Raw genomic sequence first — 45207 nt, forward strand, 5'->3', positions numbered from 1 at the left:
CGATGGTGCACAGCGGGAAGTACTCCATCGCCGGCATCCGCGACTCGCTCATGGCCGCTTCGCCCTTCGCCTGAGGAGAGAGATGCGCGCTGTCGTCTTCGAACGCCACGGCGACCCGGCCCACACCGTGTTCCTGACGGAGCTGCCCCTGCCGGACACTCCCCCGGGCACGGTGCGCGTACGCCTCCTGAGCCGCCCCATCAACCCCTCGGACGTGATGTTCGTCGAGGGCTCGTACGGACGGGAAGCCCGCTTCGTCCCGGTCGGGGGCCACCGTCCCGTCAGTCCCGCCGGGTTCGAGGGGGCCGGACGCGTCGACCGCGTGGGCCCGGGCGTCTCCCTGGAGCCGGGAAGCCCGGTCGCCGTCGCGGTCACCGGGACCTGGCAGGAGTACGTCACCGCCCCCCTCGACGCGGTGGTTCCCCTCCCCCACGACCTGCCCCTCGACACCGCCTGCCAGTTCACCGTCAACCCGTTCACCGCGCACCTCCTCCTGGCCGACCTGCGGCTGGAGGCGGGAGACGCCCTGCTCCTGACAGCGGGCACGTCGACCGTGGGGCGGATGCTGATGTGCCTGGCCCGCCGCCGGGGCGTCCGCTGCATATGCCTGGCCCGCGACGGCGGGCAGGAGGCCCGGCTCAAGGACCTCGGGGTCGACCTCACCGTGTCCGCCGAGGACCGCGCCGCCGTGGAGAAGGTACGGGACCTGGCAGGGGCCTCCGGCGTGGCCGCCGCCCTGGACGCCGTCGGGGGGCAGCAGGGGGCTCTGGCCCTGAAGTGCGTACGCGACGGTGGCCGCCACGTCGTCTACGGCTCCCTGTCCGGCCGGCCGCTTCCGGTTCCCCCCGACCTCCCCCTCTTCCACGGCATCAGCGTCGAGGGGTTCTGGCTGCCCCGGCACCTGGAGAAGCTCGACGCCCCGGCTCTGCGCGAGCTGACCTCCACCGTCGCCCGCCAACTCGCCGACCACACCCTGGCCGCCCCGGTGGAGGCCCACTACGACCTGGCCGACGTCCACCGCGCCCTCGCCCACCACGCACGGCCCGGCCGCACCGGGAAGATCGTCCTCACCGGTTGACACCGGTTGGCGTCCCCAGGGCCGGACGGAAGGGCCTGTCGAACGGGTGGGTCGCGCGGTGGTGCGGGGCCGGAGGGGTCCGGCCGTACGGATTCCCGCCGTGGGCGGCAGGGGCCCGCCGCCCGCGGCGCGCCCTCACGAGGACGTGGGGGAAGGGATCGGCTGGTAGGCGGGGTCCGTCCACAGGTCGCCGGGGCCAGGGTTGTCCGGGAGGGTCCGTCCGCCGAGGGCGCGCAGGACTCCCCGGGCGGCGCCGGGGCCGGAGGCCATGGCGTGGTCGCCCGTGGCTCCGTGAGGCGGAGGTGGTCGTGGTGGGTGCCGCAGGCGCGTACGTGAACGCGGCTCCGGCGGGTTGCCGCGGCCGGTGATCGTCTCGGGACGGCGACGGGTCGGCCCGCGCGGTGGGCGGTCTCGGAGCACCGGTGTGCCGGCCTGCGGGGGCGGCACCGCGGGCCGGGGCGTTCACGGCCGGCGGCGTTGTGCCGCCCGCCAGATCAGGGCGGCGAGGCCGGCCGCCTGGAGGGCTCGGCGCAGACGTGCGTCGGCCCGGTCGTCGCGCGGCGAGAGGCGCTGCTTGGCGGCGTGGGCCACCTGGAGGGTCAGGTCCTGGTGGGAGAGGTCGCGGATGATGCCGCGGATCTCGCCGGGCATGGACAGGCTGCTGATGAGCTCCTCCATCAGGGTGCGGGCGGCCTGCTGGTCCGACGAGGCTTCCCGCAGGTACGCGGCGACGATCCCGCGGACCTCCCTGCGGAAGACGTCGGTCACGGACAGCTCCGGGGCCAGGCAGCGCACGGAGCCCTCGGCGTTGGCGAAGGACTTGCCCAGGATGGAGATCGTGGAACTGGTCTGGATGCCCCGGCGGGTGGAGCTGGCGAGGACGGAGGTGAGGGCCGCGCCGAAGTTGAGCTCCTCCAGCGAGGCCGAGGCGATCTTGGGTACGAGCGCGGCCATGTCCTGGGTGAAGGCCGAGACGTCGGCCCAGGGGGTGACCTTGCCCATCTCCACCCACGCCTTGGCGAGTGCGTGGCCGTCGTTCTGGGAGAGGCTGAGCAGTCCGAGCATCAGGGACATGCTCTGCCGGCGGTCGATGTGCCCGATCATGCCCCAGTCGATGATGGTGGCCGGGCGGCCGGCGGCGACGAGGATGTTGCCCGGGTGGGGGTCGGCGTGGAAGGTCATGTCGGTGAAGTAGCCGTGGAACATGAAGGCGAGCAGTTGGTGCCCGATGGCCCGGCGCTCGTCCCGCGTGAAGCGCGCCGGGTTCGCGTCGCGGATGCTGGTGCCCGCGGCGAGGCTCTGGATGAGGACCTTGGGGGTGGCGTCGAGCGGTCGGGGAACGGTGACGAGACTGAAGCGGCGGGCGGCGACGCGGGCCCGGTCCATGTTGCGGGCCTCCAGGGTGAAGTCGAGTTCGGGTCGCATGGCGTCGAACACGACCCCGAGCATGGCCTCGACGTCGATGGTGGCGTTGAACGTCGGTGCCCGCCTGGCGAAGAAGCGCGCCAGGCGGCGCAGCGTCCTCATGTCCTGTTCCATCAGGGGGCGGATCCCGGGCCTTTGGATCTTGACCGCCACCCGGCGCCCGTCGGTCAGCGTCGCGGCGTGGACCTGGGCCAGGGAGGCGGTGCCGAGGGGGCGTTCGGTGTCGAAGCGGCGGAATCGGCGGTGCCAGGTGCGGCCGAGGCTCTCTTCGAGTACGGGTTCGAGCAGGTGGAAGGGGAGCGCGGCGGCGCGGTCGTGGAGGTGTTCCAGTTCCTTGGCGATGGGGGCGGCGATGATGTCGGGGCGGGTCGACAGGACCTGGCCCACCTTCATGTAGAGCGGTCCGAGCGCCTCGAACGCCTCCCGTACGGCCACCGCGTGGGCCGCTTCCCCGGTGGTTCCCCCCGCCACCGCACCGGCTGTCCCGGGAGTCTCCTTCCGGACCGACGCGTGGACGATGTGGTAGGCGATCCGGGCGAGCAGGCGGGAGCGCGCGAGGTTCACCGATCGGACCGCCCGGTCATCGCCCGGTCTCCCCGCCGCCGGCCGGGCGGGAACCTGCCGGGTCGGCCAGTTCCTTGACGGCCTGGCAGATGTGGCGGGCGACGAGGTGCGAGTCGGGGATCACGGTGGGGTCGATGTTGACGGCGATGTGGCAGGTGTCCCGGTACGACATGAGGGTGACGGTGACGGCCGAGCCGAGGGTGGGGGCGATGGCGTAGATCTCGCTGACGCGGTGGCCGCCGATCGACGCCGCGGACGTCGGGCCCGGCATGTTGCTGACCACGAACTCGTGGGTGGCGCACAGGCGCAGGAACACCGCTTCGAAGAGGGACCGCGGCACCAGGGGGCACAGCCGGGCGATGGCGCCCATCCAGTCGGCGGAGTCGTGGTGGTAGCTGTCGCGTACGGCACGCCGGACGGCGCGGATGCGGGCGGGGACGTCGGGGAGTTCGGCGCGGACCGCGAACCGGACGATGAACCAGTGGTTGCCCTGGCCGCGCGGGTCGTGCGCCGTCGCCCGGGGCGGGCGGCCGTAGGGCGAGAAGACGCGCATGCGGCGGCGCCGTACGCCGTGGTGCGCGTTGTAGCGGCGGCAGCCCTCCGTGACGGCGGCGACGAGCGCGTCGTGGACGGTGCCCCCGGACGCGGCGGCGAGCCGCTTGACGGCCGGCAGGGGGACCGTGGTGGTGAAGAAGTGCCGGCGGAACTGGGCGCCCGCCTCCGGTACGGGGTGCGGGAGGTCGAGCATGTCGAGGGTGGCCCGGCCCAGGAAGCGCGCGGCCTTGAGGAGGCGGCGGCCTCGGGGGGAAGGCGGTACGGCCCGTTCCTCCCGCGGCAGGGGGGCCTCCGGCCGGGGCATGGGGCTGACCACCTGCCACGGGTCTCCGGCCGCCGGGGTTCCCCGGGTGCGGGGAGCGCTCGCCGCGGCGGCCTGCCGCAGGAAGATCTCGCGCAGCCGGATGCCGTCGGCGATGCTGTGGGAGATCTTCAGTACGTAGGCGGTCCTGCCCTCCTCCAGGCCGGAGAGGAGGTAGCCGTTCCACGGCGACCGGCCCTGGGGGAACGGGATCTCGGCCAGGACCTCGGCCGTGTCGAAGACGTCCCGCCGGGTGCCCCTGCCGCCCACCTCCACGCGCTGGAGGTGGTGAGCGAGGGAGAAGTCCTCGTCCGGGACCCAGCGCGGCCGCCCACCGGGGCCGCGGCCGGGGACCACCCGGCCGCGCAGACGGGGCATCGCGGCGCAGAGCCCTTCGTGCCAGGCGGTGAACGCCTCCCAGGGCACGGCGTCCTCGAAGAACAGGACGACGACGATGATGGGCCGGGCCCGCCGTCCGGACTCCAGGCGCCAGACCATGTGGTCCTTGGCGCTCATCTCGTCCGCTTCGGGCGTGCCCGGGGGAAATCGGGTGGTGTCGGTGGCCACGGGCGCTCCTCAGTCGGTCCGTTCGGATTCCTGGCGGGCCATGGGACCCCAGGGGAATCTCCTGCCGCGGCGGCGGTGTCCGTGGCAGTCGCCGTCGCGGTCGTCCGCGCACCGGCAGGGGACGCGGCGGCGGCGCTCGCCCCGCCCGTCGCAGCGGCACTCGTCGTCGCGGCAGCCGTCGGGGAGCTCCCACCAGCGGTCCGCGCACCGGCACGGGTCGCAGCGCCGCTCGTCGCACGGGTCGCGGCGCCGGTCGTCACACGGGTCGGGGAGCCGGTCGTCGCACGGGTCGCGACGCCGGTCGTCACACGGGTCGGGGCGCTCGCCACAACGGCACCTGCGGCGCCGGCGGCGCTCCCGCCGCTCGCAGCACCGGGGCTCCCGCCGCCCGCACCGGCAGTCGTCGCGGCGGTCGCACCAGGGATCGTCCCAGTCGAACTCCTCGGCCTCCTCCCACCGGATGTCGTCGCGTCGGCGGCACCGTTCTCCGGGCCGCTCCTCGCAGCCCCGGCAGGTGATTCCGTAGCGCGTCTCGTAGCCGCTGAGCACCTCGCCGACGATCTCCTGGACGCCGTCCAGCATGTCGGCCACGGCGCGGCCGAGCCCTGCGGTTCTGTACACGGGTTCCTCCTTGTCCTCGTTGCGCGTTGCTCGCTCGTGGTGGGTTGCGCGTTGCTCGTTCGTGGTGGCGGGGGCCGGCCACCGTCCGGGTTTCCGGGGTGGCGGCTCGTGGTTCAGGCCAATTCCAAGCCCTCGATCCGCACCAGCACGCGGGTCCCCCGCGCGGTGGTCTCGGCGGCGTGGGCGTGGTGGCGGTCGGGGGAGGCGGCGAGGGTGATGTCCGCGCCGCCGGTGGCGAGGGCGTGGTCGTTGGCGGGGCCGTCCGAAAGGCGGATGCTGCGGATGGCACGGGGGGTGGCCAGGCGTCCGGGCGCGACGAAGCACGCCGTCTGCAGTGCCGCGTCCATCACGAGCCAGCAGGTCGCCATCCGCGCGAAGTGCCGGGGATCCTGTCCCGCGAGGTCGAGGTGGCACCGGGCGTGTACCCCGTCCTGGTCGAGGTGGGAGAGACGGACGTGGTCGAAGGGCCGCGCCAGGCGGGCGGCGGCGCCGCGGCGCGGCGGGCGGCCACCGTGCGGCACGGAACCGGGCGACCCGGGGCCGGGCAGCGCGGGGTGGGGCGGCACGGAACTGGGTGACGCGGGACCGGGCGACCCGGCGGGCGACCCGGCACTGGGCGACGCGGGACCGGGTGAGGTGGGCGGCAGCGCTCGGCGCGCGCCGAGGACGACGTCGGCGGAGAAGTGCAGGCCCGGCCGGGGTCGTGGCGGAGCCGTCGGCAGGGCGACGCTCCGGATCTCGGTGCGCACCAGGCCCTGGCCGCCTGGGCGGGGCAGGTAGGTGGCGTGCAGCTCGTACCGGGTGTGGCGGGGGGTGACGGCAATGGGTGCGTGGAAGCGGACCCGGGTGACCTCGCTCGCCGTCGTCCCCGGGAGGAGGCGTCCGGCGGACGCGACGGCGAGTTCGACGGCGAGCGCCCCGGGCACCAGCGCGGTGCCGTTGCGTTGGTGCCCCAGCAGGTAGGAGTACGGGCGCAGGTCGATCGGCCACACCGCGGAGGTGGCGGGTTCGCCGAGGGAGAGCCGCGTCGGCGAGTCGAGGAAGGCGAACGCGGGCCGCCGCAGGGCCAGTCCGGGGCAGTGTCCGTCGATGGTGCGCCGCTCGGGCGGTCCGAGGAAGATCGGTACGGCGTTCCCGAGCCCGGGCGGCGCGGTGAGCTCCGCCGTGAACAGCCGTCGGCCTTCGGCGTCGTCGAGGAGGCTCAGGCGCCCGGTGCGACGGGTCAGGTCGGTGAAGCCGGAGCGCGGTCCCAGTCCGGAGTCGCCCCACATCGTCCAGGCGAGCGCCCGTTCGTCGTGTCCCCGCAGCACTTCGTAGCGGGCCGCCGCGTTGAGGGTGTCGTTGGCCGGGCCGTAGTCGCACTCGCCGGGCAGGCCGAGCACCCCGGCGATGGAGCTGAAGGTGCACCACGTCGCCGGACCGGGGCTGCCGAAGGCGGCTTTGAGGTGGTGGTAGCCGTCGACCTTGACGGCCCGCACCTCCCGGAACGCGGTGAGGGACTTGGTCCGCAGCGCCCGCGCCCTGCCGATGCCGGCGGCGTGGATCAGCAGGTCCACGCGGCCGCTGGTGCGGTGGATCCGTTCCGCCGCCGCCCGCACCGCCGCCGGGTCGGTCACGTCGCACGTCAGGTAGTGCACCCGGGTGCCGCCGCAGCGGCGGCGCAGTGCGGCCAGGGTGTCCAGGGCCCGCCGGGTGTGGCGCAACCGGTCCCACTCCGCGCCGGCCTCGGTGACCGGCAGCCCCGGCGAGTCGGTGAGCCGCCGGCGCAGGTACTCCACGCGGCCGGTGTCGCCGAGCTCCCGTGCCCGGTCGGCGAGGGCGGCCACCGGGGTGCTGCCCAGCAGCCACACCACGGGACGTGCCCGGGCCGTCAGGCCGCGCAGCGCGGTGGCGGTGATGCCGCGGGCCCCGCCCACGGCCACGATGACGGTGTCGTCCGCGACGGGGTCCCGGTGCGGCGGTACGGGAAGCGGCGCCGGAACCAGGCGTTCGGCACCGCGTGCTCCCCCGCGGTAGTACCCCACCGGCAGTCCGCCGGTCGCGCCGGACTCGTGGGCGAGTTCGTCCAGCGCGGTCTCCAGGCGCGGGCTGTCGGTGACGACGGCGTACGCGCGGGTGCCGGGCAGTTCCCAGGACGCGCACTTCACGAAGCCGGTGAGGAGGGCCGCGTGCGGGTGCGGCACGCCGCCGCGCAGCGGGTCGAGGACCAGGGCGGCCAGCGAGGAGCCGTCCGGGCGGGCGGCGGAGAGGTGCTTGCCGGCCAGGAAGAGCAGTTCCTGCAGGGTCAGCAGGGGCTGCCCGGGCGGCTGCGGCCAAGGTGCGGTGCGCAGGTCGGTGAGCGCGCGGACGTGCCGGAGCGGACGACGTCCCGCGGCGCCGGGCCGCCGGTCCCACAGGGCGCCGACGGCCCCCTCCTCCGCGCGGGGCAGGTGGGTGACCCCCGGTCCGGCGGGGACGGTGCACACCACGAGCGGCGGGGACGGCAGGGGCAGGGCGGCCACGTACGCCGCGAGGCGGGGATCGTCGGTGAGGACCGCGGTGTCGGGTGCGAGGGGCGGGATCCCGGGCCGGGTGCGGCACACGGGTGCGGGGGTGAGGACCGTGAGGTGTCGTTCCATGGTCACCTGCTCCTCGGGGGCGTCGCGGCCGTCCGCCGCTCCACGGTGACCGCCGGGGCGTACCGGCCCGATGTCACCAGGTGCGGGCCCGGTGCCGCGCCGAGGGCGGCCCGCAGCACGGCGATGGTGCCGTCGGCCGCCAGGTAGGTGGGGCGGGGCGGGGGAACGTCGGCGTACGGCGTCGGCGGCAGCAGGCTGGTGCGCAGCGTTGCGATCCGCGGCCAGCCCCGGCTCTCGGCGGTGCTGTGCCGTGCGAGCACCAGCAGGAACAGTCCCTGCGCGACGTCGGAGGCGTCGACGCCGAGCGCGTGCGAGACCGTCTCCGGCGGTGCGGTGCTGCAACCGAGCACCAGGGCGAGGTCCAGGTCCGCGGTGCGCAGGTGGTCGGCGGCCACGTGGACGGCGGCGAGGCCGGAGTCCGGGCCGCTGTCGAGCATCATGGTCGGGCCGTGCAGGTCGTACCGGTTGGCGATCCAGCCGAGGGCGACACTGGGCATGCGGCCGGCCAGGGTGTAGGGGCCGATCGGGGCGGTGCGTTCGGCGTGTGCGGCGAAGAACCTCGTCGCCGCTTCGGCGTCTTCGGCGTCTTCACCGCTTTCACCGCCTTCGCCGCCGGTCAGCCGCCGGGTCAGCCGGGTGCGGAAGCACCGCACCGTGGAGTCGGCGGCCAGCCGGGTGGGGCCGTGATGCGCGCCGAACACGCCGGTACGCGCGCGTAGTTCCCGCCAGTCGAAGCCGGGGCGGTGCAGGCAGGAGTGGACCAGCGACAGGGCCATCAGGTGCAGCCGGTCGACCTGGGCGGCGACGCGCGGGGCCACCCGGGTCTGCTGGAACGGCGGTAGGGGGTGGGGCTCGGGGAAGTGTCGCCGTGCGGTCGGCGCGCGTCCGGCGACCAGGTTGTCGTGCACCTCCTGCCGGGTGGGCGCACCGGGCAGGAGGGCGTCCCAGTCGATCAGCGCCACCTCGTCCTCCGACCGGAGCGCGCCGGAGACCAGTCCGTCCGCGGGGCTGTCGGGGTGCTGGACGAGCAGGTGGCCGTTGATGCCGCCGAGGCCGCAGGCGAAGGCGCCGGCGACACGGCGGGCGGCACCGGTCCGGCCCTCCCCGGAAGGGGGACGAGCAGGCGGCAGCGGGTGCTCGGAGGGCCGGACCCGGACGGCGGCCGGCGTGGTGTGCTGCGGGGTGGTGAAGCACGGCTGGGCGGGTACGGCGGCACGGCGCAGCCCGTTGAGGATCTGGATCACCGAGACCACCCCGCAGGCCATCCCGGTGTGCCCGACGACGGGTTTGTCGGAGGTGACGTCCACGCCCCCCGGGTGAACGGCGGCCAGGGAACGCGCCTCGGTGGCGTCGCCGGTCACCGTGGCGGTGCCGTGCGCCACCACCCACCCGACCTGTCCCGGATCCAGGCCGTTGACGGCCAGGGCCCGCCGCATCGCGGTGATCTGGCCCTCGGACCGGGGAGCGAAGATCGCCTTGCCGCTGCCGTCGGACGCGCCGCCGAACCCGGCCAGTACGCCGTGGATCTCGTCGCCGTCGCGCCGGGCCCGCTCCAGGAGCTTGAGGACCACCACCGCGGCGCCGTCGGAGAAGGCGGTCCCGTCGGCGTGCGCGTCGAACGCCCGGACGTGTCCGCTCGGTGTCAGGGCGCCCATCTTGGCGAAGTAGACCTGCCGCAGCGGCCCGTGGGAGCTGACCCCGCCGCAGACCGCGACGTCGGTCTCCCCGGCCAGCAGGTGCCGGACCCCCAGGTCGACGGCGTACAGCCCGGCGGGGCAGATGTTGTCGACGACGAGCACCGGGGTGCCGTCCGGGACGACGCCCCGCATCGCGCGGCGGGCCAGGGCGTGCGGCTGGTAGTGGTGGTGGGGAAGCGCCGCGCTGGGGTCGGCCGCCTCCAGCCGGTCCCGCACCCGGACACGGGCCGTCTCGTGGTCGCCCGGCAGGTAGCGGGCGATTCCGGTGGCCGCCAGGTCGGCGGCGAGCGCGGCGTCCCATTCGTGGCTGGCCTCGGTGGTCGCGGCCAGGAAGAGGGCGAACCGGCTGCCGGGGGGCGCGTGCGGCGCGTCCAGCGCCTGGAGGAGGCTGTGCCGCAACCAGGCGGCTTGCAGGTCGCCCTGTCCGGGGGCGGTCCACTGCTCCTCCAGCCGGGGGTGCGGGGTGAAGGCCGTCAGTTCCCCGAAGACCCGCCCGTAGGTGCGGTCCTCGGCGTCGGGGTCCCGCGCCCAGAAGTCGTCCGGTGCGAAGCGGGTGCGCGGTTCGCGGAAGACGGGCCGGCCGCGCCGGACCAGCCTCCACAGCTCCTCCGGGTCGGCGGCCCCGGGGACCGCCAGTCCGGCTCCGACGACGGCCACCAGCGGGCGGCCGGGCGGCGACGCCCTCATGACGTCGACCGGAGGAGGTGGTCGGCGACCGACGCGGGGGTCAGGGGCGAGGGCGCGTCCGTCTCGGGCGGCAGCGTCAACTGCCAGCGTTCCGCCGCCCGTGCCAGCACCAGTTGGTGCTGGAGCGAGTCGACGCCCAGCTCCGCCTCCAGGTCGATGTCGTCGGTGACCACCTCCGGCGGGTACTCCAGTACCTGCGCGTACATCGTCTTCAGCTCGCCGATCAGTTCGTCGCGGTCAAGGGGCATGACGGTCCTCCCGTGGTCGTGCCGGCCCGGATCTCCGCGCCCGCGTCGCACAGGCGCTCGTGGGTGACCCTGGTCCGGAAGGGGGCGAAGGTTCGTGCGTCCGGGACACTGGCCTCGACCAGGTCCGACAAGGTGCGTTTCAGCCCGCACTCGACGAAGACACGGATGCCGTCGTCGTACAGGTCCCGCACCGCCCGGGCGAAGTCGACCGGGAGCACCATCTGCAACGCCAGCGTCTCGGCCAGGTCGTCACAGGGCAGGTAGGCGCGGCCCAGTACCGGTCCGTAGACCGGGCGTCCGGGTGGCCGCGTCGGCACCGGGCGGGAGGCCGCCGCGCAGCGCCGGGACACCTCGGTGAGCAGCGGGTGGTGGTGCGGGCAGGGGTCGGTGCGCAGGCGCACGGCCCGCACCCCGTCGGCCAGCGCCGCCTCCCTGACGCGGTCGATGGACCCGGCGGGCCCCGACAGCACCACCTGCTCGGGCGCGTTGACGGCGGCGATGACGACGTCCGGTTCGCGGGCGGCCAACCGGCGCGCCCGGCCACGGCTCAGCGGCAGGGCCAGCATCCGCCCGGCCGGTACGGCGTGCGCGCGGACCGCCACGATCCGTTCGCACAGCAGTCGCGCCGCGGCCGGCACCGTCAGCCCTTCCGCCGCAACCAGCGCCGCGTACTCGCCGAGGCTGTGCCCGCAGACCACGTGCTCCCGGATCCCCAGCAGGCGCCGCAGGATCCGGTGGCAGACGACCTGAGCGGCGAAGACCTCCAGGGCCCGGGTGTCGCGGCAGTCCCGCGCACCGGCGTCGGCGGCGGCCCGGGGGGCGGCCAGCAGGGCCGTGCGCACCGACGGCAGACCGTACCGCGCCGTCACCTCGTCGACCTCGGCAATGACCGGTTCGGCCACCGCTTCCGCCTCGCCGCACCCGGAGAAAGCAGCCGGGTAGAAGGCGCCGAAACCGGGGAAAAGAAATGCGGTTCCCATCTTCACCCCTGGAAAAGCAGAACCGGTTTGACGCATTTTCCGCCGGCCATGTCTTCGGCCGCCTCGTTGATCTCCTCGAACGGGTACGTCGTGATCATGCGGTCGAAGGGAAGCAGTCCCTTCCTGTGGAGACCGGCGAGCAGCGGGATGTCGACCTGGGGGACGGAGTCCCCTTCCACGATTCCCTGTACTTTCCGGCCGAACATCAACCCGGACATCTCCAGGGCGACTTCGACTCCGGGACGTGCGGCGCCGATGACGCCGCACGTGCCGCGCGTGTGGAGAACGTCGACGGCCGCCCTCAACAGGCCGGGATCGCCCGTGGCCTCGATGCTGTAGTCGAATCCCGAACCGCCGGAGACCGATCTCAGGGTTTCCGTCACGTTCGTTCGGCCCGCATCGACCACGCACGTCGCGCCGAGCTCCTCGGCCAGTCGCAAGCGGGACCGGTTCCGGCCGACCACGGCGATCGTGGAACATCCGGCGAGGGCCGCCGCCATCACCGCGCTGCACCCCACGGACCCCGACCCGAAGACGGCGATCCGGCTCCCCGCCTCGCAGCGCAGCGCCTTCAGCACCGCGCACGCCCCCGTCTGGACGCCGCACCCCAACGGTCCCAGCAGCGGCAGCGGCAGGTCGGCGGGGACTTTGACGACGCTCCGCCGCGGAGCGAGCGTGTGGGTGGCGAACGACGACTGCCCGAAGAAGAAGCCGTGGACCCGGCTCGCGCCCCACCTCAGCGACGTCGACCCGTCAGGCCGGCCGCACCCGAAGTTGCGCCCCAGGAACTCCGCGCAGTACGCGGGTACTCCCGTGCGGCAGCGCGTACACGATCCGCACGAGGCGAAGCTGAGGACGACGTGGTCGCCCGGGGACACCTCGGCCACCCCGTCCCCGACCGCCTCGACCACGCCAGCGCCCTCGTGACCGAGAACCACCGGAAAGGGAACGGGATACCAGGCGTCGCGGACGATCAGGTCGCTGTGGCACACCCCGGTCCCGACCATGCGTACCAGCACTTCGTCCGGGCCCGGGGAATCGATATCGAGTTCCCGGAAGATAAACACATCATTCGGCGCAGTGGTGACCGCTGCTCGGACCAACACGGGGTCCTCCTCGCACAGGGAAGCAACCGAGTCCGGGCGCAGCTTTTCCCAAAAAATGACCAGCGCCGCTCGGAAGCCGGGCGATAGGTGGATGCATTTCCACAGTGATACCGGAGTCATTGACATGTCAAGAAGGGCGTAACAGAATCCAGTTAGACGCCCGTCACCCTGGCGAGCAGGTGCCATCGGCACAACAGGGGCTTCCGCTTCACCGGCGTCCGCACCGCGGGCCGCACACAACTCCCCTCCTGCCGCTTTTCCGTGAACCGGCATCTTCCATCCGTAGGAGAAATCCATGAATCGTCATTCATGTGATGTGGTGATTGTCGGGGGCGGAACCGCCGGCGCCGTTCTCGCCGCCCGTCTGACCGAGGACGGACGCCGTCACGTCGTCCTGCTCGAAGCCGGCCCGGTCTTTCCCCCCGGCTCCTCCCCCCTCCCCGTCGTGTCCAGCGCCTTCATCGGCCGGGCCACCGGGTACGACTGGGGGTACGCCGCGTGCCCCGGCCGCTCTCCCCTGCCCCGCGGCAGGATGGTCGGCGGCTCCTCCGCCATGAACGGCACCGTGGCCATGCGCGCCCTGCCCGCGGACTTCGCCCGCTGGACGCGCCGGGGGATCCACGGCTGGACCTGGTCGGACGTCCTGCCCGACTACATACGCCTCGAACACGCCGACGCCCCGTGCACGGCACACAGGGGCCACAACGGCCCCGTTCCCGTACACCAGTTGCACCGGAGCGAACTCAGCCGCGTCCAGGCCGGCTTCCTGTCCGCCGCGCGCCGGCTCGGCTACCGGGCGGCCGACTTCAACGGCACCACGCCCCACGGAGCCGCTCCCTACCCCGTCAACGCCGTGCACGGCGCACGCGTCAACACCGCGATGGCGTACCTGAGCGCGGCCGTGCGCGCACGGCCGCACCTGCGCGTCGAGAGCCACGCGCTCGTCGACCGCGTCCTCCTGCGGGGCCGTCGGGTGACGGGCGTCGCGCTGGCCGACGGCCGCACGCTGCACGCCCCCGACGTCATCCTCAGCGCCGGTACGTACGGCAGCGCCGCGCTGCTGCTGCGCTCCGGCATCGGCCCGCAGCGGCACCTGCGGCAGTTGGGCATCCCCGTCGTCCAGGCGCTGCCCGTCGGCACCGCCTACCGCGACCACCCCCTCCTCCACCTGCCGTGCCTCACCTGGCCGTGGTGGGCCGGCCGACCGCGGTCGGTGGCGGCCGCTGCCGTCTGGACCGCGAGCGCGTCGGCCCCGCCCGGAGAGCTCGACCTCCACGTCGGCGTCATGCAGCCGATCACGCCCGTACCGGCCCCCTCGTTCACCCTGATCGCGGGGGTGACCCGTCCCCGGTCCCGCGGCACCATCACCCTCGCCTCACGCGATCCCCGCGCGGCCCCGCGCATCCGCCCGAGGTGGCTGACCGACGAGCGGGACCGGGAACGCATGGCCCAGGCGGTGTGCCTGGCCGGCCGCCTGACCCATACGGACCCGCTCGCCGGGATGATCGCCCGCCGCCTCTTCCCCGGCCCCGGCACGACGGCCCCCGGCCGCCTGCACCCGGCCCTCAGGGCATCGGTGCGGACGTTCCACCACCCCACCTCAAGCGCTCCGATGGGGCCCGCGGACGATCCACGGGCGGTCGTCGACGCCACCGGCCGCGTCCACGGCGTCCACGGCCTGCGCGTCGTCGACGCGTCCATCTTCCCCGACGCGCCGTCGGTGCCCGTCAACCTGACCGTGATCATGGCCGCCGAACACCTCGCCAGAGCCCTGCGCTGAGCGGACCGCCGTCCGGCCCGGGCCCTCCGGTACCGGCCCGACGAGACGGAGACCCGGCGGGAACGACGACCCGCCCGCCACCCACCGACCGCGCGGCGCCCCAGCGGGGGACCCCTACCGACGGGACCAACAGTGAAGTACGGCACTCCCCGACCGGCGGTCAGGGCCCACCGCGTGGCGGTCCACGGCGTGCGCACCCGTTTCCTCCAAACCGGACACGGCCGTCCGGTCCTCCTCGTGCACGGCGAAGGAGGCGTCGCGGAGAACTGGTGCGACGTGATGACGGGACTCGCCCGCCACTACCGGGCCATAGCCGTCGACCTGCCCGGCAACGGCGAGAGCGACCCCACGGCATGCCCGTCCCCGGACGCCACCGCCGCGTTCCTGTGGCGGTTCCTCGACACCATCGGCATCGGGAGCGCGGCCCTCATCGGGCACTCCTTCGGTGGTGCCGTGGCCGTCCACATGGCCCTGCGGCACCCGGCACGCGTTCCCCGCCTGGTCCTGGTCGGCTCCATCGGCATGGGGCGCGCCATCCACCCCGGGCAGGTCCTCCAGGCATCGACCCCCCTCGGGGAACTCTCGCTGCTCGCCCCCGCGATCCCCCTCGGCCCGGAACTGCTCGTCACGTGGCTGTCCCTGGTCGGCACCGACCGGCCGTGGCGCCTGCCGCCGACGTGGTGGGGGCCCCAGACCAGAGCCGCCTCCTCACCGGAAGCCCTCGCCGCGGCCCTGCGCGTCCAGCGTTGCCTCCTCGGGCCCTTCGGCCAGCGGCGACTGCTCCTCGACGACCTGCGGAACCTGACCGTGCCCACGCTCGTGGTGTGGGGGGTCCGCGACCGGGTGCTGCCGTACCGGCAAGCGCTGCGCGCCTTCCGACACCTCCCCGACGCCCACCTGGCGCTGTTCCCGCACTCCGGCCACCTGCTGCCCGTGGAGTCGCCGGACGGTCTGCTCGACGTCGTGGTCCCCTTCCTGCACACGGCACCACGACGCGGGCGACGGCCCTGACCCCGTGCCCCGTGGGCGTTCTCCAAGGGGCCGTTGGCCGGGGGCGTTGTGCGGGACCGCTGATCGGGGGGCGTTGTTCGGGGCCGCTGAACGGGACCGCTGACCAGGACCGCTGATCGGGGGGCGTTGTTCGGAGGCCGTTGTGCGGGCTGGACCTCCACCACGCTGCGGTACCCCTCCTCCGACGCCTCGGCCACCCGGTCCTGACCGTCGACGCGACCAGTCTCACCCCCGAGGGGGTCGCCCGGGTGATCGCCGGCGCCGTACCGGCCCCCCGCACTACCGTCGAGGGCACCGTCACACAGCCCCAGTGAGAGAGACCATGAACGACGACACCAGGCCCGGGCCCGTCCGTCCCGTCGTGGACGTGCACGTCCTCGTCCGGCGGGGCGAGAAGCTGCTGCTGTCCCAGCGCGGCGGACCGTACGGGTACGGCCAGTGGCACGCCCCCTCCGGCAAGCTCGACCCGGGAGAGACCCCGGTCCAGGCCGCCGCGCGCGAGTTGGAGGAGGAGACCGGGCTCCGCGTCGACCCCGCCTCCCTGACCCTCCTGCACACCGTGGTCCACCACCAGGGCGACGGCACCCCGGACCGCCTGGGGTTCTTCTACGAAGCCACCGCCTACACGGGCGAGCCGGTCAACCGGGAGCCGGAGAAGTGCCTGGAGCTGGCGTGGTTCGCCGAACACGCCCTGCCCGACGCCCTGATCCCCTACCCCGCGGCCGGCCTGCACGGCAGCCTGCACGACCCCGGCGGCCTGACCTTCCACAACTGGCCGGAGAACTGACCCGCCACCCTGGGAGCCGGAGAACCGACCCGCCCCGACCGGAGCGGAGAACCGACCCGCCATCCCCGGAAGACGACGCGGCTCCCCCGCTCCCCACGGGCAGCCGCCCCCTCCTGCGGACCGCCCGTCCGCCATGGTGCCGCCGCAACCGACTCCCCCGTGTCGCGGACCCAGCACCCCTCCGGGCGGGAACCCCGTAACACGGCCGCCCAGCCCCTGTGGTGACTGCGGCGGTGGCATCTCTGCCGTGGTCCCCGCGCACGCAGGGGTGGTCCCGAGTCACGTGACGGCTGGTTCGGCGCGGCTGTCATGCTCTGACCATGACTTTTACAACCTCTCCGTTCTCCGACCCTCCCCCGGCCCCGTCGCCGGCGGCTCCCGACTTCCCCCGTGTCTTCGCGCGCACCCGGCGGTTCTCCCTGGGTGTGCCGGGCCGGTTCACGGTCTCGCCGGACGGCGCACGGGTGTTGTTCGTCCGTACGGGGTCGGGCACGGACCCGGTGGGCCGGCTGTGGCTGTTCCAGGACGGTGCGGAGCGGCTCCTCGCCGATCCGGTCGCGTTGGGCGGCGCGGGCGACGACGAGTTGCCGGAGGAGGAGAGGGTCCGGCGCGAGCGGGCCCGCGTCACGTCCTCGGGGATCACTGGGTACGCGGTGGACCGGGCGGTCCGCCTGGCGGTGTTCACGCTCGGCGGTGCCCTGTGGGCGGTGCGGACGGACGGCGGGGCGCCGTGGCGTGTGCCGACCGCCGGCCCGGCCGTGGACCCGCGGCCTTCCCCGGACGGCTCCCTCGTCGCGTACGTGACCGGCGGCGCCCTGCGCGTGGTCGGGACGGACGGCGTGGGCGACCGGCCGCTGGCCGTGCCCGAGGCGCCGGACGTGGTGTACGGCCTGGCCGAGCACGTGGCGGCCGAGTCGATGGGACGGCGGCGCGGGTACTGGTGGTCGCCGGACGGCGACGCCCTCCTGGTCGCCCGCGTCGACCAGGCGCCCGTGGCCCGCTGGTACCTGGCCGACCCGGCGGACCCGACCCGGCCGCCGCGCGTCCTGCGCTACCCGTCGGCGGGTACCGCGAACGCCGAGGTGACCGTCCATGTCGTGGCCCTCGACGGCCGGCGCGCACCGGTGCGCACGCCGGCCGAGGCGGACGCCGGGCAGCACCCGGGGGGCGCCTGGACCGACCGGCGCTTCGAGTACGTGACGGCGGCCGGGTGGGACGCGCACGGCCCGTACGTCCAGCTCCAGACCCGGGACCAGCGCACGGCCCGGGTGTTCGCCGTCGACCCGGCGACGGGCGCCGTGCGGCCGCTGCACCTGACGTGTGACGAGGCGTGGGTGGCCCTCACCCCCGGCACGCCGCTGCGCACCGCTTCCGGCGCGCCGGTCGTGGCGCACGTCCGTGACGGCGTGCGCGGGATACGCGTCGGCGGGACGGCCTCGCCGCCCGGCCTCCAGGTCCGGGAGGTGTTGGGCGCGGTCGGAGAGCGCGTCTACTTCACCGGGAGCGAGGAGCCGACCGAGACCCACGTGTGGGTGTACGACCCCGAGGACGGCGCCCCCGGCGGTACGGGCGGCCGTGCGCACGCCTGGTTCCGCCGGGTGAGCGGAGAACCGGGCGTGCACACGGCCGCGGTCGGCGGGGACACGGTGGTGCTGGAGAGCCTGAGCTGCCGGGGCCGCTCCGTGACGGTGCTGCGCGGCGGGAGACCGGCGGGCCGGATCGCGGTCCTGGCCGAAGCCCCTCCGGTCCGGCCCCGCGCCGCGCGGCTGTCGCTGGGCGAACGGGAGGTGCGCGCGCATCTGCACCTGCCGTCCTGGCACGACCCGGCGTCCCGAACGCGACTGCCGGTGCTGCTCAGCCCGTACGGCGGACCGGGAATCCAGTTGGCGGTGCGGGCGTACGGCTGGTGGAGCGCCGTCGCCCAGTGGTTCGCCGAGCAGGGGTTCGCCGTGCTGCTCGCCGATGGGCGCGGCACGCCGGGGCGGGGCCGGGACTGGGAGGTGGCGGTGCGCGGCGACCGGCTGGGGCCCGCCCTGGAGGACCAGGTGGACGCGCTGCACGCGGCGGCGGAGCGGTACCCGGCCCTGGACCTGGGGCGGGTGGCGATACGGGGCTGGTCGTACGGCGGATACCTGGCGATCGGGGCCGTCCTGCACCGCCCGGACGTGTTCCACGCCGCGGTCGCGGGCGCCGCGCCCACGGACCGGCGGTTGTACGACACGCACTGGGAGGAGCGGTTCCTGGGGCACCCCGACGTGGAGCCGGAGAACTACGCGCGGTCGTCGCTGGTGCCGCAGGCCCACCGGCTGGCCCGGCCGCTGATGCTGGTCCACGGGTTGGCGGACGACAACGTGGTGGCGGCGCACACCCTGCGGCTGTCCGCGGCGCTGCTCGCCGCGGGGAAGCCCCACACGGTGCTGCCGCTGCCGGGGGCGACACACATGGTCACGCAGGAGGAGGTGGTGGCCAATCACCTGCGGCTGGAGGCGGAGTTCCTGAAGAGGTCCCTCGGGGGGTGAGCGGCGCGCCGCTCCGGTTCGTATCCGCGGGCGGATGTCGGGAAGGGCACCGCGAACAGGTACCGCGGACGGACGCCGGGGCGGGCACCGCGTACGGGCACCGCGTACGGACATCGTGAGCGGGGCCTCGAAGAGACGGTGTGGGCGAGCGCCCCGAACGGGTGCCGGGCGGGCTCTGCGGACGGATGCCGAGACGGGCACCGCGTACCGGCACCACGTACCGGCACCGCGAACGGGCGGCGGGGACAGTCGCCGGGGCCGGCACCACGTACACCCGCACCACGTACCCGCACCGCGAACAAACGGCGGGAACGGACGCCGGGACGGGCACCACGTACCGGCATCATGAGCGGGCACCGCGAACGGGCGGCGGGGCAGGCGCCCAGGCGGGCGGCGCGGGCCGTCAGCCCCCGACGGCGGCGCCGGCCTCCCGCAGGGCCTCCACCGCCGCCCTGATGGACGGGCGCCGGTCCGCGTCCGCGCGCCACACCGCGTAGATGTGCCGCCGCATCTGCTGGCGTACGGGGACGAGGGCGACGCCTTCGGGCACGGGCCCGCGACCGAGGCGGGGCGCGACGCACACGCCGAGACCGGCTTGGATCAGCGCCAGTTGCGTGTGGTGCTCGCCGGCCAGGTGGGCGATGCGCGGCTCGATGCCCTTGGAGCGCAGGGTGAACACGAGCCAGTCGTGGCAGAACTCGCCCTCGGGCCAGGAGACCCAGTCGTCGTCGGCAAAGTCCTCCAGGTCGACCTCCGCGCGCCCGGCGAGGGGGTGGCCGGCCGGCATGGCCACGTCGGCCGCGTCGTCCAGGAGCGCGGTGTGGGCGAGCCCGCCGGGCACGGGGAGGCGCTTGTTGCTCCAGTCCAGTACCACGGCGAGGTCCACGTCCCCCCGCAGAACGTGGCGGATGCCGTGCTCGGGCTCCAGTTCGCTGCTGCGTACGCGCAGTTCGGGGTGGCCGGCGCGCAGCGTGGTGATGGCGCGGGGGAACAGGCCGCGCGCGGCGGTCGGGAAACCGGCCAGCCGCACCTCTCCCACCACCCGCCCGCGCTGGGCCTCGATGTCCGCCTGGGCGAGCGCCACGTGGGACAGGATGCGCGCCGCGTGGTCGGCGAGCAGCCGTCCGGCGTCGGTGAGCCGTACGCCCCGCCCGTTCTTCGCCACCAGTTGCTGGCCGACCTCGCGCTCCAGCTTGGCCAGTTGCTGGGAGACGGCCGAGGTCGTGACGTGCAGTCCGTCGGCGGCGCCGCTGACCGAGCCGTGCCGGGCGAGGGCGTCGAGGATCCGCAGGCGCTCCAGGTTCAACATGTAAGCGATACTAATCGAATATGAAAAGAAAATCTCACTTGTACTAAGAGGTTGTGCGGTACAGGCTGGTCACCATGAGCACAGCGACCCCGTCCCCCACCCATGCACCCCCCTCCGCTTCCTCCGCCCCCTCCGGCACGCCCCCCGCCGCCACCCCGGCCCTCGCCGCCGCCCGCGCGCCGCGCGTCGACTGGAGGGTGCGCTTCGCGGTCCTCGCCGTCGTGTGGGGCTTCAGCTTCTTGTTGATCAAGGTGGGCACGTCGGCGTACGCCCCGTTCCAGGTGACGTTCGGACGGCTGCTGTTCGGCACGCTGGTGCTCGCCGCCGCCATGGCGGTCCGGCGGACGGGGCTGCCGCGCGGCATCCGCACATGGGCGCACCTGACGGTGGCGGCGTTCTTCCTCAACGCCCTGCCGTTCTCGCTGTTCGCCTTCGCGGAGCTGACGATCCCCTCGACCCTGGCGGGCATCTGCAACGCCACCTCGCCGCTGTGGGGCATGGCCCTGTCGCTGGTCGCCCTCTCCGAGGACCGCCCGACGCGGCGGCGGGTCGCCGGACTCGGTCTCGGTTTCCTCGGCGTCCTCACGGTGCTCGGTGCCTGGCAGGGCTTCTCCGGCGTGGACGCCGCGGGGACCTCCATGGCGCTGCTCGCCTCGCTGAGCTACCCGATCGGCTGGATCTACGTGCGCCGCACGCTGGCCGGCCGCAGCGAGTCGCACCTCTCCCTGACGGGCGCGCAACTGATGCTCGCGACGGCGCAACTGGCCGTGGTGACACCGTTGTTCACCAGTTGGCCGAAGGCGTTCCCGCTGGTCCCGCTGGTGGCGGTGGTCGCGCTCGGCGCGCTGGGCACGGGCTTCGCGATGCTCGTCCAGTACGGGATCGTCTCCGAGGTCGGCCCGACGACGGGTCAGATGGTCACGTACTTCATCCCCGTCATCGCCACGGCCGCCGGGGTGACGCTGCTGGACGAGCGGCTCACCTGGAACACCCCGGTCGGCGCGCTCGTCGTGCTGGCGGGCGCGGCCCTCACGCAGAGCCGCGCCGGGACCGCGCCCCGCGTCCCCCGTCCGGAGGGGCGCGGGAGGCGGCGGGCTCAGCGGTAGGAGCGCACCGGCACCGGGCCCGTCGCCGCCGCCACGGCCGCGGCGAGGGGCTCGATGTCGGCGCCCGTCAGTTCGGACACGGTCAGCCGGACGCCGGGGGGCGACGCCAGCCGGAACCGCGCGCCCGGCGCGACCGCCCACCCGGCCTGCAGCATCCGCGCCACCACGCCGGTCTCGTCGGCCACCGGCACCCAGACGTTCATCCCGCTGCGCCCGTGCGCCTCGACGCCGCGCTCGCCCAGCGCCCCGATCAGGGCGTCGCGCCGCTGCCCGTACGAGCGTGCCACGGCCTCACGGTCGACGGCGCCGGTCTCCCAGAGGTGGACGACGGCGCGCTGGAGGAGCCGGCTCACCCAACCGGGGCCGAGCCGCTGCCGGCCGAGGACCCGGTCGACGGTGACCTCGTCGCCGGTGAACGCGGCGACCCGGACGTCCGGCCCGTACGCCTTGGCGACCGACCGGACGAACGCCCACCGGTCGGTGACCCCGCCCAGCGGGTGGAGCGGCACGTCGACGAAGCCGTGCCCGTGGTCGTCCTCGACGAGCAGCACGTCCCGGTGCCGGCCCAGCACCTCCCGCAGCCGCACGGCCCGTTCGGCGCCCACCGCGGCACCGGTCGGGTTCTGCGCCCGGTCGGTCACGACGAGCGCCCGCGCCCCGTCGTCGCGCAACGCCCGCTCGACGTCGCCCGGCAGCGGCCCGTCGTCGTCGACCCCGACGGGGACGACCCGCAGCCCCAGCGCCGGTACGAGGTCGAACACGCTGCCCCACCCGGGGTCCTCGACCGCCACCGCGTCGCCGGGCCGCAGGTGCGCGGCGAGGACGCGTTCGATGACGTCCAGCGCGCCGCTGGCCACGCCCACGGGCCCGGCCGGCACCCCGTCGGCGTCCAGCGCGGCGCGCGCGAGCCGGGCGAAGTCCTCGTCCACCGGCGGCTCCCCGTACATCACGCGCCGCGCGTCGTCGTGGCGCGCGGCGGCGGCCAGCGCCGGGCCGAGCGACGGCAGGAGGGCCGCGTCGGGGTTGCCCTTGCCCACGTTCCGCACGCCTTCGGGGGCCTCGATCCGGACGGCGTCCCGCACGGTGGTGGCCGGGCGGGGCCGCACCCGGCTCCCCCGGCGGCCGGCGGTCTCGATGACGCCCCGCTCGCGCAGGGTCCGGTACGCGGCCGCGACGGTGTTCGGATTGACCCCCAGCTCCACCGCCAACTCGCGCATCGGCGGCAGCAGTTGCCCAGGCTGAAGATCACCTGCGCCGACCGCGCGCTCCACACTGGTCGCGATCTCAGATGCGCGACGCCCACTGATCCGATAATCTCCTAGCACAAAGAAGATTATGCACTAGTACAATGGAGGCCGCAATGTCGGAGACCGTCACGTCCGCCGACCGGGCGCCGGAAGCCCGCGGCGCGTACGAACCGACCGACCTCACCGTCCCCACCCGCGGCCGCCCGAAGGCGTCGTACGACCGGGCGCTGGTCCACGCGCTGCTCGACGAGGCGTACGTCTGCCACCTGGGCTTCGTCCGCGACGGCCGCCCCGTCGTGCTGCCGACGCTGTACGGGCGGGTCGGCGAGCGCCTGTACGTCCACGGCTCGACGGGTTCGCGGCCCCTGCGCATGGCGGACGGCGGCGCCGGAGCCGACCCCGGCCTGGCCGTGTGCCTGACCGTGACCCACATCGACGGCCTGGTCCTGGCCCGCTCGGCGTTCCACCACTCGGTCAACTACCGCTCGGTCGTGGTGCACGGCACCGCCCACCAGGTCACGGACCCGGACGAGAAGCGGGCGGCGCTGGACGCCCTGGTCGACCACGTCGTCCCCGGCCGCTCGGCGGACTCCCGGCCCGCCAACGCCAAGGAGCTGGCCGCGACCGCCGTCCTCAGTCTCGACCTGGCGGAGGTGTCCGCGAAGGTCCGCACCGGCGGAGCCAACGACGACCCCGAGGACCTGTCGCTCCCCCACTGGGCCGGGGTGGTCCCGCTGACCACGCGGTACGGCACGGCGATCCCCAACGAGGACCTGGACCCGTCCGTCGCCCTGCCCGGCTACCTCGCCGCACTCTGAGGAGGCCACCCACCGCGCTCGACCACCCGCGGGACGCGGCGCAGGCGGTGGAGGGCCCGGTGAGGAAGGGGGCACCACCCGACCGACGGCACCACCTGACGAGCGGCACCACCCGACCGGCGGCTCGGCCCGGACGGGGGCTCGCCCGGACTGCGGCTCGGCCCGGACTGCGGCTCGGTCCGACCGGCGGCTCGGTCCGACAGAGGGCTCGGCCCGGACTGCGGCTCACCTAGACGGGGGGGTGGTCCGGCCCGGCAGACGGCTCGGCCCGGACGGGGGGGGTGGTCCGGCCCGGCAGAGGGGCCGGCGAGGCAGGCGGCCGGTAAGGCGCCGCTCAGATGGCTCCCGAGCGGGCCGCGGAGGCCGCGGGCCGGAAGCGACCGGCCTACGGGCACGTCCACGCAAGCGCGGCCAGAGCCCGGGACCCGGCGGACAGGACGCGGCGGCACGCGGTGGCGCCCGCCCGCCAGACCCGCCGCCGCGGGCACGCGGGCCGCGCGGGTTCCCTACGTGGCGGTCCGGGTGGCGGCGTCCCGGTCGGCGGGCGCGGGCCCGCCGTCCGCCGCGGGATCGGAGCCCGCGACGGGGCCCGAGGCGGCCTTGGGCGTGGACGACTGGGCGATGAGGGCGCCCACGAGGACGAGCGCGCCACCCACGATCTGCGGCGCCGACAGGTGTTCGCCGAGCAGCACCCACGCGAGGACGGTCGCGATGACCGCCTCCAGGCAGGCCACGACCCCGGCGACCTGCGGGGAGAGGCGGCGTACGGAGACGACCCCGGTGACGTACGCGAACACGGTCGCGACGAGCACGATCCAGCCGAGCAGCAGCCAGGCGGGCGCGGCCGTGCCACCCAGGTCGGCGGAGCCGGCGAGGACGCCCCAGTCCATGCCCCAGGGGCGGGCCACGGCGGTGAGGACGGCGGCGCCGACGAGCAGTCCGTACGCGATGACGCCGAGCGGGTCGACGGGCCGGGCCTCGTCGCCGCCCTGGTCGGACAGGACGAAGTAGCCGACCTGGCAGCAGGCGGCGCCGAGCGCGAGGGCGAGTCCGAGCACGTCGAAGCCGAGGCCGGACCACACCTCGACGACGCAGGCGAGGCCGGTGACGGCGAGGACGACGCCGAGGGCGGCGGCCCGGGTCACCGGGCGGCGCTGCACGTATCGGACCCAGCCGAGGACGAGCGCCGGGGCGAGGTACTCGATGAGCAGGGCGACGCCGACGGGGATGCGGGAGAGGGCGGCGAAGTAGAACGCCTGGACGCCCGCGACGGCGAGGAGGCCGAAGCCCGCGAGGAGGGCCGGTTCGCGGCGCAGCAGGTCGCGGTGGCGCCAGGCGACGGGCAGCATGACGAGCGCGGCGCCCGTCACCCGTAGCCACACCACGTGCAGCGGGTCGAGCCCCGCCTCGATGAGCGGCTTGGCCGCGACACCTGATCCGCCGAATGCGAACGCCGAGGCCAGGGCCAGTCCCAGGCCGGCGCTTCTCACCTGAGACGCGTGCATCGCCACATGATGACAGGCCACCGTCAGGAGCGTAAAGGCGGTCACACCTGTTGAGACGGGTGCTCGATCCGGTGCTGGGACGGGTGCTCGATCCGGGCGGCCAGCCGGGCCCTGTCGACACCGGCGCGGGCCAGTACCTGCACGGCGCGGCAGTCGGGGACGGCGGCGAGTCCGGCGAGCAGGTCGAGCGGGCGCGCCCGCGGCTCATCCCGTGCCCCTGCCCGGGCCAGGGCCGCCTCCAGCGCGGCGGACGCGGCGGGCGACCAGCCGGGCGGGTCGCCCGCCGCGACCGCCCGAAGCGGGGCGGGCACCAGGAACGGAGCGGGTACCGGAGGCGGGGCGGACCGTACCGGATCGGGCACGGGGGGCACGGCGCCGAAGTCCTCGACGGTGCCGCGCCAGCGCAGGCCGTAGCCGATGCTGCGCTGGACGAGGTAGGCGAGGACGCGGGCGGCCCGCGGCCCGCCGAGGGCGGCGCGGACGGCCGGGTCGGCCTCGACGAGCGCGTGGAGGAGGTGGGCGGTGTCGATCTGCCGGTCGCCGTCCCGCGCCGCCCTGCGCCGCGCGCCGGCGACGACGGCGGCCAGCTCGGCGGTGAGGCGGTCCTCCGTCCCGGCGCGCCGACCGGGGAGCGGGGAGGGAGAACGCGAGGTGGAGCTCTGCACCCGTCCACCTCATCAGGCGGAGGCGCCCCGGGGCATCCCCGTGAGGGAGCATGTCGCGTCCCGCCCAGGGTGGGGACGGGTCCCGCCCCCTCGTTCTCAGGGAGGAGATCGGGAAAGCCGCTCTCCGAGGGGCGCGCCGCCTTGATCGGCGCCCGGCGGGCGGGCCCGGCCCGCGGGGCGCACGCGCCGGGGGACGCGCGGCCCGGCGCCCCCGGCGGGGCGGGCTCAGTCCTCGTCGGCCAGGATGAGGTAGAGCTTCTTGCGGGCGTCGTTGATGACGCCGAGGGCCTTCTGCCGCTGTTCGGCCGAGCCCGTCTTCCACACCTGACCGAATGCCTCCAGCAGCCCGAAGCCGGCCTGCCGGATCTCGTTCATGGCCTCCCAGTCGATGCCCTTGCCGGCCTCCTCCCAGGGGGCCTCGGGGGCGGACTCCGCCTCCTCCCGCCCGCTGTCGGTGAGCGCGAAGAGCTTCTTGCCGCCCTCGCTGCGGCTCTCGATCAGCCCCTCGTCCTCCAGCAGTTGGAGGGTCGGGTAGACGGAGCCGGGGCTCGGCTTCCAGGCGCCCCCGCTGCGCTCGGCGATCTCCCGGATCATCTCGTAGCCGTGCATGGGGCGGTCCTTGAGGAGCGCCAGGATCGAGGCGCGGACGTCACCGCGTCGTGCCCTGCCGCGGCCGCCGCCGCGTCCCCGCCCGCCGAACGGTCCGCCGAAACCGGGGCCGCCACCGAAACCGGGGCCGCCGAAGCCCGGCCCGAAGGGGCCGAACGCGGCACGCCGCTCCTCGAACTCCCCGTGACCGTGGCCGTGCCGCCCGGGACCGCAGTGCCCGTGTCCCCGTCCGTGCTCATGCTCGTGATCATGTGAACGCATGACCGCACTCCTTCTATCGTTGATCTGTCGCGATGCTTCAACGATATATCGAAAGAAGTCGTTCGGCAACGGCAGTGAGCGGGTTTTCCGGTCCAGCCTCCGCACATTGGCCTTGGCCCGCGGCTTCAGCGGCCCTCTACGGTCGTCTTCATGCGGATACGTATCGTCGACGCCTTCACCGACCGCCCCTTCTCCGGCAACCCGGCGGGCGTCCTGCTCCTCGACGCCTTCCCCGACGACCCCTGGCTCCAGAAGGTCGCCGCGGAGGTCAACCTCTCCGAGACCGCCTTCGCGCACCCCCTCCCGCCCGGCGGCGGGGCCGACTGGGCGCTGCGCTGGTTCACCCCCATCACCGAGGTCGACATGTGCGGGCACGCCACACTGGCCACCGCCCACGTGCTGCGCGCCACCGGCCGGGCCACCGGCACCGTGCGCTTCGCCGCGCGCTGCGGCGTCCTCACCACGACCGCCGCCGGGGACGGCACGATCACGATGGACTTCCCCACCTCTCCGCTCACCCCGGTCGACCCGCCGGAGGGTCTCGCCGACGCGCTCGGCGCGGAGGTCGTCTCGGTCCACGACACGGCCGCCCACATCGGGGACCTCCTGGTCGAGCTGCGGGACGAGAAGGCCGTACGCGCCCTGACACCGGACCTCCCGGCGCTGGCCGGGCTGTCCGAGCGGGGCGTCATCGCCACCGCGGCGGCCGAGGACCCGGGGCGCGGCCACGACTTCGTCTCACGCTGCTTCTTCCCGCGCGTGGGCATCGACGAGGACCCGGTCACGGGCAGCGCGCACACGGCGCTGGCCCCGTTCTGGTCGGCCCGCCTCGGCCGCGCCGAGCTGACCGGGCTGCAGGGCGGCGCCCGTACCGGGATCGTGCGCACCGCGCTGCGCGGCGAGCGGACCCTGCTGACCGGTCAGGCGGTCACCGTCATCGAGGGCGACCTGCGCGTTTGAGGGCCGCCGGGGCCGCGCGGCGCCCGCCCCTTGCGCCCCGCCCGCGCGACGGGGCCCACAGCGCGGCCCACACGGTGCGGGCCCCGCCCGGGGTCACGCCGTGGGCAGCCACCCCACCCTGCCGGCGAGCAGCGCGTACCCGACGAAGGCCACGATGTCGAGCAGCGCGTGCGCCACGACCAGCGGCCCGACCCGCCCCCACCGCCGGTACAGCAGGACGAAGACGACGCCCATGACCAGGTTGCCGATGAACCCGCCGACGCCCTGGTACAGGTGGTACGAGCCGCGCAGCACCGAACTGGCCGCGAGCGCCGCCATCGGCGACCAGCCCAGTTGCCCGAGCCTGCGCAGCAGGTAGCCGACGACGATGACCTCCTCCACGACGGAGTTCTGGATCGCCGACAGGATCAGCACCGGGTACTTCCACCACTCCCCCGGCAGCGCCTCGGGCACCACCGTGAGGTTCATCCCGACCGCCCGCGCCACCAGGTAGAACGCCAGCCCGGCGCTGCCGATCGCCGCCGCGACGAGCGCCCCGCGCCCGAGGTCGGGCCAGGGCCTGCGACGGTCGAAGCCGATCGCGCGCAGCCCGGCGCCCTCGCGCAGCAGCAGGTGCGCGACGAGGACGACCGGCACGAGCGCGGTGGTGAGGGAGAACAGCTGCCAGGCCAGGTCGAGCCACGGCCGGCCCGGCGCGTACGAGCCGTTGAGCGTGGCCGCCTGGTCCTTCAGACCGCCCGGCCTCGTGAGCGAGCCGACGAAGCTGATCAGGGAGGAGACCGCGCTCGCGCCGAGCGACAGGGCCAGCACGATCAGCGTCTCGGACCGCAGGGTCCTGCGCGGCTCGCCCGCCGACGGCGTCACGACCGCACCGGCCGTCCGTCCCGCACCTGTCCGCACGCGCGCCTCCCTCCGTGGATCTCGCGCCGTCCAGCTTGCCCGACGGCCGCGCGGCGCGCGCGAACGGGTCCCCGTGGAGGCCCCGCGCGCCCTCAGCGGGTGCGCTGCGGGTACGGCCCCGGCAGGGGCACGGGCCAGGTGTGGACCGGCTGGCCGATCAGCGCCAGCTCGCGGTAGCGGCGCGCGGTGGCGGCCAGCGCCGCCTCCCGGTCGAGGCCGGCCTCCTGGGCCCGGTGAAACGTTTCCACCTGCCACGAGGCACCGTTGAAGCGCCGGCGGCAACGCTCCTCGATGATGCCGAGGCAGCGGTCGCGGTCGGCGGGCTCGATGCCCCACGCGTCCAGCCCGGCCGCGGCGAGCGGCAGCAGTTCGTCCCGTACGAGCTTCACCGCGGGTACGGCGGTCACGCCGCCGCGCCCGGGACGGGGCCAGCGCAGTTCGGCATCGATGCCGTACCGGCAGGCGGCGTCGAAGTTGTCGGACGCGTCCGCGAAGGACATCCGCTTCCACACCGGCCGGGGGTCCTCGGCGAGGGCGCGCACGAGGCCGTAGTAGAAGGCGGCGTTGGCGACGACGTCGTCGACGGTGGGCCCGGCGGGCAGGACGCGGTTCTCGACGCGCAGGTGCGGGACGCCGTCCACCACGCCGTACACGGGCCGGTTCCAGCGGTACACGGTGCCGTTGTGCAGGACGAGTTCCCGCAGGGACGGCACGCCGCCGCCGTCGAGGACGCGCAGCGGTTCCTCGTCGTCGCAGAGCGGCAGCAGCGCGGGGAAGTAGCGGAGGTTCTCCTCGAACAGCTCGTACGCGGAGTCCACCCACCGCTCGCCGAACCAGGTGCGCGGGCGCACCCCTTGGGCCTGGAGCTCGGGCGGGCGGGTGTCCGTGGCCTGCTGGAACAGCGGCGGCCGGGTCTCGCGCCACAGCTCGCGGCCGAAGAGGAACGGCGAGTTGGCGCCGGTCGCGATCTGCACGGCGGCGACCGCCTGGGCGGCGTTCCACACGTCGGCGAAGCGCCCCGGGGTGACCTGGAGGTGGAGCTGTACGGAGGTGCAGGCGGCCTCCGGGGTGATGGAGGCGGCCGTGCAGCCGAGCCGCTCCACGCCGTCGATCTCCAGCGCGAAGTCCTCGCCGCGGGCGGCGACGATCTGGTCGTTGAGCAGCATGTAGCGGTCGACGTCCGAGATGTTGACGAGGTCCACGTCGTGGCGGGTGAGCGTGGGCAGGATGCCGACCATCACGACGCCGGCGCCCAGCTCCTCCGCCTTGCGGTGGGCGTATCCGAGGCCCGTGCGCAGTTCCTCGGCGAGCTGGGAGAAAACGTGCCCGGCGAGCCGGTGGGGAGCGACGTTCACTTCCAGATTGAACATTCCGAGTTCGGTCTGGAAATCCCGACTGGCGATGCGCTCCAGCACCTGCGCGTTCATCATCCGGGGGAGCCCGTCGGAACCCACGAGATTCAGCTCGATCTCCAGCCCCATCAGATTCCTGGGGCGGTCGAACCGCTTCTCCGCCAACAGCCTCTCCAGCGCCTCCAGGCAGTCCCGGAGTTTCCTGCGGTACCTCTGCCGATCGGCCAGGTCGAACCCGGCTGCCACGACCTTCTCCCCCATCGAAGCGTCCCTCCTCGAGTGGCGGCACGCGGCCTCGCCGCTCGGTCAGGGACGATGATGCCCCGCCCGGCCGATCCGTAACGCCCCTGCGGCGAGGGCTTTGCCACTAGGCTGGCACGAACGGCCTCCCGGCACATTCCGGAGGCATGGCGCGGCTAGCAGATCTCACCGGACGACGTGATGGAAAAAGCCGACGAGATTCAGCCGTCCACGCGGTGGACGACATTGCAGGCAGCGGCTTCGGATCCCTGGATATTTCAGCGGAAATTGCCACGTATACAAGGCGCGTTGCGACCTTGACGGGGTTATCGGGAGCGGTTAGCGGAAACATGGCGTGAACATTTGTCGTATAAACTCCGCCCACGAGGCTGAGACTCCGGCGCCCGGCATGGCGCCCCGGCGCCCCATGGCCCCGTCGCTGACAGCGCCGTCCGCACCCACGCACGCTCCACCCCTCCTGTCTCTTGAGTGAGAGGCGACCCACCATGCCGCTCCACGTCTCCCAGGTACCCACGCCTGCCCTGCACAGCGTCCTCGCGGCCCTCGGCTCCCCCGCCCTGCGCGAGGCCAGCACTCCCGCACTGCGCTCCGCACAGGGACCGCTCAGTGCGGAACTGCCGCTCCCCGTTCACGTCCTCGGCGTCACCGCGGCGGCGGGCGGGCCGGCGGGCGCACCCGCCACCCGGCTCGCGGGGTGGCGGTTCCTGATCCGCGGCGGGGAGGTGACCCTGGCGGCCGCGGACACCCTGCGCACGGCGGGCGGCTGGACCTTCTCGCACTTCTTCGAAGGCCCCTACCTCACCTCCACGGAACGGGCGCTGCGTCAGGCCGAGTTGTCCGGGGCTCCCTGGCAGCCGCGCCTGCTGTCGGTGCCCGAGCTGTACATGCTGACGCTGTGGCTGCACGGCGACCCGGACGCCGACCCCGCCGACGGCGCGCCCGACCCGGCGGACGTGTTGATCCCGCTGGCCCCCGCGCCGCCCGGGATCGCCGCGCACCGCCCGCACCGCGTCGCGGACCTGCTGCCGCGGCTCGCCGTACGTCTCGCGCCGCCGCCGCTGCTCGGCTCGTCGGCCTGACGCGACGTCACACACCGCACGGCCCGGTGCTCCGCGCCCCAGGGGGCGCGGAGCACCGTCGCGCACGCCCCCTGACCCGACCGGACTAGTCCGCTGCGGCCCTCAGAACCACCCGAAGGGACAGGGGGGTTGCGCCGAACCATCCGCACGGGTGATACGTCCTTCACCAGTAGGAAGCGCTGCCGTGAAATCCCTGCGGAAACGGAGCCGTGGGGCAACACTGGAAACGGACCGACCGGAAGACGGGGGGCGGCCATGAACACCGCATCGAGCCGCAGAGCAGACTCCACACCGCAGCGAAAGAACCCAGCCATGTGCCAGCACCAGCCACCCTGCCCGACCGCAGACTCCGCCGACCGGGAGGCCGCCCGCATCGTGGCGCACCACCCGGAGCAGGGCTGGAGCCTGCTGTGCAACGGCGTCCTGCTCTTCGAGGACACGGGTGAGCTGCTGCCCAACGGGCAGATCATCGCACCGCACCGGCCCCTGACCGCGGCGCGGATCGCGAGAGCCGCCTAGCCAGGACGACCGCGTCCGTACGGCTGTACGTCCGTACGGAGCACGGTACGACGGCGAGGGGCCGGTGCGGAGGTGATCGCCTCCGCACCGGCCCCGACGCCTACCGCGTCCGCCGCCCGCCTCAGGCGTCGTACTCGTCGAGCGGCGGGCAGGAGCAGACCAGGTTGCGGTCGCCGAAGGCGCCGTCGATCCGGCGCACCGGCGGCCAGTACTTGTCCGCGGCCGAGACGCCGGCCGGGAAGACGGCCTCCTCGCGGCTGTAGGCGTGGTCCCACTCGCCGCCGAGCGCGGCCGCCGTGTGCGGGGCGTTGCGCAGCGGGTTGTCGTCGGCCGGCCAGACACCCGACGCGACCTTCTCGATCTCGCCGCGGATCGCGATCATCGTGTCGCAGAACCGGTCGAGCTCCGCCAGGTCCTCGCTCTCGGTCGGCTCGATCATCAGCGTGCCGGCGACCGGGAAGGACATGGTCGGCGCGTGGAATCCGTAGTCGATCAGGCGCTTGGCGATGTCGTCGACGCTGACGCCGGTCTCCTTCGACAGCGGCCGCAGGTCGATGATGCACTCGTGCGCGACCAGGCCGCCCGGGCCGGTGTACAGGACCGGGAAGTACGGCTCCAGGCGCTTGGCGATGTAGTTCGCCGCGAGGACGGCGACCTGCGTGGCGCGCTTGAGGCCCTCGCCGCCCATGAGCCGTACGTACGCCCAGGAGATCGGCAGGATGCCGGCCGAGCCCCACGGCGCCGCCGAGATCGGGCCGACGCCGGTCTCCGGGCCGGCGGCCGGCTGGAGCGGGTGGTTGGGCAGGTACGGGGCGAGGTGGGAGCGGACCGCGACCGGGCCGACGCCGGGGCCGCCGCCGCCGTGCGGGATGCAGAACGTCTTGTGCAGGTTCAGGTGCGACACGTCGCCGCCGAACTCGCCGGGCTTCGCCAGGCCGACGAGCGCGTTGAGGTTGGCACCGTCGACGTACACCTGGCCGCCGGCCTCGTGGACCTGGGCGCAGATGTCGGCGACGTGCTCCTCGAAGACGCCGTGCGTCGACGGGTACGTGATCATCAGCACGGCGAGCTCGTCGCGGTACTGCTCGATCTTGGCGCGCAGGTCCGCGACGTCGATCTCGCCGTCGTCGGCGGTCTTGACGACGACGACCTTCATGCCGGCCATGACGGCGGACGCGGCGTTGGTGCCGTGCGCGGAGGACGGGATGAGGCAGACCGTGCGCTGCGCGTCGCCGTTGGCGCGGTGGTAGGCGCGGACGGCGAGGAGGCCCGCGAGCTCGCCCTGCGAACCGGCGTTGGGCTGGATCGACACCTTGTCGTAGCCGGTGACCTCGGCGAGGCGGTCCTCCAGCTCGTGGATGAGGCTGAGGTAGCCCTCGGCCTGCTCCGCCGGGGCGAAGGGGTGCATCTGGCCGAACTCGGGCCAGGTGACCGGCTCCATCTCGGTGGTCGCGTTCAGCTTCATCGTGCAGGAGCCGAGCGGGATCATGCCGCGGTCCAGCGCGTAGTCGCGGTCGGCGAGCCTGCGCAGGTAGCGCAGCATCGCGGTCTCGGAGCGGTGCGCGTGGAAGACCGGGTGGGTGAGGTACGCGTCGGTGCGCAGCAGCGCCTCGGGCAGCGCGTCGGCGGTCTCGGCGTCCAGGGCCTCGATGTCGCCGCTCACGCCGAAGGCGGCCCACACGGTGGAGATCCGGTCGCGGCTGGTGGTCTCGTCGCAGGCGACCGAGACGTGGTCGGCGTCGACGAGGCGGATGTTGACGCCGCCCTCGCGGGCCGCGGCGACGACCTCGGCGGCCTTGCCGGGCACGCGCGCGGTGACGGTGTCGAAGAAGCCGCCGTGGACCACCTCGACGCCGCCGGCGCGCAGGCCGGCCGCGAGGATCGCCGCGTACCGGTGGGTGCGCCGGGCGATCTCCTTCAGGCCGTCGGGACCGTGGTAGACCGCGTACATGCCGGCCATGACGGCGAGGAGCACCTGGGCGGTGCAGATGTTGCTGGTGGCCTTCTCGCGGCGGATGTGCTGCTCACGGGTCTGGAGCGCGAGGCGGTACGCCCTGTTCCCGTCGGCGTCGACGGAGACGCCGACGAGGCGGCCGGGCAGGCTGCGGGCGAACGTGTCGCGGACGGCCATGTAGCCGGCGTGCGGTCCGCCGAAGCCCATCGGGACGCCGAACCGCTGGGTGGTGCCGACGGCGATGTCCGCGCCCAGCTCACCGGGCGAGGCCAGCAGGGTCAGCGCCAGCAGGTCGGCGGCGACGGTGACGACGGCGCCCAGCTCGTGGGCGGCGTCGATCAGCGGCTTGATGTCGCGGACGGCGCCGGAGGCTCCCGGGTACTGGATCAGGACGCCGAAGACGCCGCGCTCGGCCGCCTCGGCGGGGATGCCGTCGCTCAGGTCGGCGACGACGACCTCGACGCCGGTTGGCTCGGCGCGGGTCTCGATGACGGCGATCGTCTGCGGCAGGGCGTCGGCGTCGACCAGGAAGACGCCGTTCTTGACCTTGCCGACGCGCCGGGCCAGGGACATGGCCTCCGCGGCGGCGGTGCCCTCGTCGAGGAGGGACGCGCCGGAGGTGGGCAGACCGGTCAGGTCGGCGACCATGGTCTGGAAGTTGAGCAACGCCTCCAGGCGGCCCTGCGAGATCTCCGGCTGGTACGGCGTGTACGCCGTGTACCAGGCCGGGTTCTCCATGACGTTGCGGAGGATGACCGGCGGCGTGAACGTGCCGTAGTAGCCGAGGCCGATCATCGGGGCCAGGACCTGGTTGCGGTCCGCCAGGGAACGCAGTTCGGCGAGGACCTCGGCCTCGGTGCGGGCCTCGGGCAGGCCGAGCGCCTCGGCGCTCTTGATCGCGTCCGGCACCGCGGCCGCCGTGAGCTCGTCGAGCGAGCCGTAGCCGACCTGCGCGAGCATCTTGGCGCGCGCCCCGGAGTCGGGGCCGATGTGGCGCTGCTCGAAGGGGGTGCCCCGCTCGAGTTGGGAGAGCGGAATGCGGTTGGCGGTCATGTACGGGGGCCTCCTGGTCATAGCGACCTGCGAGGGGCACCTCGGCGCGGGTGCCCGGACGGCCTCCCCCTCTGTCATCTCAACCTGAGAGCTTCGCCGCGCACCCCGGTGAGGGGTGGCACGGCTTTCACCGTCGGTGAGGGCGGGTGCCGTCCGACGCCCGCCCTGCTTTCCAGAGTGACCTCGTCCGTGCGGTACAGGGGCCTGAGAGATTCCGGGGAGGATTTGCTCCTTCGGCGCCTCCGGACGGTTTCTCCGGAGGACTCTCCCGCACGGGGTCAGCAGCCATGACCAGCCTACCAGCGAGGTTCCAGGCCGATCCCTCGAGTGGCCGAGGTCACCGTTGTGCCCTTTCGTAGGGGTGATGGACCCGTTGCGACCGGCTGGAGGAACTGTGCAAACCGACATCGACCCGCGCGGCCTGATGGGGCGCAAGGTGTTCGACCGCGACGGCCGCAAGGTCGGCACGGTGGACGAGGTGTACCTGGACGACGCGACGGGCGTCCCCGAATGGGCGGCCGTACGGAGGGGCCTCTTCGGGCGCGACGCGTTCGTCCCGCTGGAGCCGAGCGAGCTGGCCGACGACGGCCTGCACGTCCCGTACGAGAAGGCCCTCATCAAGGACGCCCCGGGCTTCGGGGTGGGCCGGCACCTCTCGCCGGAGCAGGAGCTGCGGCTGTACCGGCACTACGGCCTGGCCCTGCCGGCCGCGCCGTCCCCGGGCAGGCACTCCGGCACGCCGGCGGACGGGGGCGGCTGACCGCCGCCCGGCACCAGCGGCAGCGGATCGCCCGGCTCCAGCTCCGGGTCGTCCGTCCGGAACGTCCGCACCCTGCCGGGCGCCGACCCCGGCTCCTCGAACCGCACGGTGACCCGGCCGAGCCCGCTGCCCTGCACCCACCCGGGCCCGTACGCGGTGTGCCGCACATCCGCCCCGGCGAGCCACCGCCGCTCCCCCGGCACCGGCTCCCCGCCGTCGACGGCACCCCCACCCGGCCCGGCGTCCGGCGGCGGCTCCTCCGGCCCGGCCGCGGCCTCCCCCGCGGACAGCGGCGGCACCCCGTCGGAGGCGCCGGGCACGGCCGGGGGCCCGTCGACCGCCGCCTGGGCGAACAGGTCCTCCTGCGTGAAGTCGGCCAGCCCGCTGACCCCGACGCCGAGCAGCCGCACCCCGCCCGTCGTGTCGACGGCGTCGAGCAGCCGGGCGGCGGCCTCCCGCACCACCACGGGGTCGTCGGTCGGGCCGCGCAGCGTCTCGGAGCGGGTCAGCGTCGAGAAGTCGTACCGCCGCACCTTCAGCACCACCGTGCGCCCCGAGCGGCCGGCGGCCCGCAGCCGGCGCACGCACCGCTCGGCGAGCCGCTCCACCTCCCACCGCACCCGCACCCGGTCGTGCAGGTCCACGTCGAAGGTGTCCTCCACGGAGATCGACTTGGCGTCCCGCTCCGCCACCACGGGCCGGTCGTCGCGGCCGAGCGCCATCGCGTACAGCGACGTCCCGTGCGCCCTGCCCAGGAGCCGTACGAGCTCGTCCTCACCGGCCTCCGCCAGGTCGGCGACCGTCGTCATCCCGGCCCGCCGCAGGTGCTCCTCGGTCGCCGGCCCGACACCGGGCAGCGTCCGCACGCCCATCGGCGCCAGCAGCGCCCGCTCCGTCCCCGGCTCGATGAGCACGAGGCCGTCCGGCTTGGCCTCCTCCGAGGCGATCTTCGCCAGCATCTTGGAGCCCGCCAGCCCCACCGACCCCGTCAGCCCCGTCACGGCGCGGATGTCCCGGCGCAGTCGCTCCCCGACCGCCCGCGCCGCCGCCCCCTCGCACGCGGCTCCCCCGGCCTCCAGGTCGACGAACGCCTCGTCCAGGCTGAGCGGCTCCACCAGCGGCGACAGCCGCCCCAGCAACTCCATGACCTGTCCGCTCACCGACCGGTAGACGGAGAAACGCGGCACCAGGTAGGCGGCGTTCGGCGCCAGCCGCCGGGCCTGCGCCATGGGCATCGCCGACCGCACCCCGAACCGCCGCGCCTCGTACGACGCCGTCGCGACGACCCCGCGCGGCCCCAGACCACCCACGATCACGGGCTTCCCGCGCAGACTGGGCTTCGCCGCCTGCTCGACGGCGGCGTAGAACGCGTCCATGTCCAGGTGCAGGATCGTCGGCGCGGCTCTCACACCACCGATGCTGCCCCACCCCACTGACAATCGCCCGCACACGCGTACGGCGGCGGGCGCGCCGCTCAGACGGCCTTGTCGCGCCTGCGGCGGGCCAGCTCGTCGGCCGGGTTCTGCCCGAGGAGGGTCTCACCGGTGTCGACCCGCTCGCCGTGCAGCTGCGACAGCGCCGCCTCGACGTCCCGCCACACCACGCCGACCGCGATCCCGAAGATCCCCTGCCCACCCTGGAGCAGGTCCACGACCTCGTCCGGCGACGAGCACTCGTACACCGTCGCGCCGTCGCTCATCAGCGTCATGCGCTCCAGGTCGCGCAGTCCCTTGCCGCGCAGGTGCTGCACGGCGGCCCGGATGTTCTGCAGGGCGACACCGGTGTCCAGGAACCGCTTGACGATCTTCAGGACGACGACGTCGCGGAAGCTGTAGAGGCGCTGCGTGCCCGACCCGTACGCGGGCCGGACGCTCGGCTCGACCAGCCCCGTACGGGCCCAGTAGTCGAGCTGCCGGTACGTGATGCCGGCGGCCGCGCACGCGGTGGGGCCCCGGTACCCGATGACGTCGGTCGTCGGCTCGGCCGCATCCCCGTGAAACGGATACGGCCCGCTCCCCACCGGACTCCGTCCGGGGAGACCCCCTGCCGTACCGTCGCCGCTGCTCATCACGCCGACCCTCCGTCCTTGACCTGCCACATCGACGGTAGGCAGTCCCCAGGGGTGCGTCAACGATCGCCACACTCGCCACGCCGAGTGATAATCACCCTGAGAGTGGTTTGACGTGTCCCGATTCCGGGAACCGCTACTCGAATGCGCTGAAAACGCGGCGAGCGCCCCCCGAACGCCGGGAGGACACCACCTCCGCGCGCCCGGGCGCACCGCGCTCCGGTACGCGGCGCGGTCGCGGTCACTGGTTGCCGGTGCCGAAGTCCTCGGGAGAGATCTGGTCGAGGAACTCGCGGAACTTCTCCACCTCGTCCTCCTGCTCGTCCGGGATCGCGATCCCGGCGTCGTCGAGGACGCCGTCGCTGCCGAAGATCGGCGTTCCGGTACGCAAGGCCAGCGCTATGGCGTCGGAGGGCCGGGCACTCACTTCGACACCGCTGGCGAAGACCAGCTCCGCGTAGAAGACCCCTTCGCGGAGGTCCGTGATGCGGACCTCCGTCAGCTCCTGGCCCACGGCCTCGAGCACGTCCTTGAAGAGGTCGTGGGTGAGCGGCCTGGCAGGGGTCATGCCCTGCTGGGCGAAGGCGATCGCCGTCGCCTCTCCCGGGCCGATCCAGATCGGGAGGTAGCGGTCGCCTCCCACTTCACGCAGGAGCACGATCGGCTGGTTGGACGGCATTTCCACCCGGACACCGACAACATCGAGCTCGTTCACACAGCAACCCTAGGACGTGCCGCACCGGTTTGGATAGTCGGGATCCGCCAAGGTCAGGGGAACCGGACTCCGAGGGCCGACCTGACGAGGGCCGCGTGCAGCCGGACGGACAGCGCGGCCAGCTCTTTCGCGGTGGCCTCGGCGTGCGCCCGGGTCTGCGGGTTGCGGTGCCGCCGCAGCGGCGCGACGACCTGCTCCACCAGCCCCGCCTCGCGCTCGGCGGCGGCCTTCACCGCCCGCAGGTGGCGGGGCTCCAGCCCGTAGCGGCCCAGCTCGGCGACGAGCTTGGCGACCGTCACCGCCTCGGCGTCGTAACCGCCGTCCACCGCCGGGGCGACCAGTCCGTACGACTCCCACTCGGCGAGCTGCTCCTCGCTCGCCCCCGCGGCGGCGAGGAGCTCGGCGCGGCCGACCCGCGCGGCCGCGCCCCGGTCCGCGTCCGGCTCCCACGGGCTGCCGCCGTCCGGCGACTCGCCGCGCGGCCCCTGGGTGGGCAGGACGGCCTGCTCACCGCGGGCCAAGGCGTCCAGGTGCTCCCGGATGACCTTCAGCGGCAGGTAGTGGTCCCGCTGCATGCGGAGGATCAGCGCCAGCCGCTCCACGTCGCGCGGGCTGAACTTCCGGTACCCGGACGCCGTCCGCCGCGGCTCGACGAGCCCCTCCGCCTCCAGGAACCGGATCTTGGAGATGGTGACCTCGGGAAACTCCTCCCGCAGCTGGTTGAGGACCGTACCGATACTCACCAGCCGGTCACCCGCGTCGGCGGTGCCGTGACCGGCACCGCCCGTCGGTGTTCGCCGCATGGACCTTCCCTGGGGTCCCCCCGGACGGCGTCCGGGGGAGGGTCAGACGCCCCGCTGGCTCGTGTAGAAGACCAGTCGGTACTTGCCGATCTGCACCTCGTCACCGTTGGTGAGCCGGACGGCGTCGATCGGCTCACGGTTGACGTAGGTGCCGTTGAGGCTGCCGACGTCCGCGACGGTGAAGCTGCCGTCGGCCGCCCTGCGGAACTCCACGTGGCGACGGGACACGGTCACGTCGTCCAGGAAGATGTCGCTCTGGGGGTGGCGGCCCGCGGTCGTCAGATCGCCGTCGAGGAGGAAGCGGCTGCCGGAGTTCGGCCCGCGCCGCACCACGAGCAGCGCCGAACCCAGCGGCAGGGCGTCCACCGCGGCCTGCGCCTCGGGCGTCAGCGACGGCAGCGCCGTCTGGCCGGTGGCCTCGCCGTCGTACGCCTCGAGCCCCGAGATGGAGATCGTCGACGTCGTCTCCGACGCGCGCTCCACCGGGACCCCGCCCCGCAGCGGCGCCCCGCAGTTGGAGCAGAACCGACTCGCCTCGGCATTGCGGTGTCCGCACCGCGTACACACCGGCATGGACCCATCCTCCTGCCGCGGCTCGGCCGCGTGGACGCTGGTCGCGTACGGATCGGAACCTATGCGGCCGGGACCGGCAGGGTCAACAGAAGACGCGCCCTGTCCGCCCGTAATGTCACCACCCGGACCAGCGACCTCGTCGCGGAAGAGGGGACGCCCGGCGTCCCGCTCCTCCTCGCTCCGACCGTGCCGCGACGCGCGATGCCTGGCGTTGCCGCCGTCCTCGCGTGCGCTCTTGCCGAACAACTTCGCAAACAACTTCACGGGCGATTCCCCTTGAACGAAACAGACCCGCCCGTGGGGCAGGACGAACCCTGATTGAACACACCTGCCGACCCGGACACCTTCACAACGTCCGTATCCTCCGGACAGTTTCCACCACGCACCACGCTCTTGGTACGGCGACCCCCCGCAACCTCCCGGCCCGGGCGGCCGATCCTCCGACGCCTCCACGATTCCCCGGTCACGGGAGCCGCCCCCACTGCTTCGCCTCCCCTGTCCGGCCCGGCCCCTCGGGCATTACCCCACCACGAGGCCCCCATGCGCCTCCGCTTCACCGCGATGACGACCGAGCGTAGTCAGGCCGCTCCGCCCGTCGCAAGGCGTCAACAACGATCTTCTCCGAGCGGGTCACGGTGGCCGTGGCCTGCTCCTTCTCCAGCGACTGCACGATCCCGCCGGGAATGTTGAGCGCGGGCTCCAGATCCTGCGGCTTGCCGATGACCTGGAACCGGTACGGCGCGCTGATCTTCCGCCCGTCCACCTCGACGGCCCCGGCCTCCCCGGAGAAGTACGAGTCCGCGACGACCCGCACGCCGTTGACCTGGATGGCCTCGGCGCCGGCGGCGCGCAGCTCCTGGATCGTGTCGAGCAGCTTGTCCGGTTCGACGGCCGTGAGCGGGTCCTCGACGGTGAACGTGATGCCGGGTCCCTCGGCGGCCACCGTACCGGCCAGGACGCCCAGCTGACGCTCCCTCTCCTGGGTCTGCTGACGGGCCTCTTCGGCCTGGTCGGAGCTGTTCTCCAGCTCCCGGCGCTGCGCGTCGAGCCGGGTCTTCTCGTCCTCGAGCCGCTGACTGCGGTCGTCCAGCTCGTCCAGGATGCGGACCAAGTCCTCCTGGCGGGCGCCGCGCAGCGCGCCGTCGTCGCTGGTGGAGCGGACCTGGATGGCCAGGCCCAGTCCCAGACCGAACAGCAGCAGGGCGACGACGAGTTGCGCGCGGGTGACCCGCGGCGGCCACAGCCCGGCGACCAGCCGCTGCCGGCCGGTCATCTCCGCGGACTCCGGCCGCGCCGCCTCCGGCTGCCCCGGCTCGTGCGGGGTGCGGTCCTCGTGCGGGGTGCGGTCTTCGTTGCTCATCGGCCTCACGCCCGGAACACGTGCCGCCGGATGGCGGCCGCGTTGGAGAAGATCCGGATGCCGAGGACGACCACGACCCCCGTGGACAGCTGCGCGCCGACGCCCAGCTTGTCGCCGAGGAACACGATCAGCGCGGCCACGACGACGTTCGACAGGAAGGAGACCACGAAGACCTTGTCGACGAAGATCCCGTCGAGCATGGCCCGCAACCCGCCGAAGACCGCGTCGAGCGCGGCGACGACGGCGATCGGCAGGTAGGGCTCGACCACCGCCGGTACCTCGGGCCGGATCAACAGTCCGACCACGACTCCCACGACGAGGCCCAGTACGGCGATCACGATGTGCCCTTCCCTGTGTCGGCCGTGCCCTGTCCGTCGCCCGCGCCGGCTCCGGAGGTCCTCGGCTGTGCTGTACGTACGATCAGGCTCGGCGCCGCCGGCAGACGGACCCGGTCCTGGGCGGAGACGCTGCTGCGGATGCCGAAGTTCTCCTCCAGCGCGTGCAGGTAGCGGCCGTCCGCGCTGTTCTGGAACCGGGTGCCGAGCCGTTTGCCGTCCCCCACCGCGAGCACCGTGTACGGCGGCACGAGCGGTTTGTTGTCGACCAGTATGGCGTCGCCGGCCGCCCTGATCGCGGACAGGGCGGTCAGCCGCTGCCCGTTGATCGCGACGGCTTCCGCCCCGGACTGCCACAGACCGTTCACGATCCGCTGCATGTCCCGGTCGCGTACGCGGCCGGTGTCGGTGAAACCGCCGCTCTCGCGCGGCCCGCCGCCGCCCCCCTCGACGTCCTTCGCGTCGTCGACGACGAGTTTGATCCCGGGGCCGGTCACGTCGGTCGCACCGGACAGCAGCGCCACGAGGGCACCGCGATCGCCACCGTGTTCCCGGAGCGCCGCGCGCTGCCGCTCCCCGACTTCGCCGCGCAGTTTTTCGATGTCCTGTTCTAGACCGTCCACGGCGGTCGTCTCGGCCTGGATCCGGTCGATGAGCTCCTCGCGCTCCTTCGCCACGACCGGCGCGGATATCCGCGTCTGGGCGGCACCGAGCGTGACGACCGCCGCGGCGAGGACGAGCCCGGCGGCGAGGCCCAGCCTGGTCCGCAACGTACGCGGCAGGCCCCCCTCGGCGGCACGGCGGGCGGTCGCCTCCGCGTACCCGTCGTCGAGCGCGTGGTCCATCACATTGGTCAGCAGCGACATCGACGCGTCAGGACGCGGAGGCGGGGAGCCGGTGCTCCGAACGGGGGGCTGCTGCGACATGCCGCACATCGTCGCATGTCGGAGCGGCTACCGCCGAATGGCCCCACCGGTACGCCGGACGCGGTCGTACGATCGGTCCGGCGCACCGGTCAGCCGGTGGGCGAGGGGGTCAGCGCCCGGCGCTGTCCACCACGGCGGCCCACTCGTCGAGGAGCGCCTGGGCGGACTCGTCGTCGGGGCCTTCGGCCCACAGGTGGGTGACGGCCTCGGCCGGGTCGGGCAGGACGAGCACCCACCGCCCGTCCGCCTCCACGACGCGCACGCCGTCGGTGGTGTCGACGTGCCGGTCGCCGGCGGCTTCGACGACCCGCCGCATGACGAGCCCCTTGACGGCCCACGGCGTCGCGAGGTCCCGCCGCAGCACGTGGGCGCGGGGGATGCGCGCGTCGATCTGGCTGAGAGTGAGCTGGGTGCGCGCGACGAGGCCGAGGAGCCGCACGAAGGCGGCGGTCCCGTCGAAGACGCTGCTGAATTCGGGGACGATGAACCCGCCCAGCCCGTCTCCACCGAAGATGGTGGACTCCTCGCGCCCAACCCGTGTCAGGTCGTCCGGTGAGGTCGTCGTCCAGTCGACCTGGGTGCCGTGGTACGCGGCGACCTGCTCGGCGATGCGGGTGGTCGTGACCGGCAGAGCGACCCGGCCGCTGCGCCGTTCGGCCGCGACCAGGTCGAGCATGACGAGCAGCGCCCGGTCGTCCTCGATGATCCGGCCGCGTTCGTCGACGAGCGACAGCCGTTCGCCGACGGTGTCGAACCGCACGCCGAACGCGGCCCGCGCGGAGGCGACGATCTCTCCGAGCCGTACGAGGCCGGCCCGGCGGGAGTCGGCGGATTCGGTGGGCCGCGACTCGTCGAGACCGGGGTTGATCGTCAGCGAGTCGACGCCGAGCCGGCCGAGGAGGCTCGGCAGGACGAGTCCCGCACTGCCGTTGGACGCGTCGACGACGACCTTGAGGCCGGCTTCGGCGATGCCGGTCGTGTCGACGCTGCGCAGGAGGGCGCCGGTGTACTGGTCGAAGATGCTCGACGGGAAGCTGAGGTCTCCGATCTCGCCGGGGAACGCCCTGCGGTACTCCTGGCGCGCGTAGACCCGGTCGAGCTTCCGCTGTCCGGCCTGGGACAGGTCGGCGCCGCGTTCGTCGAAGAACATGATGTCGACGGAGTCCGGCACGCCGGGGGTGGTCCGGATCATGATGCCGCCGGCGCTGCCGCGCGCGGTCTGCTGGCGGGCCACGGGCAGGGGCACGTTCTCCAGGTCCCGTACGTCGATGGCGCTGGCCTGCAGGGCGGAGATCACGGCCCGCTTCAGGGCCCGGGCACCCCGGGAGTGGTCGCGGGCCGTGGTGACGGTCGCGCCCTTCTTCAGGGTGGTGGCGTAGGCGCCGGCGAGCCGGACGGCGAGTTCGGGGGTGATCTCGACGTTGAGGATGCCGGAGACGCCGCGCGCGCCGAAGAGGTGGGCCTGGCCGCGGGACTCCCAGATGACGGAGGTGTTGACGAAGGCACCGGCTTCGATCGTCTTGAAGGGGTAGACGCGGACGTTCCCCTGGACGATCGATTCTTCGCCGACGAGGCACTCGTCGCCGATGACGGCGCCGTCCTCGATGCGGGCGGCCCGCATGATGTCGGTGTTCTTGCCGATGACGCAGCCGCGCAGGTTGCTGTGCGGCCCGATGTAGACGTTGTCGTGAACAACCGCCTTGTGGAGGAAGGCGCCGCTCTTCACGACCACGTTGGATCCGATGACGGTGTGCTCGCGGATCTCTACGTCGGCTTCGACCTTGGCGTAGTCCCCGACGTAGACGGGTCCGCGCAGGACGGCGTCGGGGTGGACCTCGGCGCCTTCGGCGACCCAGACGCCGGGGGAGATCTCGAAGCCGTCGAGTTCGACGTCGACCTTGCCTTCGAGGACGTCGGCCTGGGCCTTCACGTAGCTCTCGTGGGTGCCGACGTCTTCCCAGTAGCCCTCGGCGACGTAGCCGTAGATCGGCTTGCCTTCCTTCATGAGCTGGGGGAAGACGTCGCCGGACCAGTCGACGGAGACGTCAGGCTGGACGTAGTCGAAGACCTCGGGCTCCATGACGTAGATGCCCGTGTTGACGGTGTCGGAGAAGACCTGTCCCCAGGTGGGCTTCTCGAGGAACCGTTCGACGCGGCCTTCCTCGTCGACGATGGTGATGCCGAATTCGAGGGGGTTCGGTACGCGCGTCAGGCAGACGGTGACCAGGGCGCCCTTCTCTTTGTGGAAGGCGATGAGGTCGGTCAGGTCGAAGTCGGTGAGGGCGTCCCCGGAGATGACCAGGAACGCGTCGTCCTTCAGTGCCTGTTCGGCGTTCTTGACGCTGCCGGCGGTGCCGAGTGGCTTCTCCTCGTGGGCGTAGGTGAGCTCCATTCCGAGCTCTTCGCCGTCACCGAAGTAGTTCTTGACGAGCGAGGCGAGGAACTGCACGGTTACGACGGTCTCGGTGAGTCCATGCCGTTTGAGCAGGCGCAGCACATGCTCCATGATCGGCCGGTTGGCGACCGGCAGGAGCGGCTTGGGCATGCTCGAGGTCATGGGGCGAAGTCTGGTGCCTTCGCCTCCGGCCATCACGACGGCCTTCATGTCGGAAGCGTCCTCCTTGCAGCGACGACGATCTGGCCGAATTTCCCCGTCTTTGCTGTGGCCCTCTGATAACACGCCGACGTCGGTTCTTACGTTTCGGCGCGGAAAGACAGGGTCATTCGGCTGCGGTTTCCGCCTTGACTAGTCGGCGGACTTGGATCACGTAGAGGATCCCTGCCCACCAGTAGAGACTTGTACCCCATCCTGCGAAGGCCCACCCGAAAACTTCAGCGAGTGACGCAAGCCACGTGTTGCCGTCGCTGAGCAGTAGCAACGGGAACGCGTACATGAGGTTGAACGTGGCCGCCTTGCCGAGGAAGTTCACCTGCGGCGGCGGATAGCCGTGGCGGCGGAGGATTCCCACCATCACCAACAGCATCGCCTCGCGTGCGAGAAGTACCGCGGTGAGCCAGAGCGGGAGGATGTCGCGCCAGGTCAGGCCGACGAGGGTGGAGAGGATGTAGAGGCGGTCGGCGGCCGGGTCGAGAATGCGTCCGAGGCTGCTGATCTGGTTCCAGCGTCGGGCGAGCTTGCCGTCGAGGTAGTCGCTGACGCCGCTCAGGGCGAGGACCAGGAGGGCCCAGCCGTCACTGTTGGGCCCGCCGAACTCGGGGCGGAGGATGAGCCACAGGAAAAGCGGTACACCGATGAGCCGGGCCATGCTCAGGATGTTGGGGATGGTGAGGACCCGGTCGGTCTGAACGCGAGTCTCCTGAACCTCCACCCGGGGGCCTCCTGTGGGAACGTGCCAATGCTGCCCCTGACCTTACCGTCAGCGCGGGCCGGCCTGCGCAGGGGGTGGGGCGGAGTTGCCGTCTGCGGTACCCCGGGAATGCGAAAAGCCCCGTGCCTTCCGGCACGGGGCTTCCCGTCACAATTTGTTCGGCGGTGTCCTACTCTCCCACAGGGTCCCCCCTGCA

Annotated in this window: 38 protein-coding genes and 1 riboswitch (1 of these 39 cut by a window edge); of the genes, 12 read left to right on the forward strand and 26 right to left on the reverse strand. The window is 73.6% G+C overall.

The features are described 5' to 3' along the window. Together AC07D6_RS21225 and AC07D6_RS21230 are read left to right on the forward strand one after the other, a co-directional pair. Nucleotides 1-74 carry the 3' portion of a HisA/HisF-related TIM barrel protein gene (locus tag AC07D6_RS21225; RefSeq protein ID WP_479046526.1) on the forward strand. 727 nt of this gene lie to the left of the window's left edge, so the window shows 74 of its 801 coding nt (coding positions 728-801); the start codon falls outside the window, past its left edge; the stop codon is at nt 72-74. An 8-nt stretch (nt 75-82) separates the two neighbouring features. Continuing rightward, on the forward strand, nt 83-1078 hold the full coding sequence (locus tag AC07D6_RS21230; RefSeq protein ID WP_479046528.1) for a zinc-dependent alcohol dehydrogenase family protein: 996 nt from the start codon (nt 83-85) through the stop codon (nt 1076-1078). A 462-nt stretch (nt 1079-1540) separates the two neighbouring features. On the opposite strand, the gene AC07D6_RS21235 is transcribed toward AC07D6_RS21230, so the two are convergent. From AC07D6_RS21235 to AC07D6_RS21270, 8 genes are all read right to left on the reverse strand, one after another. Further along, nucleotides 1541-3067, reverse strand: a complete 1527-nt coding sequence (locus tag AC07D6_RS21235; protein ID WP_479046530.1) for an ABC1 kinase family protein — start codon at nt 3065-3067, stop codon at nt 1541-1543. A 16-nt stretch (nt 3068-3083) separates the two neighbouring features. Further along, nucleotides 3084-4490, reverse strand: a complete 1407-nt coding sequence (locus AC07D6_RS21240) for a wax ester/triacylglycerol synthase domain-containing protein (protein WP_479046532.1) — start codon at nt 4488-4490, stop codon at nt 3084-3086. A gap of 9 nt (nt 4491-4499) precedes the next feature. Further along, nucleotides 4500-5111, reverse strand: coding sequence for a hypothetical protein (locus AC07D6_RS21245; protein WP_479046534.1), 612 nt, complete (start codon nt 5109-5111; stop codon nt 4500-4502). A gap of 113 nt (nt 5112-5224) precedes the next feature. After that, nucleotides 5225-7729: an SDR family oxidoreductase gene (locus tag AC07D6_RS21250; protein WP_479046536.1), complete on the reverse strand. Its 2505-nt coding sequence runs from the start codon at nt 7727-7729 to the stop codon at nt 5225-5227. Nucleotides 7730-7731: 2 nt separating this feature from the next. Next, nucleotides 7732-10113 (reverse strand): beta-ketoacyl synthase N-terminal-like domain-containing protein, encoded by a 2382-nt coding sequence (locus AC07D6_RS21255; protein WP_479046539.1) that lies wholly within the window; start codon nt 10111-10113, stop codon nt 7732-7734. Continuing rightward, nucleotides 10110-10361: an acyl carrier protein gene (locus AC07D6_RS21260; protein WP_479046541.1), complete on the reverse strand. Its 252-nt coding sequence runs from the start codon at nt 10359-10361 to the stop codon at nt 10110-10112. Before AC07D6_RS21260 ends, AC07D6_RS21255 begins: the two co-directional genes overlap by 4 nt. Further along, nucleotides 10337-11341, reverse strand: a complete 1005-nt coding sequence (locus AC07D6_RS21265) for an ACP S-malonyltransferase (RefSeq protein WP_479046543.1) — start codon at nt 11339-11341, stop codon at nt 10337-10339. Before AC07D6_RS21265 ends, AC07D6_RS21260 begins: the two co-directional genes overlap by 25 nt. 2 nt (nt 11342-11343) lie before the next feature. Beyond that, on the reverse strand, nt 11344-12447 hold the full coding sequence (locus AC07D6_RS21270; RefSeq protein ID WP_479046545.1) for an NAD(P)-dependent alcohol dehydrogenase: 1104 nt from the start codon (nt 12445-12447) through the stop codon (nt 11344-11346). Between the two features lie 295 nt (nt 12448-12742). On the opposite strand from AC07D6_RS21270, the gene AC07D6_RS21275 reads away from it, so the two are divergent. The 4 genes from AC07D6_RS21275 to AC07D6_RS21290 all read left to right on the forward strand — a co-directional run bounded on the left by AC07D6_RS21275 (nt 12743) and on the right by AC07D6_RS21290 (nt 18544). Then, nucleotides 12743-14227 (forward strand): GMC family oxidoreductase, encoded by a 1485-nt coding sequence (locus AC07D6_RS21275; protein WP_479046548.1) that lies wholly within the window; start codon nt 12743-12745, stop codon nt 14225-14227. A gap of 237 nt (nt 14228-14464) precedes the next feature. Next, on the forward strand, nt 14465-15238 hold the full coding sequence (locus tag AC07D6_RS21280; RefSeq protein ID WP_479046550.1) for an alpha/beta fold hydrolase: 774 nt from the start codon (nt 14465-14467) through the stop codon (nt 15236-15238). 322 nt (nt 15239-15560) lie between these two features. Next, nucleotides 15561-16025, forward strand: a complete 465-nt coding sequence (locus tag AC07D6_RS21285; protein WP_479046553.1) for an NUDIX hydrolase — start codon at nt 15561-15563, stop codon at nt 16023-16025. 320 nt (nt 16026-16345) lie between these two features. Further along, nucleotides 16346-18544, forward strand: coding sequence for a S9 family peptidase (locus tag AC07D6_RS21290; RefSeq protein WP_479046556.1), 2199 nt, complete (start codon nt 16346-16348; stop codon nt 18542-18544). Between the two features lie 403 nt (nt 18545-18947). Here the strand turns inward: AC07D6_RS21290 and AC07D6_RS21295 are convergent, their stop codons facing one another. Further along, on the reverse strand, nt 18948-19853 hold the full coding sequence (locus tag AC07D6_RS21295) for a LysR family transcriptional regulator (protein WP_315878224.1): 906 nt from the start codon (nt 19851-19853) through the stop codon (nt 18948-18950). Nucleotides 19854-19927: 74 nt separating this feature from the next. Between AC07D6_RS21295 and AC07D6_RS21300 the strand changes: the two genes are divergently transcribed. Then, a complete protein-coding gene (locus tag AC07D6_RS21300; protein WP_479046559.1) occupies nt 19928-20959 on the forward strand; it encodes a DMT family transporter in 1032 nt (343 codons plus the stop codon). Here the strand turns inward: AC07D6_RS21300 and AC07D6_RS21305 are convergent. Next, on the reverse strand, nt 20950-22284 hold the full coding sequence (locus AC07D6_RS21305) for an aminotransferase class I/II-fold pyridoxal phosphate-dependent enzyme (protein ID WP_479046561.1): 1335 nt from the start codon (nt 22282-22284) through the stop codon (nt 20950-20952). The two genes, AC07D6_RS21300 and AC07D6_RS21305, sit on opposite strands and share 10 nt — an antisense overlap. A gap of 35 nt (nt 22285-22319) precedes the next feature. Between AC07D6_RS21305 and AC07D6_RS21310 the strand changes: the two genes are divergently transcribed. Next, nucleotides 22320-23024 carry a pyridoxamine 5'-phosphate oxidase family protein gene (locus AC07D6_RS21310; RefSeq protein WP_479046564.1) on the forward strand — a complete coding sequence of 235 codons (705 nt, stop codon included), beginning with the start codon at nt 22320-22322 and terminating at the stop codon, nt 23022-23024. 506 nt (nt 23025-23530) lie between these two features. Here the strand turns inward: AC07D6_RS21310 and AC07D6_RS21315 are convergent. The 3 genes from AC07D6_RS21315 to AC07D6_RS21325 form a co-directional block, all read right to left on the reverse strand. Then, nucleotides 23531-24529: an EamA family transporter gene (locus tag AC07D6_RS21315; protein ID WP_479046566.1), complete on the reverse strand. Its 999-nt coding sequence runs from the start codon at nt 24527-24529 to the stop codon at nt 23531-23533. A gap of 41 nt (nt 24530-24570) precedes the next feature. After that, nucleotides 24571-25194, reverse strand: a complete 624-nt coding sequence (locus AC07D6_RS21320) for a peptidase (RefSeq protein ID WP_479046568.1) — start codon at nt 25192-25194, stop codon at nt 24571-24573. Between the two features lie 225 nt (nt 25195-25419). After that, nucleotides 25420-26064 (reverse strand): PadR family transcriptional regulator, encoded by a 645-nt coding sequence (locus AC07D6_RS21325; protein ID WP_479046570.1) that lies wholly within the window; start codon nt 26062-26064, stop codon nt 25420-25422. A gap of 150 nt (nt 26065-26214) precedes the next feature. Between AC07D6_RS21325 and AC07D6_RS21330 the strand changes: the two genes are divergently transcribed. Next, nucleotides 26215-27024: a PhzF family phenazine biosynthesis protein gene (locus AC07D6_RS21330; protein ID WP_315878231.1), complete on the forward strand. Its 810-nt coding sequence runs from the start codon at nt 26215-26217 to the stop codon at nt 27022-27024. Nucleotides 27025-27117: 93 nt separating this feature from the next. Here the strand turns inward: AC07D6_RS21330 and AC07D6_RS21335 are convergent, their stop codons facing one another. Further along, nucleotides 27118-27924 carry a CPBP family intramembrane glutamic endopeptidase gene (locus AC07D6_RS21335; protein ID WP_479046574.1) on the reverse strand — a complete coding sequence of 269 codons (807 nt, stop codon included), beginning with the start codon at nt 27922-27924 and terminating at the stop codon, nt 27118-27120. A 92-nt stretch (nt 27925-28016) separates the two neighbouring features. Further along, complete coding sequence (locus AC07D6_RS21340; RefSeq protein ID WP_315878233.1) at nt 28017-29537, reverse strand: glutamate-cysteine ligase family protein; 1521 nt, start codon at nt 29535-29537, stop codon at nt 28017-28019. 485 nt (nt 29538-30022) lie between these two features. On the opposite strand from AC07D6_RS21340, the gene AC07D6_RS21345 reads away from it, so the two are divergent. Then, nucleotides 30023-30616 (forward strand): hypothetical protein, encoded by a 594-nt coding sequence (locus AC07D6_RS21345; protein WP_315878234.1) that lies wholly within the window; start codon nt 30023-30025, stop codon nt 30614-30616. Nucleotides 30617-30928: 312 nt separating this feature from the next. After that, nucleotides 30929-31135 carry a DUF5999 family protein gene (locus tag AC07D6_RS21350; RefSeq protein ID WP_315878235.1) on the forward strand — a complete coding sequence of 69 codons (207 nt, stop codon included), beginning with the start codon at nt 30929-30931 and terminating at the stop codon, nt 31133-31135. A gap of 121 nt (nt 31136-31256) precedes the next feature. Here the strand turns inward: AC07D6_RS21350 and gcvP are convergent, their stop codons facing one another. Next, complete coding sequence (gene gcvP, locus AC07D6_RS21355; protein WP_479046577.1) at nt 31257-34142, reverse strand: aminomethyl-transferring glycine dehydrogenase; 2886 nt, start codon at nt 34140-34142, stop codon at nt 31257-31259. Between the two features lie 182 nt (nt 34143-34324). After that, nucleotides 34325-34423, reverse strand: a riboswitch (glycine riboswitch). Nucleotides 34424-34506: 83 nt separating this feature from the next. Here gcvP and AC07D6_RS21360 point away from each other — a divergent pair. Then, a complete protein-coding gene (locus AC07D6_RS21360) occupies nt 34507-34902 on the forward strand; it encodes a PRC-barrel domain-containing protein (protein ID WP_479046580.1) in 396 nt (131 codons plus the stop codon). Here the strand turns inward: AC07D6_RS21360 and AC07D6_RS21365 are convergent. From AC07D6_RS21365 to clsA, 10 genes are all read right to left on the reverse strand, one after another. Beyond that, a complete protein-coding gene (locus tag AC07D6_RS21365) occupies nt 34830-36311 on the reverse strand; it encodes a DNA polymerase IV (protein WP_479046583.1) in 1482 nt (493 codons plus the stop codon). The two genes, AC07D6_RS21360 and AC07D6_RS21365, sit on opposite strands and share 73 nt — an antisense overlap. A gap of 65 nt (nt 36312-36376) precedes the next feature. Further along, nucleotides 36377-36970 carry a MerR family transcriptional regulator gene (locus AC07D6_RS21370; protein ID WP_479046585.1) on the reverse strand — a complete coding sequence of 198 codons (594 nt, stop codon included), beginning with the start codon at nt 36968-36970 and terminating at the stop codon, nt 36377-36379. A gap of 241 nt (nt 36971-37211) precedes the next feature. Then, complete coding sequence (locus tag AC07D6_RS21375) at nt 37212-37685, reverse strand: bifunctional nuclease family protein (protein WP_023589746.1); 474 nt, start codon at nt 37683-37685, stop codon at nt 37212-37214. A gap of 53 nt (nt 37686-37738) precedes the next feature. Next, a complete protein-coding gene (gene ftsR / locus AC07D6_RS21380) occupies nt 37739-38488 on the reverse strand; it encodes a transcriptional regulator FtsR (protein ID WP_315878239.1) in 750 nt (249 codons plus the stop codon). 42 nt (nt 38489-38530) lie between these two features. Next, nucleotides 38531-39433: an FHA domain-containing protein gene (locus tag AC07D6_RS21385; protein WP_315878248.1), complete on the reverse strand. Its 903-nt coding sequence runs from the start codon at nt 39431-39433 to the stop codon at nt 38531-38533. Between the two features lie 181 nt (nt 39434-39614). Then, complete coding sequence (locus tag AC07D6_RS21390; RefSeq protein ID WP_479046588.1) at nt 39615-40421, reverse strand: DUF881 domain-containing protein; 807 nt, start codon at nt 40419-40421, stop codon at nt 39615-39617. 5 nt (nt 40422-40426) lie between these two features. After that, nucleotides 40427-40759: a small basic family protein gene (locus AC07D6_RS21395; RefSeq protein WP_010469069.1), complete on the reverse strand. Its 333-nt coding sequence runs from the start codon at nt 40757-40759 to the stop codon at nt 40427-40429. Further along, entirely contained in the window at nt 40756-41682 is a 927-nt protein-coding gene (locus AC07D6_RS21400) for a DUF881 domain-containing protein (RefSeq protein WP_479046591.1), read from the reverse strand. The genes AC07D6_RS21395 and AC07D6_RS21400 overlap by 4 nt, the downstream gene beginning before the upstream one ends. A gap of 109 nt (nt 41683-41791) precedes the next feature. Beyond that, complete coding sequence (locus tag AC07D6_RS21405) at nt 41792-44287, reverse strand: sugar phosphate nucleotidyltransferase (protein WP_315878242.1); 2496 nt, start codon at nt 44285-44287, stop codon at nt 41792-41794. Nucleotides 44288-44402: 115 nt separating this feature from the next. Beyond that, nucleotides 44403-45011 (reverse strand): cardiolipin synthase ClsA, encoded by a 609-nt coding sequence (gene clsA, locus AC07D6_RS21410; RefSeq protein WP_315878243.1) that lies wholly within the window; start codon nt 45009-45011, stop codon nt 44403-44405. Nucleotides 45012-45207 lie beyond the last annotated feature (196 nt).

The organism is Streptomyces sp. NPDC045287 (genome assembly GCF_056432325.1).

What these genes read in the sequence shown, in the direction of transcription:
- AC07D6_RS21230 (WP_479046528.1), top strand. Translation starts at nt 83, where the DNA reads ATGCGCGCTGTCGTCTTCGAACGCCACGGCGACCCGGCCCACACCGTG.
- AC07D6_RS21250 (WP_479046536.1), bottom strand. Translation starts at nt 7,729, where the DNA reads ATGGAACGACACCTCACGGTCCTCACCCCCGCACCCGTGTGCCGCACC.
- AC07D6_RS21255 (WP_479046539.1), bottom strand. Translation starts at nt 10,113, where the DNA reads ATGAGGGCGTCGCCGCCCGGCCGCCCGCTGGTGGCCGTCGTCGGAGCC.
- AC07D6_RS21260 (WP_479046541.1), bottom strand. Translation starts at nt 10,361, where the DNA reads ATGCCCCTTGACCGCGACGAACTGATCGGCGAGCTGAAGACGATGTAC.
- AC07D6_RS21265 (WP_479046543.1), bottom strand. Translation starts at nt 11,341, where the DNA reads ATGGGAACCGCATTTCTTTTCCCCGGTTTCGGCGCCTTCTACCCGGCT.
- AC07D6_RS21275 (WP_479046548.1), top strand. Translation starts at nt 12,743, where the DNA reads ATGAATCGTCATTCATGTGATGTGGTGATTGTCGGGGGCGGAACCGCC.
- AC07D6_RS21285 (WP_479046553.1), top strand. Translation starts at nt 15,561, where the DNA reads ATGAACGACGACACCAGGCCCGGGCCCGTCCGTCCCGTCGTGGACGTG.
- AC07D6_RS21290 (WP_479046556.1), top strand. Translation starts at nt 16,346, where the DNA reads ATGACTTTTACAACCTCTCCGTTCTCCGACCCTCCCCCGGCCCCGTCG.
- AC07D6_RS21295 (WP_315878224.1), bottom strand. Translation starts at nt 19,853, where the DNA reads ATGTTGAACCTGGAGCGCCTGCGGATCCTCGACGCCCTCGCCCGGCAC.
- AC07D6_RS21300 (WP_479046559.1), top strand. Translation starts at nt 19,928, where the DNA reads ATGAGCACAGCGACCCCGTCCCCCACCCATGCACCCCCCTCCGCTTCC.
- AC07D6_RS21310 (WP_479046564.1), top strand. Translation starts at nt 22,320, where the DNA reads ATGTCGGAGACCGTCACGTCCGCCGACCGGGCGCCGGAAGCCCGCGGC.
- AC07D6_RS21315 (WP_479046566.1), bottom strand. Translation starts at nt 24,529, where the DNA reads ATGCACGCGTCTCAGGTGAGAAGCGCCGGCCTGGGACTGGCCCTGGCC.
- AC07D6_RS21325 (WP_479046570.1), bottom strand. Translation starts at nt 26,064, where the DNA reads ATGCGTTCACATGATCACGAGCATGAGCACGGACGGGGACACGGGCAC.
- AC07D6_RS21330 (WP_315878231.1), top strand. Translation starts at nt 26,215, where the DNA reads ATGCGGATACGTATCGTCGACGCCTTCACCGACCGCCCCTTCTCCGGC.
- AC07D6_RS21340 (WP_315878233.1), bottom strand. Translation starts at nt 29,537, where the DNA reads ATGGGGGAGAAGGTCGTGGCAGCCGGGTTCGACCTGGCCGATCGGCAG.
- AC07D6_RS21345 (WP_315878234.1), top strand. Translation starts at nt 30,023, where the DNA reads ATGCCGCTCCACGTCTCCCAGGTACCCACGCCTGCCCTGCACAGCGTC.
- AC07D6_RS21350 (WP_315878235.1), top strand. Translation starts at nt 30,929, where the DNA reads ATGTGCCAGCACCAGCCACCCTGCCCGACCGCAGACTCCGCCGACCGG.
- gcvP (WP_479046577.1), bottom strand. Translation starts at nt 34,142, where the DNA reads ATGACCGCCAACCGCATTCCGCTCTCCCAACTCGAGCGGGGCACCCCC.
- AC07D6_RS21360 (WP_479046580.1), top strand. Translation starts at nt 34,507, where the DNA reads ATGGACCCGTTGCGACCGGCTGGAGGAACTGTGCAAACCGACATCGAC.
- AC07D6_RS21370 (WP_479046585.1), bottom strand. Translation starts at nt 36,970, where the DNA reads ATGAGCAGCGGCGACGGTACGGCAGGGGGTCTCCCCGGACGGAGTCCG.
- ftsR (WP_315878239.1), bottom strand. Translation starts at nt 38,488, where the DNA reads ATGCGGCGAACACCGACGGGCGGTGCCGGTCACGGCACCGCCGACGCG.
- AC07D6_RS21390 (WP_479046588.1), bottom strand. Translation starts at nt 40,421, where the DNA reads ATGAGCAACGAAGACCGCACCCCGCACGAGGACCGCACCCCGCACGAG.
- AC07D6_RS21400 (WP_479046591.1), bottom strand. Translation starts at nt 41,682, where the DNA reads ATGTCGCAGCAGCCCCCCGTTCGGAGCACCGGCTCCCCGCCTCCGCGT.
- AC07D6_RS21405 (WP_315878242.1), bottom strand. Translation starts at nt 44,287, where the DNA reads ATGAAGGCCGTCGTGATGGCCGGAGGCGAAGGCACCAGACTTCGCCCC.